This is a genomic window from Rathayibacter sp. SD072, assembly GCF_017355185.1.
Taxonomy (GTDB): Bacteria; Actinomycetota; Actinomycetes; order Actinomycetales; family Microbacteriaceae; genus Rathayibacter.
Window position 1 is genome coordinate 1 of sequence record NZ_JADILJ010000019.1, and the last position, 55,778, is coordinate 55,778.

A 55,778-nucleotide genomic window follows, 5' to 3' on the forward strand; every position below is an offset into this window, starting at 1 on the left:
ACAGCCTCCCTCCCGACACCCCGGGATACACTTGCCGGACGTTCATCCAGAGTCGGCGCCGCGCGCCAGGAACGGTGAGGAACCCTGATGACCGAGGCCCTGCAGCCGCCCGTCCAGAACGCTCTGTCGCTCACCCCGCCGGAGCCCGTGGCCGCCGTGCCCACCACCTCGGCGCCCTCGATCGCGCCGAAGGTCCCGGAGCAGGCGCTGCCCGGCCTCGAGGCGAAGGTCGACGGCTACCTCGCGTCGCTCCTGCAGTCGGAGGCGCGCAGCCCCGAGTTCGCGGCGAAGGCCAACGACATCCGCACGATGGGCGACGCCGACATCCGCTCGGCGGCCGACTCCTCCAACCGGCTGCTGAAGGCGCCCGTGCGCGCGCTGCAGGAGGGCGGTCTGAGCGAGGGCTCGACCATCGGCCGGACGCTGCTGGAGCTGCGCCGCACGGTCGAGGACCTCGACCCGTCCGAGGACAACGTGCAGAAGAAGATCCTCGGCTTCATCCCCTTCGGCAACAAGATCACCGACTACTTCCGCCGCTACGAGAGCGCGCAGACCCACCTCAACGCCATCATCCAGGCGCTCTACGACGGGCAGGACGAGCTCCGCAAGGACAACGCCGCGCTCAACCTCGAGAAGCAGCACCTGTGGGAGACGATGACGCGTCTCAACGAGTACATCTACGTCGCCGAGCGGCTCGACGTGAAGCTGTCGGCGAAGATCGCCGAGCTCGACGCGACCGACCCGGACCGCGCCTGGGCGCTGCGCGAGGACGTCCTCTTCTACGCGCGGCAGAAGCACCAGGACCTCCTGACCCAGCTGGCCGTGTCGATCCAGGGCTACCTGGCGATCGACGTGGTGATCAAGAACAACGTCGAGCTGATCAAGGGCGTCGACCGCGCCACGACCACGACCGTCTCGGCGCTGCGCACCGCGGTCATCGTCGCGCAGGCGCTGGCGAACCAGCGCCTCGTGCTCGACCAGATCACGGCGCTCAACACGACCACCTCGAACATGATCGAGGCGACGTCGCGGATGCTCGCCGAGCAGTCGGCGAACATCCAGTCGCAGGCCGCCTCGGCCACGGTCGGGCTCCCGCAGCTGCAGGCCGCGTTCGCGAACATCTACCAGACGATGGACTCGATCTCGGACTTCAAGATCAAGGCGCTCGACAGCATGGCGCAGACGGTCGGCGTGCTGCAGACCGAGACGGCCAAGGCCGGCGAGTACGTCGAGCGGGCGCGCCGCAGCAACTCCGACATCGACGCGGCCTCCTCGCTCGATCTCGGCCGCTAGGAGTCGGGATGGGCTGGCTGTCGCGCCTGTTCGGCGGCTCCGATCCCGCGCCGGTGGAGGCGCCGGCGGTCCTCCCCTCGGCTCCCACGAGCGACGACATCCTCGCCGCGCTCGACCGGGTGAGGGCCGAGACGGAGGGGCGGGTCGCGCCGTCGGTCGCCGCGCGCATCCGCCGCATCGACGAGACCGTGCGCGAGATGGTGCCGCGGCTGGACCGCCTGGGCGGCATGAGCCAGCAGGGTCACACGGTCGTCGCGACCGCCACCAGCTACCTGCCCGAGGCGGTGGAGGGCTACCTCCGACTGCCGCGCGATTTCGCCGACCGCCGCGCCGTCCACAAGGGGAAGACCTCGCTGATGATCCTGACCGACCAGCTCGACATCCTCGGGGGCACCCTCGACCGCATCTCGGACGCCGTCTCGCGCCAGGACGCGTCGGCGCTCATCGCGCACGGCCAGTTCCTGGCGGAGAAGTTCTCGGAGTCGTCGCTGAGCAGCGCGCTGGACTCGGGCGCCTCCGCCCCCGCTCAGCCCTCGCAGCAGTCCGGCCCGCTGACCCCGCCGAGCGCCTCGTGACCGCGCTGGCCTCGGCGCTCGACGCGCTCGTGCTCACCGGGTCCGCGGCCGGACTCGACGCCGGCGCCGTCCGCGACGAGGGCGCCCGGCTCGCGGCCGCCGTCGCCGAGTCGATCACCGGAGCCGGCCACGACTGGCTCTCGGCCACCGGCACGCCCGGCGGACTCGAGGCGTTCTTCACCGCCGCCTCGAGCGCCCGGCGCTGGCGGAGCGGCCCGACCGACCACCTCGCGGCCCTCGTCCGCGCAGGATCCGAGCACGCCTCCGCGTACGCCCGCGCGCTGACCGAGGTCGTCTCGGCCGCGAGCGCACTGGGCGAACCGGGCATCGGAGGCATCGCCGCCGCGTCCGCGACCGCCGCGGCCCAGCTCGGCGCGATCCCCCGGCAGCAGGAGGCGCCGCGCCCGCCGGCGCCCGCTCCGACCGCGTCCGGCTTCCCGGCGCCCTCCCTCCTGCCCCAGGGTGTGCCCGGGATCGACAAGATCCTCGCGCGCCTGCGCCGCACCGAGCACGACGGCCCGCAGGACGAGCCGGGCGGCCCCGTCGCCGCCGCGCCCTCCGCCGCGCCGGTCGAGGAGCCCGAGCCCGAGGAGCTCGAGCCGCCCGAGTCGATCGAGGACCTGATGGCCGAGCTCGACGCCCTGATCGGCCTCGACCGGGTGAAGAGCGAGATCAAGCGGCAGACGCAGCTGCTCCGGATCGACACCCTGCGCCAGGCCGCGGGACTCGCCACTCCGACGCTGACCCGCCACCTCGTCTTCACCGGCAACCCCGGCACCGGCAAGACCACGGTCGCCCGGCTCGTCTCGCGCATCTACCGCTCGCTCGGGATCCTCTCGAAGGGCGTGCTCGTCGAGGTCGACCGCTCGGAGCTGGTCGCCGGCTACCTGGGGCAGACCGCGACGAAGACCGCCGAGGTCATCGCGTCGGCCCGCGGCGGCGTGCTGTTCATCGACGAGGCCTACGCCCTCGCGCTCGACCAGTACGGAGCCGAGGCCGTCACGACCCTCGTGAAGGACATGGAGGACCACCGCGGCGACCTCGTCGTGATCGTGGCGGGCTACTCCGGGCCCATGCAGGGCTTCCTCGACACGAACCCCGGGCTCGCGAGCCGCTTCTCGACCACGATCGACTTCGCCGACTACACCGACGACGAGCTGTCGGCGATCTTCGCGCGGCTCGCGGCCTCGGCCGACTTCGAGCCGACGCGGGAGGCGGTCGCCGCCTTCGCCGGGCTCGCCGCGTCTCAGCAGCGGACGGAGGCGTTCGGCAACGGCCGCTGGGTGCGCAACGTGCTCGACGCGGCGATCGCGCGCCACGCCTGGCGGCTGCGCGACGTCGAGGAGCCGACGCTCGACGACCTCCGGATCCTGGAGCCCGAGGACATCACCGAGAGCGCCGAGGCGGCGGACCCCGTGCCCGACCCCGATCCGGACCCCGATCCGGAACCCGCGCCCGACGCCCCGCAGACGGAGGAGACCGCATGAGCACCGCTCCCGCGTCGCGTCCCGCCGCACCGCCCGTGCAGCGGGCCCCGGCGCCGCCCCTCGTGCAGGTCGCGAACCTCCCCGCCCCGAAGCGGCCGTCGCTGCTCGCCCGCGCGACGTCGACCACTCCGCGCCTCTTCCGCACCCTCCTGGTCCTCACCGCGCTCGCCGCGGTGCTGTTCGGACTCTTCGCCCAGCAGACCGGAGCGCTGCAGGCGCGCGCCGCGGCCGAGGCGCGGGCGCAGTCGGCGCAGCTCGTCGGCGTGCAGCAGGTGCGCAACCTCCTCGTCGACGCGAACGCGATCGCGGCGAACACGTTCCTCGTGGGCGGCCTGGAGCCGGCGGAGCAGCGGCAGCAGTACAGCGACAGCCTCGCCGCAGCGACGTCGCGGCTGACCGAGCTCGCGGCGGCCGAGCCGGAGGACGCGGCGGTGCTCGCGGCGATCGCCACGAAGGTCGCGACCTACAGCGGTCTCGTCGAGCAGGCGCGCGCGAACAACCGTCAGGGCTTCCCCGTCGGATCGGCCTACCTCGATCAGGCGTCGTCCGTGCTGACGGACACCGAGGACGGGGTCCTCGAGGACCTCAACGGCCTCGTCACCACCGGCGCCGACCGGGTCGCGAGCGCCTACGACACCGTGCGCTTCAGCGTCCTGCTGATGATCGGCTCCCTCCTGATGCTGCTCGTGCTCGTGGCGGCGCAGATCGCGCTCGCCCGGCGCACGCACCGCTACCTGAACCGGCCGCTGGCGACCGCCACCGCACTGCTGGTGATCCTGGGCATCGCGGGAACCGCGGTCTACGGAGTCGCCGCCTCGAACGCGGCGACGGTGCGCGCCGAGAGCTACCGCGCCACCCTCGCCGTCTCGCAAGCGCTGACCGCGGCGACCGACGCGAAGTCGCTCGAGAGCTTCACCCTCATCAAGCGCGGCTCCGGAGCGGCGCTCGAGGCCGAGTTCCAGGAGGCGGCGGGGGAGGCCGAGCGCCAGCTGCAGGAGGGCATCGAGAGCGGCATCGTCGACGGAGCGCTGCTGACCGGGCTCCAGGACTGGCTCGCGCGGCACGACGAGATCCGCGCGGCCGACGAGGACGGACGCTGGGACGACGCCGTCCGGCTGGCGGTCTCGACCGAGCCCGGCTCGGCCAACACCGCCTTCAGGACGTTCCAGGTCGACGCGCGCGAGGCGGTCCGCGCCGACGCCGCCACGGCCTCCTCGACGCTGGGCGACTGGGGCGGCATCTCGTCGCTCACCTCCTGGGTCCTGCTGGCCGCCGGGCTGGTGGGGGCGGTCCTCGCCTGGCGGGGCGTCTCGCAGCGACTGGAGGAGTACCGATGAACCGGATCCGCACCGCGGCCTTCGCGCTGCTCACCGCGGCGGTCCTCGCCGTCTCGGGCTGCACCACGGGAGCCGACGACCTCGGCACGCTCGTCGCCGCGCCGACCGAGTCGGCCACTCCGGCGCCGACCACGACCGCGGCCCCGCCGACGACCGACTGCACGCCGTCCGCCGTCACCTCCTACGCCCCGACCGGCGTCACGGACAGCACCCGCCTCGCCGCGATCCGCAGTGCCGGCTCGCTCCGCGTCGGCGTCTCGGCCGACACCCTCCTGATGAGCGCCCGCAATCCGCTCACGGGCACGATCGAGGGCTTCGACATCGACATCGCCCGGGAGATCGCGCGGGCGATCCTCGGGAACCCCGATGCGATCACGTTCGTGGTCATCACCTCGGCCCAGCGGCTGCCGGCGCTCACGGGCGGCGAGGGCGCTCCCCAGGTCGACATGGTCGCCCGCACGCTCACGATGACCTGCGACCGCTGGAGCACGATCGCGTTCTCCTCCGAGTACTACGGGGCGGGTCTGAAGCTGCTCGTCTCCGAGAGCAGCGACGCGGCGGGCATCCAGGATCTCGAGGCCGCCGGGGACCAGCAGGTCTGCGCCCCGCGCGCGACCACGACGCTCAGCCGCCTCGAGAACGAGTACCCGGGAGTCGAGGCCGTGGCCGCCGACACGCACACGCAGTGCCTGGCGCTCTTCCAGGAGGGGTCCGTCGACGCGATCGCCGGCGACGACACGATCCTCGCGGGATTCGTCGCCCAGGACCCGTACGCGAAGGTCATCGGCGATCCGCTGAGCTCCGAGCCCTACGGACTCGGCATGCCCGCCGACGACCCGGACTTCGTGCGCTTCGTGAACGGAGCGCTCGAGAGCATCCGCGCCGACGGCCGCTGGCAGAGCATCTACGACCGCTGGCTGGGCGAGCTCGGCGAGGCCGCGCCGCCCGCGCCGGTCTACGGACGATGACGCAGTCCGCCGGCGTCGCGGAGGGCACCCCGGTCGCCCCGGGGCGCCTGGGGGAGGCGATCCCGCAGCGCGAGCTGTTCGAGTACCTGGCGGCGCTGACCCGATGGCTCGACCGCACCACGCGCGAGCTCTCGAGACTCGACGCGGCGGCGCTCGCGTCCCCCCAGGCCGACAGCTACACGTCCGACATCGTGCTGGCCCAGTCGCTGCGCGAGTCCGTCACCCGCAGGCTCGCCGAGCTCGAGACCGTCTGGGACTCGGGCCGGGTCGACACGGTCGCCCGGGAGCGGATGTCGCAGCTGATCTGGGGCAGGCTCGAAGCGTCGAGCGGGCGCAGCGGCAGCGCGGCGGTCTCGCTCGTCGAGGCGGTGCGCCTCTGCGACGCCGTCGTGGCGCAGCTGAAGTCCCGGCTGGAGTTCGATCCGAGCGGCACCGATGTCGCGGGCCGGATCGTCGGGGTCCGCGCCGAGATCGAGCGCTGCCGGGATCTGACCCGGGACGCCCGCGGAGTCGTCGACCGGCCCGCCGCCGAGCGCGTCGCCGTGCTGCGCTCTCGGCTGGACGCCCTCGCCGAGAAGGCGGGCCGCGGCGCGGACGTGTCCGGTCCGCTCGGGCAGCTCGAGAACGACTCCGCCCGGCTCGAGCGCGACCTGATCATCGCGGCCTCGCAGCGCCGAGGACTCGAGCGCGACCGCCTGCGCGCGCAGGAGCTGGCCGAGGCGGCGGAGCGCCGCGAGGCTCCGCTCCGGGAGCTGGTCGCGCGCTGCCGGCGCGAGATCGCGGATCCGCCCCGCCTCGCGGTGCCCGACGTCTCGCGCCTGGGGGAGCCGCCCGCTGACCGCGAGGGCCTGGATCAGCACCTCGCCCGCCTGACCGCCGTCGGCCGGGCGTTCGACGCCGTCGAGGCCGCGTACACCTCGCCGCTGCGCGAGCGGGCGGCGCTCGGCTTCCGCCTCCGCGCCCTCCGCGAGCGCGCCGACGGCAACGGACGCGCCTCGACCGCGACCGGCCGGTCCGCCGAGGAGGAGGTCCGCGCGGCGCTGGAGGCCGTGCCCTGCTCCGTGCCGCTCGCGCGCCACTTCGTCGAGCAGTACGACGTCGTCACCCGAGATCTGCCGCACCACCGGAAGGCCACCCCATGAACGGCGAACCCTGCACCGCGACTCCGGGCTGCACCGGGACGATCGAGGACGGCTACTGCAACGTCTGCGGGTCGCCGCCCGCGAGCGGCGCCGCGGCTCCCGCAGGTCCGGCGGCGTCCACCCCGACCGCGCGCCGCCCCGCTCCCGCCGCTCCGGCCACCGCGTCCGCCGCGTTCGGCACCGGCTTCGTCGAGGGCAGCCCGAACACGTCCGCGCCCGTCGGCTCGAGCATCGAGGAGGCGGCGACCGCGCGCAGCGGCCGCACCTCCTCCGCCCGCCTCGCCACCGCCGCCCTCGGCTCCGCCCGCACCGCGCAGACCGGCTCGAAGGTCACCCGCCGCGTCGGCACCACCTCGACCCGCCTGCGGGGGCCGCGCTTGGGCGCCGGGCTGACGTCCGTGCCCTCGCGCCCCGCCGCCGACCCGATGGCCGCGCTCATGACGGAGGCGGTCCTCCCCGAGCGCAAGCGCTTCTGCTCGAACTGCGGCACCGCCGTGGGCCGCGGCCGCGACGGCAAACCGGGCCGCACCGAGGGCTTCTGCCCCAACTGCCGCACCCCGTTCTCGTTCACCCCGCAGCTGCAGAAGGGCGACGTGGTCGGCGGGCAGTACGAGGTCGTCGGCTGCCTCGCCTACGGCGGACTCGGCTGGATCTACCTCGCGCGCGACCGCAACGTCTCGGGCCGCTGGGTGGTGCTGAAGGGCCTGCTCAACTCGGGCGACCCGGACGCCTACGCCGCCGCCGTCACGGAGCGGCAGTTCCTCGCCGAGGTCGAGCACCCGCTCATCGTCGAGATCTACAACTTCGTGCTGCACGAGGGCGCCGGCTACATCGTGATGGAGTACGTCGGCGGTCCGAGTCTCAAGCAGATCCTCAAGGAGCGGCTGGAGGCGAACGGCGGCAGCGCCGATCCGCTGCCGGTCGACCAGGCGCTCGCGTTCGTGCTCGAGGTCATGCCCGCCTTCGCGTACCTGCACGACCACGGCCTGCTCTACTGCGACTTCAAGCCCGACAACATGATCCAGGTCGGCGACCAGGTGAAGCTGATCGACCTCGGCGGCGTGCGCCGGGCCGACGACGACGCCTCGGCGATCTACGGCACCGTCGGCTACCAGGCGCCGGAGGTGCCCGAGGTCGGCCCGTCGATCGCGTCCGACGTGTACACGATCGGCCGGACCCTCGCCTCGCTCGTGCTGGACTTCCGCGGCAACCAGACGACCTACGTCGCCTCCCTGCCGCCGGTGTCCGAGACGCCGCTGTTCCAGCGCTACGACTCGTTCTACCGCCTGGTCGCCAAGGCGTGCGCCCCGGATCCGCAGGACCGGTTCGCGACGGTCGACGAGATGCGCGGGCAGCTGCTCGGCGTGCTCCGCGAGGTCGTCGCGACCGACCGCGGGCCCGGGCACCCGTCGCTGCACTCGACCGAGTCGGCGCTCTTCGAGGCTCCGGTCGCCGACGTGGTCGACCGTCCGCTGCCGTGGGACGCGCTGCCGCTGCTGAAGATCGACGAGTCCGACGCCGCGAAGGCGTGGCTCGCGGGAGTGAACGTCGCGGATCCCGTCGTGCGCCTGCGCGCCCTCGCGCTCGCTCCGACCACGACGGTGGAGGTGCGGCTCGCGCGGGCCCGAGCGGCGATCGAGGCCGAGCGGTGGGACGAGGTGACGCGGGCGACCAGCGAGATCCTGTCCGAGGATCCCTGGGAGTGGCGCGCCGTGTGGATGAGCGGTCTCGCGCAGCTCGCGCGCAGCGACGACGTCGGTGCCCGCGCCTCCTTCAACACCGTCTACGGCCAGGTCCCCGGCGAGCTGGCGCCCAAGCTGGCGCTCGCCGCGGCGTGCGAGTCGAGCGGCGAGCCCGAGGTGGCGGAGTCGCTCTACGTGATCTGCGCCCGCTCGGACGCGAACTACACGGCTCCGGCCGCCTTCGGTCTCGCGCGGGTGCGGCAGGCCCGCGGCGACCTCGACGGCGCGCTCGACGCGCTCGACATCGTCACGCCGACGCGCTCCTCCTTCCTCGACGCCCGCCGCCGGCGCGCGGAGCTGCTGGCGGAATCGGGTCGCGGCCTGCCCTCGCTCTCGGCGGCGCTCTCGAGCGTCGAGTCGCTCGCGATCGACCCGCGCACCCGGCTCGAGCTGACCACCGGGGTGCTGGAGTCGGCGCTGGAGCTCGTGCGGCGCGACGGACCGGCCGAGGGGGCGATGCTGGGGACCGTGGAAGCGACCGAGCCGTCGATCCGCGACGGACTCGAAGCCTCGTACCGCTCGCTCGCCGCGTCGACCCGGGAGCGCGAGGAGCGCCTCCGACTCGTCGACAGGGCGAACGCCGTGCGGCGCTGGACGCTGACGTGAGCGGGGGAGAGGGCGTGAGCGGGAACGAGGGCGAGGGTGTGAGCGGGAACGCGAGCGGGGGTGAGTCCGAGGTGGGTCGGATCCCCGACGCGGCACCGACCGAAGAGGGGAGTCCGATCCCCGACGCGGCTCAGACCGTCGAGGAGGCTCCGACCGGCAGCACTCCGACCGACACCCCCGCTGAGGACACCCCTGCGTTGTCCACCCCGTGCCCCGTCTGCGGTGAGCCGGTGACGACCGGCGACGCGTTCTGCGAGGCGTGCGGAGCGACGCTGATCGTGGCGGCCGCTCCGACCGCGCCGCCGACGGCCGTCGAGGCGACCCGCGCGTGCGTGTACTGCGGGGGAGCCGTCGCCGCCGACGGCTACTGCGAGCAGTGCGGACAGCGCGCGCCGACCGAGCGCGAGCATTGGGCCGAGGCGCCGCATCCGCTCGTCGGAGGCGTCTGCGACCGCGGGATCCGGCACCCGGCCAACGAGGACGCCCTGGCGATCGGAGCGGTGGCGGCCGAGGACGGCGCGCTGAGCACGGCGCTCCTCGTCGTCTGCGACGGCGTCTCCTCGACCCCCGACTCCGACACCGCCTCGCTCGCCGCGGCCCGCGCCGCCCTGAGCGCCCTGCAGGCCGAGATCGGCGGCGGCGCCCGCGGGGCCGAGCGCTGGGGCGCCCTGCTGCAGATGGCGACGGCGCGCGCCTCCGGAGCGATCGACGCCGCCGTGCCCGAGAAGCGCGACAATCCGCCGTCCTGCACCTTCACGGCCGCGATCCTCGAGGGATCGCTGCTGGTCACCGGCAACGTCGGCGACAGCCGCTGCTACTGGATCCCCGACGCCGGGACGCCGCGGCAGCTCACCGTGGACGACTCGTGGGCGCAGGAGCAGATCGCGTCGGGGATGAGCCGCGCCGAGGCCGAGACGTCGAAGGACGCGCACGCGATCACCCGCTGGCTCGGCGCCGACGCGCACGACGAGGAGCCGCGGCTCTCGACGACGGTGCTCGAGGAGGCGGGCTGGGTGCTCGCCTGCTCGGACGGGCTGTGGAACTACGCCTCGCCCGCCGAGGACCTCGCCGCCGTGCTGCACGAGGCGCAGCAGCGGGTCGGCAGCGACCCGGTGACGCTGGCCGAGGCGCTCGTCGCGTGGGCCAACGAGCAGGGCGGGCACGACAACATCACGGCGGCTCTGGCGCGCTTCGAGGTGCCGGGGGAGTAGCGGGTCCGTCCAGCGGCGCAGGAACGCGCTGGACGAATCCGTCACTCCGACGGCCCGAGTGCTCTCTACGCTCGACCCCATGAGCCTCGCCGAGTCCCGCACCGCGCTGTCCATCGTCGGCCACTGGATCGACGGGGCGCCGTCGGCGTCCTCGTCCGGTCGGACCGCCCCCGTCTACGACCCGGCGCTGGGAGTCGTGGCCCGCGAGGTGGCGCTCGCCGACGCCGCCGAGATCGATGCGGCCGTCGCCTCCGCCAAGGCCGCCTTCCCCGCCTGGCGCGACACGTCGCTCGCGAAGCGGCAGCAGATCCTCTTCCGCTTCCGCGAGCTGCTGGAGTCGAAGAAGGGCGAGCTGGCCGAGATCATCACGTCCGAGCACGGCAAGGTCGTGTCCGACGCGATGGGCGAGATCACCCGCGGCCAGGAGGTCGTCGAATTCGCCACGACCCTGGCTCACCACCTGAAGGGCGAGTACTCGGAGCAGGTGTCGACCGGCGTCGACGTGTACTCGACCAAGCAGCCGCTGGGCGTCGTCGGCATCATCTCGCCGTTCAACTTCCCCGCGATGGTGCCCATGTGGTTCTTCCCGATCGCGATCGCTGCGGGCAACACGGTCGTCGTGAAGCCGTCCGAGAAGGACCCGTCGGCGGCGATCTGGCTCGGCGCCCTCTGGAAGGAGGCCGGTCTGCCCGACGGTGTCTACACCGTGCTCAACGGCGACAAGGTCGCGGTCGACGGACTGCTGGAGCACCCGGACGTGCGCTCGATCTCGTTCGTGGGATCCACTCCGATCGCGCAGTACGTGTACGAGACCGGCACCAAGCACGGCAAGCGCGTTCAAGCGCTCGGCGGAGCGAAGAACCACATGCTGGTGCTTCCGGACGCCGATCTGGATCTGGTGGCCGACTCCGCGATCAACGCGGGCTTCGGCTCGGCGGGGGAGCGGTGCATGGCGATCTCGGTCGTGGTCGCGGTCGAACCAGTGGCGGACGAGCTGATCGGCAAGATCCAGGAGCGGGCGTCGCAGCTCCGCATCGGCGACGGGCGCCGCGGCTGCGACATGGGGCCCCTCGTGACGGAGCAGCACCGCGACAAGGTCGCCTCCTACATCGCGATCGCGGAGGAGGACGGTGCCGAGGTGGTCGTGGACGGCCGCGGCATCGAGGTCGACGGCGACGCGAACGGGTTCTGGCTCGGTCCGACGCTGCTCGACAGGGTGCCGACCACGTCGCGCGCCTACACCGAGGAGATCTTCGGTCCGGTGCTGTCGATCGTGCGCGTGCAGTCGTACGAGGAGGGTGTGGCGCTGATCAACGCCGGAGCCTTCGGCAACGGCACGGCGATCTTCACGAACGACGGAGGAGCGGCCCGCCGCTTCCAGAACGAGGTCGAGGTCGGGATGATCGGCATCAACGTGCCGATCCCGGTGCCGGTGGCGACGTTCTCGTTCGGCGGCTGGAAGTCGTCGCTGTTCGGCGACACCAAGGCCCACGGTGCCGAAGGGGTGCGCTTCTTCACGCAGCAGAAGGCGATCACGTCGCGCTGGCTCGACCCCTCGCACGGCGGCATCAACCTGGGCTTCCCGCAGCATTCCTGAGCCTCTCTCCTCGCTGCGCTCGTCGATCGGCCGCGGTCGGCAGGGCGGGCGGTTGCGTTGCAGAGAGCGTCTCGCGTCCGCGCACGACGATCCGCTGGAACGCGGATCGCCGCGGTGTTCTCAAGCTCTCTCCTCCTGCGTCGTCGATCGCCCGCGGTCGGCCGGGCAGTGGGCAGCGTTCCGCAGAGCGTCCTGCGTCCGCGCACGGCGATCCGCTGACACGCGGATCGCCGGTTGCGCTCGGTCACCCCTTGCTGGTCGAGTGGCCGCGCTGCGGCGTATCGAGACCGAGGTCGCCAGGGACGCGAGTCCTCAGCGCAGCACGGAGAGGGCGAGCCAGAGCTCGCTGCGGGCGCCGACGTCGTCGAGGTCGATGCCGAGAGCGCGCTCGACGGCGGTGATGCGGTTGCGCAGGGTGTGCCGGTGGACGCCGAGCTCGCGGGCGGCCGGCTCCCACGCGCCGTTGCGGCGGAGCCACACGCGGGCGGTCTCGAGGAGCACCGCGCCCTCCGGGGTCAGCAGCGGGGCGAGCAGGCGGCGGGCGAGCGGCTCCGCCCCGGACGCGGTCAGCAGTCCGAGCATGCCCTGCGCCGCGACGTCCTCGAAGCGCAGCAGCGGCCGCTGGGGCGAGGAGCGGTCGGCCGCACGGCGCGCCTCGACCAGCGCCCCCTCGAGAGACGCCCAGTCGGTCGGAGCCGACGACCCGGCGGCGGCTCCGTGCCGCGCGAGCACGTCGCTGATGACGGCGAGATCGTCGGCCCCCGTGACGAGCACGAGCGCCCCCTCGCGCTCGGCGAAGAACAGGCGCGTGCCGTTCTCCTCGGCGACCACCTCGAGCTCGTCGAGCAGCGAGTCGCCGTGCACCGGCTCCGCGAGCACGCTCACGCGGAGCGGCTCGGCGGGCAGCGTGCCCCACAGCTGCCGGGCGGTGCGCGCGGCGACCTCGAACGCTCCGGAGGCGAGCAGCTCGAGGAGCCCGGAGCGCAGCTGGCGGCGCGAGGTGTCGAGCGCCCGCCGCTGCTCCAGGGCGATGCTCGCCAGCGCGATCACGCTGGCGACCAGGTCGTTCCCCGCCGGATCGAGCGGAGTGCCGGTGCCGACCGCGAGCACGCCCCGCAGGTGGTCGCGCCGCCCCAGCGTCTGCAGGGTCACGCCGCCGCCGTCGTCCAGGCGCAGCCCCGCCCGGCTGCCGCGCGAGAGCGTGTGCCGCACGGCGTCCGCGACCGAGCGCTCCGCCTCCGGGGGCACGTCGAGCCGGGTCGGCACCTGCACGCGCTGACCCACCGCGTCGTAGAGGGCGACCCAGCAGCCGAGCTGCCGCTCGAGCTCCGAGAGGATCGCGGCCAGCCCGTCGGGGCGCAGAGCCGCCCGGGCGACGCGGCGCTGCGCCTCGAGCGACCACTCGAGGCGCTCGCGCTGCTCGCGCGAGATGACGTCGGCGACGAAGCGGATGATGCCCATGAACGGCGTGAGCTCGGCGACCTCGAGCAGGGGCAGGCCCTGCCGCTCGCAGGCCGCGACGAGCGCCGCCGGCACGTCGTCGTGCACGATGCCGGTCGCGAAGCCGAGCGCCCGGATGCCGCGGCCGCGCAGCCGGGCGACGTACTCCTCCGAGAAGTCGGCCGTGTGCTCGCCGGCGAAGTGCACGCCGTCGGTCAGCAGCAGCTGCCCCGATTCGAGCCAGGGAGTGGGATCGACCAGGTCGGAGGAGTGCGCCCAGACGAGCGGGGCGTCCAGTGCCGCCTCGTCGTGCACGCCCGCGAGGACGTGGAGGGCGAACGCCGGCTCGGCGAGCAGGTCGCGGACGGTCGCGGGCACGGCAGCCTCCGAGGGTGACCGGCGCGGAGGCCGGGGTCGACGATCCGTCCATCGTAGGGGTCGCCGATAGACGGATCCGCTACGGCGGTGCGGGCGGTCGAGGGCCAGGATGGAGGGACGCCGCCTCCGGAAGGACACCATGAGCACCGAGAACGCTCCGACCGCCACCGCCCGCAGCAACGCCGCGGTCACCGCCGCCGACCGCTCGCGCGTGTTCCACTCCTGGTCCGCCCAGGGCGCCCTCAATCCTCTGCCGATCGCCGGCGGCCTGGGAGCCGAGGTCTGGGACGTCGACGGGAACCGCTACCTCGACTTCTCGAGCCAGCTCGTGAACGTCAACATCGGCTACCAGCACCCGAAGGTCGTCGCCGCGATCCAGGAGCAGGCCGCCGTGCTCACGACCGTCGGTCCCGCCTTCGCGAACGAGACGCGGGCCGAGGCGGCGCGCCTGATCACCGATCGCGCGCCCGAGGGCTTCGAGAAGGTCTTCTTCACCAACGGCGGAGCGGATGCGAACGAGAACGCGATCCGCATGGCCCGCCTGTTCACGGGCCGCGACAAGGTCGTCTCGCTGTACCGCTCGTACCACGGCAACACCGGAGCGGCGATCGTGTCGACCGGCGACTGGCGCCGCATCCCGAACGAGTACGCGCGCGGTCACGTGCACGCCTTCGGCCCGTACCTCTACCGCAGCGAGTTCTGGGCCGAGACCCCCGAGCAGGAGTGCGAGCGCGCGCTGCACCACCTCGAGCGCGTCGTGCAGGCCGAGGGCCCCGAGTCGATCGCGGCGTTCCTGCTCGAGACGATCCCCGGCACCGCCGGCGTGCTGACCCCGCCCCCCGGGTACCTCGCGGGTGTGCGCGCGATCGCCGACCGGTACGGCATCCAGCTCATCCTCGATGAGGTCATGGCCGGCTTCGGACGGACGGGGGAGTGGTTCGCCTTCGACGCGTTCGACGTGCGGCCCGATCTGATCACCTTCGCCAAGGGCGTCAACTCGGGCTACGTGCCGATCGGAGGAGTGATCATCTCGGATCCGATCGCCCACCACTTCGACGAGCGCGTCTTCCCGGGCGGACTCACCTACTCCGGCCACCCGCTCGCCGCCGCCAGCGTCGTCGCGACGCTCGAGGCCATGGAGGAGGAGGGCATCGTCGAGAACGCGAAGACCATCGGCTCGGAGCACCTCGCGCCCGGGCTCGCCGCGCTGGAGGCGAAGCACGAGGTGATCGGCGAGGTGCGCGGCTCCGGCGTCTTCTGGGCCCTCGAGCTCGTCGAGGACCGCGGCACCCGCGCGCCGCTCGCGGCCGCCTCGGTCGGCCGGCTCAAGTCCGACCTCCTGTCGCGGGGGCTCCTGCCGTTCACCGCCGACAACCGGATCCACGTCGTCCCGCCCGCCGTCGTCACCCCGGCCGAGGTCTCCCGCGGCCTCTCGATCCTCGACGACGCCCTGACCGCCTTCAGCGGCTGACGCGGCCGGCCGCCTCCTCGAGTCCGGGCCGTCGTCCTGTCGGGAATCGAGGTCGGGAGGGCTGACGGAGCCCGATCGAGCCGCCCGGTCGGCTCCCGACCTCGGTTGCAGACCGCTCGGCCTGCAGAACGAAGGCTGAACCCGCTGATCCGGGCGAGGATCGCGGAATCGCGTCGGGGAGCCTTACTTCTGAGGCCCGCGCGGCGTCGTCCTGCGTTGCCGGAGTGGCAGGTCGGGGCTGTGCCGCGCACAACGACAGCCAGAAGTGCCCCTCAGCCGCCATCGTGGCCGACGGGCACTCCTGGCCGAGGTTCCGCACGCGCGCCATCGCTGCCGCCCCTTCGCGCTGGCGACCGGGCGAGCACGCCGTTCCTCCACCCCGAACCGCGAAACGATCAGCCGTTCGAACCGCGCCTCAGCTTCCCCCGACGACGAGGAAGCCGGACCAGCGGCACCGCACGAGGCGTATCCGAGAATCCGCGTACTAGCGGATTCCCGTCGCCGATCGCAGGACGCTCTGCAGAACGCGCCCCTCTGCGGAAGCCGACCGCGGCACGCCGCCCCGCGGCGTGCGCGAGGCTTCGTCGCCGCCCTAACCGAGGCTGTGCAGAGTGAATGCGGTGACGAAGCCGAGCACGGCGTACAGCCCCGTCAGCACGTTGTCGCGGTCGAACGCCTCCGGGATCATCGTGTTCGAGATCATCGCGAGGATCGCGCCGGCCGCGACCGTGGTGACGAAGGCCACGACGGCCCCCGGCGCGGTCGCGAGCACGAGGAAGCCCACGAGCGCGGCGGCGGCCGACGCCGCGGCGATGCCGCCCCAGACGGTGAAGACGTAGCGGGCGGAGCGGCCGTCGGCCTTCATGCCCGCGGTCGACGAGAGGCCCTCCGGCAGGTTCGAGATCGCCACGGCGGCGACGATCGGCACGCTGATGGCGGCGGCGGACCCGCCCTGCGCGACCGAGAGCCCGAGGACGATCGACTCGGGCACGCCGTCGATCAGCGCCCCGGCCGCGATCGCCGCCCCGCCGCCCCCGCCCGATCCGGAGGAGGACTTGCGGTTCCCGGCGCCCGCTCGCGAGAGCAGCGCATCCGCCCCGACGAAGACGATCGCGCCGGCGAGAGTGCCGAGGACGGTCGGCAGGAGCCCGCCGTCGTCGGCGGCCTCGGCGACCAGCTCGTAGGCGAGGGCCGAGATGAGCACGCCGGCGCCGAAGGCCGACACGGCGGCCGTCAGCTTCGGCGGGACGCGGAAGAACCAGGCGAGCGCGGCGCCGATCAGGAGCGTCGCTCCTCCGATCGCGCCGCTGAGGAGGGCGAGGGACCAACTGGGCACGGCTCAGCCTCTCAGGACGACCGGTCCGAGGGCCCGGGGTTGACGACGGGGTCGGGTTCGCGCGGCGGGTGCACCGCGGTGACCAGCACGACCGACACGATCATCAGCAGGAACCACGACACGAGCTTCGACACCGAGACGACCTGCCAGCCGTCGACCTGGTCCGGGTAGAGCCAGGCGCCCGAGTAGGTGGCGATGTTCTCGGCGAACCAGATGAACAGGGCGACCAGTGCGAATCCGAGGAGCACCGGCATCCGGTGCACGCCGCGGTGGACGCGGTAGACCATGGTGCTCCGCACCCACAGCAGGACGACGGCCGCGAGGAGCAGCCACCGCGCGTCCGGCAGGAAGTGGTGGCTGAAGAAGTTCACGTAGATCAGCAGCGCGACGACCGCCGTCAGCCACCACCGCGGCCAGCGGACGAAGCGCACGTCGAAGAGGCGGTGGATCCGCACCATGTACGAGCCGACGGACGCGTAGAGGAACCCGCTGAACAGCGGCACCGCGCCGATCCGCAGCACCCCGTCGGCCTCGTAGCTCCACGAGCCCACGTCGGTCTTGAACAGCTCCATGCCGGTGCCCACGAGGTGGAACAGCACGATCACCCACAGCTCGCGCCCCGTCTCGAGGCGGGTGGCGACGAGGACGATCTGCAGCACCACGGCGACGATCGTCAGCAGGTCGTTGCGGGCGAGCGCGGCGTCGTCCGGGTACCAGAGGCGGGCGGCGAGGAGGACCGCGAGAAGCACGGCGCCGAAGACGCACGCCCACGCCTGCTTCGCGCCGAAGACGAGGAACTCGATCAGTGAGGCGCGCGGTCCGGTGGCGGGGCCGCGGGCGAGGATCCGGTTCGCGGCGTCGTCGATCCGCTGCTCGATCGGTGTGAAGGCCCGTCGTCGCTCGCTCATGCGCCCCGCTCCCTGTCGGAGCGCTCGATGCTACCGGTCGCGCGCGCTCCCGCTCTCAGCACTGCCGCGAGACGAACCCGTCCTCGCCCGGCACCAGCAGGTCGCGGTCGCGCTGCAGCACCCCGATGCGGTCGCCGCGCGCCGCGCACGCCCGCTCGAACACGGAGTCCGGGGCGTCCGTGTACTCCACCTCGTAGACCCGGTCGCCGTAGGCGCCGGTGTACGCGTCGCACTCGTCGAAGGCCTCGCACTCCTCGGTGATGGCGAAGTCGAACCCGAGGCCGCGCAGCTCCGGCGCGCGCTCGGCCGCGTTCTTCTGCCCGAGAGCGAGCCCGTTCCGATGCGCCTCCTCGATCAGGCCGGCGGCGAAGGCGGCGGTGTCGGAGTCGCTCAGCAGCCCCTGCGAGCGCGTCGCGGAGTCGAGGTTGTCGGCCTCGACCGCGTCGAAGCCGCTGTCGGCGCAGCCCGCGATCCACGGCCCGACGACCGCCATCAGCGCTTCCCGCTTCGCCGGCGTCGACACGTCCAGCAGCACCTCGTCGGGCCAGTCCGGGTCGGCGACGGGCGCGCCGGAGGAGTCCCGCAGCAGCAGGTCGGCGCGCTCGCCCGTCCAGTCCTCGCGCTCGCCGGGCTGCGTCTGGAACGCGTTGACGTAGCAGACGGAGTAGAGACCGGGCTCGGGTGCGTCCTCGAGGTCGCGCACGACGAGCTCCACACCCTCGGCCGGCGGGTATCCGCCGCCCAGCTGGTAGTCGAAGCGGGCGCCGTCGGGAGGGAGGGCGATCCCTCCGGGCGTCGTCGAGGAGCAGCCCGAGAGCAGCAGGAGCGCGCTCACCAGGACTGCGAGGGCCCTCGGCGGCGTCCGCGAGGCGGGAGCCGCCTGTGAGCGCGGCAGCCGGGGCCGCACGCGGGGCGACGCGCGAAATAGACTGCGGGAATGGCGGAGTTCAGCGCGAGTGTTTTCCAGAACGAGTACCTCTCGGACGGCGCCACGGATGTGCACGCGATCGTGACGGTCACCGCGTCCGGCACCGGCTCGGCCGGCAGCGACGGAGCGGCCGCCGAGATCATCATCGTCGACTGCTCCGGATCGATGACCGGCGAGAACATGGCCGCCGCCAAGCGCGCGGCCCAGGTCGCGGTCGACCAGATCCTCGACGGCACCTTCTTCGCGGTCGTCGCGGGCTCCGAGCGCGCCGACCGCGCGTTCCCCTACCCCAACGCCTCCGTCTCGATGGTGCGGATGGAGCCGGGCGCCCGCGCCGCGGCCCGCGAGGCCATCGGCTACCTCCAGGCCGACGGCGGCACCGCGATGGGCAGCTGGCTGACCCTGGCCCGTCAGCTCTTCGCGACGGTCCCGGAGGCGACGCAGCGCCACGCGATCCTCCTCACCGACGGCAAGAACGAGCACGAGTCGCGGATGCAGCTCGACGCCGCCATCCGCGCCGCCCAGGGGATGTTCCAGTGCGACGTGCGCGGAGTCGGCTCCCGCTGGGTCGTCGAGGAGGCACGTACGATCGCGAGCGCGCTCCTGGGCACCGTGGGCCTCATCGCGAACCCGGCCGACATGGCCGCCGACTTCGAGCAGATCGTGCAGGCGTCGATGGGCCGCGGAGTCGCCGACGGCGAGCTGCGCGTGTGGACGCCGCAGGGCGCCCAGCTGCTGTTCGTCCGCCAGGTCGCGCCGAACCTCGAGGACCTCAGCTCGCGCCGCACTCCGGTGAACCCGCTGACCGGCTCGTACCCGACGGGCGCCTGGGGAGACGAGTCCCGGGAGTACCACGTGGCGGTCCGCGTCGCGTCCAAGCCCGTCGGAGCGGAGCAGCTCGCCGCGCGCGTGCAGCTGAGCGTCCGCGACGAGGTGGTCGCCTCGGCGCTCGTGAAGGCCCGCTGGACGGACGACTCGGCGCTCACCGCGCGCATCGACCCGGCGGTCGCGCATTACACCGGGCAGACCGAGCTCGCATCGGCGATCCAGGACGGACTGGCCGCGAAGGCCGTCGGCGACGACGCGACGGCCACGGTCAAGCTCGGCCGCGCCGTGCAGCTGGCCGCCGTCACCGGCAACGACGAGGCCACCGCGAAGCTGCGCAAGGTGGTCGAGATCGACAACCCGAACGAGGGCACCGTGCGGCTCAAGCGCGGAGTGACCCGCCTCGACGAGATGGCGCTCGACACGGCGTCCACCAAGACCACGCGGGTGCGCAAGTGAGCTACCGGTGCCCCGAGGGGCACACCTCCGCGTCCGGCGACTACTGCGACGTCTGCGGCGCGCCGATCCAGGCCGCGCCCTCGGCCGCTCCCGGGCCCAGCGCCGCCGCGCCGACGACCGCGATCCCGACCGGGCCCGCCGTCTGCCCGAACTGCTCGTACCCCAACGAGGCGGGCGCGCTCTTCTGCGAGAACTGCGGCTACGACTTCACCACCGGTTCGCTGCCCGAGGCCGACCCGTTCACCGAGTCCGGCGCCGTGCGCGCGCCCGGCGAGGTCGGCGGCTCCGCGACTGCGGCCGGCGACCCCGGTGCCCACCTCGGCGAGGCTCCGGCGCCCGGAGCGGCGGAGGAGGCTCCGACGGAGTTCGTCCCGGAGCAGGAGGCCGGCTTCGACGTGCCGGTCGCCACGGCCCCGCCGACCGAGGTGATCCCGGAGGCCGCTCCGGCCCCCTCGCTCTCACCGGAGGCCTCGGAGGACGAGCCGTGGATCGCCGAGCTCTGGATCGACCCGGAGTGGTACGCCGAGCAGCGCGCGGACGACCCGATGCCCTCCGCCGGGCCGCCGACCGTCGTGGTGCTGCGCGAGCGCACGCTGCTGGTCGGGCGTCCCTCCGTCTCGCGCGGGATCTCGCCGCAGATCGACTGCGGCACCGACTCCGGGGTCTCGCGCCGCCACTGCCAGCTGAGCACCGACGGCTACCGCTGGTGGGTGGAGGACCTGCAGTCGGCGAACGGCACGTATCTCGCCGCAGCGGGCGCCGCGCTGCCGCAGACTCCGATCGCCCCGGGCCAGCGCCGCGAGATCGAGGAGGGCGACCGCCTCTACGTCGGCGCCTGGACCCGCCTCGTGCTGCGGAAGGCGCTGCCGGGCGAGGCCTGAGCGGAGTCTCTCCGGGTGACGGGGGTCTCGAGACGCGGCTGCAGACCTCCGCTGATCGAATAGCCCGCGGAGCGGGCGTGTCGAGATCCCCGTTTCCAGAGGGTGACGGCGCTCGAGACGCCGTTGCGCGGCTGCTCGACCAGCGGAGGTCTCAGCGGCCGGCGAGCACGCCGAGCATCCAGGACAGCGCGGCGACCGCGCCGACGCCGACCACGCTCGAGCCGATGATGACGCTGCGGCGGATCCTCGCGGTCCGGCTCCCGTACACCGACTGCGCAGGAGCGGTCGGCGTCAGTCCGCCGCGCAGCCGGTGCGCGACCTCGTCGGCCGTGGGGCGGCCCGCCGGGTCCCGCTGCGTCATCTCGGCCAGCAGCGTCCGCCACTCGGCGGGGAGCGTCTCGGGGATCGCGGGGCTGCGGTGCAGGCGGGCGATCGCCGCCTCGAGGACGGTGCCCGAGTACTCCCGGTGACCGGTGAGCGCCTCGAGGAGGACCAGGCCGAGCGAGAAGACGTCGCTCGCTCCGCTGATCGGCTCGCCCGCGACCTGCTCGGGGCTGACGAAGCTGGCCGTGCCGATGACGATGCCGTCGCTGGTGAGGCGCGAGCCGTCCATGAAGTGGGCGACACCGAAGTCGGTGAGCTTGGCGGTGTGCTCGTAGCCGCTCGAACCGACGTCGCTGACGAGGATGTTGGCGGGCTTCACGTCGCGGTGCACCACGCCGCGCTCGTGGAGGTAGGCGAGCGCCTCGGCGAGCTGGGTGCCGATCGCCGAGACCTCGTCGATCGCCATCGGCCCCGACTCGAGCCGGGCCTCCATCGTGGGGTCGGCGACGAGCTCCATGACGACGTAGCGGCGGACCTCCCCGCCGAAGTTGTGCAGGCCGGCGTCGAAGAGGTTGACGATGCCCGGGTGCGCGAACGAGCTGAGCATCCGCACCTCGCGCTCCTGGCGGGCGACGTCCTCGGGGTTCGAGGCTTCCGCGCGGAAGACCTTCACGGCGACGTCGCGCTGCACGGTCTCGTCCCGTGCGCGGTACACCGAGCCCATCCCGCCCGAGCCGATCCGCTCGATGAGGTAGTAGCGCCCTGCCACCCGCTGCTGGGCGGCATTGGCGGCGATGGTGCTCATGAGGAGCCCGCCTTCCGAGGGAACGGCACGTTCTGAGCGCTCCAGAACGGCGCCTGGGAAGACGGTACCGCGAGCACCCTTTCGCGGGGGAGGCCCGGATCGGGGATTGACAGCACGTCGCCTCTGAGCAGGGCCTGGACGTGAGGGATCCGGGCCCGGCCGCTGGGTGAGGACCTCGGTCGGGAGCGCGCTCAGCGGCCTTCGCGGGCCGCACCCCGCCGCGATGCCGCCGAGGCGACGACGCCTAAGAGAGGTACGCCGTCGACACCGTCGGGCCGTGGGCGGTGAGGGGCGCTCCCGCACCGAGCGGCAGGTCGGCGGTGAGCAGCATCCCGTGCCCGAACGACGACGGGGACGGGAGGAACGACGCCCCGTGCGGCCCGTGCACCAGCGCGATCGTGCCCACCCACGACCCCCGGGCGGGCACCTGGACCGCTCCGAGGTCGTACGAGACGACGTCGCGGTCGAGGGCCTGTCCGAGTCGGCCCTCGACGCCCGCGATCCGGTAGGGGGCGGCGAGCGCGGGCTCGGGGAAGCGGACGTGGTTCACCACGAGGCGGAGGCGGATGCGGCTCCGGGTCGGATTGACGACCACGAGGAGGTGGGCCCTGTCGTCGACGAAGTAGCCCAGGAGCTCCTGCGGCGCGGCGGCGGGGGCCGGGGCGGCCAGGGCTGCGAGAGGAGCGCTCCAGCGGAGCGCTGTCGCGATCGAGCGGCGGGGAACGGTGCGGGTCATGGTGCTCCTCGGGTCCGGCGGGCGCCGGAGTCCGGAGATCCAGGGCGACCCGGAGGCGAGGATACGTCACCCCCGGGTCGGCGGCCGGTGCTGGCGCGACCCGTCGTCGCGCCAGCCGGGTCAGCCGCGGCCGAGCATCCCCTCGAAGGACCCTTCGAGCGCCCACGGGTCGCGCACCGTGCGCGAGACGCGGGCCGCCTCGGCCGCGAGTTCGCTACCGGCCCGCTCGATGCGACCGGGGAGGGCTCGACCGTCCTCGCTCGCTCCGCCCCAGTCGTCGGTCGCCGCGAAGACGGTGGTCGACAGGGGGGAGGCGTGCAGGTAGCTGAACAGCGGGCGCATCGCGTAGTCGACCGCGAGGGAGTGGCGGGGCGATCCTCCCGTCGCGGCGAGCAGCACGGGCAGTCCGCGCAGCGCCTCCGTGTCGAGCACGTCGACGAACGACTTGAAGAGTCCGCTGTAGCTGGTCGTGAAGATCGGAGTGACGGCGATCAGGCCGTCGGCGCCCGACACCGCGTCGAGCGCGGTCTGCAGGGCCGGACTCGCGAATCCGGTGAGCAGGTTGTTCGTCACGTCGTGCGCGAGGTCGCGCAGCTCGACGACGCTCCGCTCGACGGCGAAGCCCTGCTGGCTCAGCTCCCGCTCGGTCGCGTCGGCGAGGCGGTCGGCGAGCAGCCGCGTGGAGGACGGCTGGCCGAGGCCGGCCGAGAGGACGGTGATCCTGCGGGTGTCCATGGTGGTTCTCCTGTTCTGTCGCGCGGATCAGGCGGCGACGGGCTGCGCGTCGCGGGCGGCGACGAGCGAGGCGTGCGTGGGCGCCTCGGGGACGTGGGCGGGGCGGCGGGAGTCGAACTCGTGCCGCAGCACGGGCAGGATCTCGCCGAGCAGGTCGAGCTGCTCCAGGACGGTGGCCAGCGGCAGGCCCGCGTGGTCCATCAGGAAGAGCTGGCGCTGGTAGTCGCCGACGTAGTCGCGGAAGCCGAGCGTGCGGTCGATGACCTCCTGCGGAGAGCCGACGGTGAGCGGCGTCTGCTCCGTGAAGTCCTCGAGCGAGGGCCCGTGCCCGTAGACCGGCGCGTTGTCGAAGTAGGGCCGGAACTGCTTCACCGCGTCATGCGAGTTGCGGGCCATGAAGATCTGCCCGCCCAGGCCGACGATCGCCTGGTCGGCGGAGCCGTGACCGTAGTGCTCGAAGCGCTGGCGGTAGAGCTGCACCATCTTCTGCGTGTGCGAGGCGGGCCAGAAGATGTGGTTCGAGAAGAAGCCGTCGCCGTAGTAGGCGGCCTGCTCGGCGATCTGCGGCGAGCGGATGGAGCCGTGCCAGACGAACGGAGCGACTCCGTCGAGCGGGCGGGGCGTCGATTGGAAGCCCTGCAGCGGCGTGCGGAACTGCCCCTGCCAGTCGACGAAGTCCTCGCGCCAGAGGCGGTGGAGGAGGTCGTAGTTCTCGATCGTGAGCTCGATGCCCTGGCGGATGTCCTTGCCGAACCAGGGGTAGACCGGGCCGGTGTTGCCGCGGCCGAGCATGAGGTCGACGCGTCCGCCCGAGAGGTGCTGCAGCATCGCGAAGTCCTCGGCGATCTTCACCGGGTCGTTCGTGGTGATGAGCGTGGTCGCGGTCGAGAGCAGCAGGCGCTCGGTCTGCGCGGCGATGAACGCGAGCGTGGTGGTGGGCGAGGAGGACCAGAACGGCGGGTTGTGGTGCTCGCCGAGCGCGTAGACGTCGAGCCCGACCTCCTCCGCCTTCTTGGCGATCGTGACCGCGGCCGCGATCTTCTCGGACTCGGTCGGGGTCGCTCCCGTGGTGGGGTCGGTCGTGATGTCGCTGACCGAGAAGATTCCGAACTGCATGAGGTGCGCCCCTTCCGTCGCCGGCGCCGGTGCGGCGCCAGATCCATGCGTTTGCATGTACAAGACGATACAACGACGAGGCGGGCGGAGTATTCCCGACGGCGCGATCGGCCGCCGCTCGCGATGCGCGATCCGTCGAACGGCTCGGCGATCCGTCGCGAACCGCTCCTCCGATCATGCGCGGGGGACCGTTCGCGACGGATCGACGTGCCCTGATCCTCGGCGCTCGGCGCTCGGGGGCGGGTGGTGCATCGCCCGCCCCCGTCGGCTCAGCAGGCCGTCAGGTAGGTGAACGTGGCGAGATCGGAGTAGCCGTGCACGTACTGCGCCGCCGCGGTCGCGACCCCCGTCGCCACGCGGTCGCCGGTGAAGTAGTAGAGGTCGCCGTTCGGCGCGAGGAAGTACCGGAAGTCGACGTTGTCGGATCCCAGCGGGATGTTCCCGCTCAGCGTGGTCACGGGGCCGGCGCCCTGGGCCGAGTAGGTCCCGGACGCGGTCTGGAAGGTGACGAGGTCGTAGTAGCCGTCGACGTACTGCGCGGCGGCCGTGGTCACGCCGGTGGCGACGCGATCCCCGGTGAAGTAGTAGAGGTCGCCGTTCGGGGCGAGGAAGTACCGGAAGTCGATGTTCGTCGAGCCCAGCGGGATGTTCCCGCTCAGCGTGGTGACGGGGCCGGCGCCCTGAGCCGAATAGGTCCCGGACGCGGTCTGGAAGGTGACGAGGTCGTAGTAGCCGTTGACGAACTGGGAGGCCGCGGTGGTGACGCCTGTCGCGACCCGGTCGCCGGTGAAGTAGTAGAGGTCGCCGTCGGGGGCGAGGAAGTACCGGAATCCGACGGCGGTCGAGTCGAGGGGGATGTTGCCGCTGAGGGTGGTGACGGGTCCGGCGTTCTGAGCGGAGTAGGTGCCGGACGCGGTCTGGAAGGTGACGAGATCGGAGTAGCCGTCGACGTACTGCGACGCGAGGGTGGTGACGCCGGTGGCGACGCGATCTCCGGTGAAGTAGTAGAGGTCGCCGTTCGGTGCGAGGAAGTACCGGAAGCCGAGGTTGTCGGAGCCGGCGGGGATGTTCGCGCTGAGAGTCGTGACCGGAGTGGCGTTCTGGACCGAGGCGGCCGCGGTGTTCGCGGTCGCGCTGATCGAGGCGGTGGCCGTCGTCGTCCCGGACGAGGCCGAGAGCGTGCCGCTCCCGCCGGCGGCGGGGAGGGTGATCGGCGGCAGGCTGATGCTGCCGTCGTCGCCCGACGTCGCGGAGTGCGTGGAGCCGCCGCCTTGGAAGGTGAACCCCGCGGGGAGGGTGACGGCGATCGTCCGTCCGGCGACGCCGGAACCCGCCTTCGTCGCGGTCACGGTGACGCCGCTGAGGGAGCCGCAGCCGCCGCCGGAGTAGCTCGGCTGCGAGAAGGCGAGGCTCAGCGCGTCGCCGGAGGCGGCCGCCAGCGGTGCGCCGATCGCGGTGGCGACGACGGGGATGGTCCAGGAGGCGCCGGCGACGATCGTGCGTCGCTGGATGCCGCCGGTGGGCGAGTCGGTGAGGTGGTCGGACATGCGTGAGCTCCTTGGAAGAGGTGGATGACGGAGCCGATTCTTCGATTCCTGCCCCCGTCGCGGTCGCTCCTCTTCCGTTCTGCGTGCCCGATCTTCCGTTCCACGGCCGCGGGCCGGGGCGGGCGGGCTCCTCGGCTTTACTGGTGTCACTGCTCGGAGACGTCGACCGCATCCCGCCTGCTCGAGTGCGTCCTTGTCGTGAGGGGGCCGCCGTGATCGCACGCGGGACGGAGGCGGAGAGGCTCCTCGCGGTGCGCGGACTCCGGGCGACGGGGGACGTCCACACGTCCTGGGACGAGGTCGACGCCGGACCGGTCCGCGTCGCTCGGATCTGGCACACGCCGGCGTCCGGAACGCTGCAGGTCTCCTCCGGTCGCGCGCTCGTGATCGTGCAGCTCGACGGCTCGATCGCCCTCGAGGCGCAGGAGGGGACGGCTCGCCGCAGAGGTCTTCTCCGAGCGGGCCAGGTCCTCCTGGTGACCGAGGGCGCCGACGTCGCCCTCGACGCCTCCGAGTCGACCGCCCGGATCGAGATCGAGGCACGACTCCCGGTCCTCGCCCTCCGCCCGCAGCTGCTGAGCGCCCAGGACCGCGACGGCGCGTGGGCGAAGGCCGCTCTCGTCTCACTGGCGAACGCTGCCCTGAACGCGGGCCTCGCCGACGGTTCGCCCGGACTGGAGCACTTCGCCGCCGCGATCGGGAGCTGCTGCACAGCGCTCGTGCACGAGCTGTTCCCGGACGCGATCGGGACGACGACGCTGGGCGAGCGTGCGATCGCCGTCATCGAGCGGAACGCCTCCGACCCTGCCCTCTCCGTCTCGCGGCTGGCGGAGCGTCTCGGCGTGACGCGGCAGCACCTGGCCTTCGTGTTCGCACAGGAGGGACGGCGGACGCCGCTGCAGGAGATCCGGCGTGCCAGGGCGGTCCTGGCCCGTGAGCAGCTGATCGCCGGCCGTCGATCGCCTCTCCGCGACATCGCGCGGGTGTCGGGATTCGGCTCCGAGGACGCTCTGCGGCGTGCGCTGCGCGAGGCGTGACGGCCGAGGTGACCGTCGCCGTCGGGGGTCACGACGAGAGCGCCGGCCGCGACACCTCGGGTGGTGGCACGGCCGGCGCTCCGGGGCGACGGGAGTCGGGTTACGGCTGCACGTACGCCACGGCCGGCGACGCGACCCAGACGTTGTTGCCGGGGTTCCGGTCGCCGGGCGAGACGAGCGACGTGACGTCGACCGTGTAGGAGGTGCCGACCAGCCACGGGGCGCTCGCGAGGCGGTACGTCCAGCGGAAGACGCTGTCGCTGTTCGCCGGGACCGGCGAGGTCGGGTGGGTGAACTGGTACACCGCGTAGCCGCCGTCAATGTAGGACGTCACGTAGTTCCAGCCGTTGGTGTGGCCCGGCGTGAGGAAGTTCGCGTTCACGTAGCCGATGTCGAGGTACTGGGCGGGGATGCGGACCGCGACGGAGGAGGTCGAGCCGGCGGTGGGCCCCTCGGTGCGCACGAGGGCGTCGACGATGGGGGTCTGCCCGCCGCCGACGGCGCTGACGTTGGTGTTCGCCCAGACGATGTAGCGGTCGAAGTTGCTCGTGTCGACGGGCGGAGTCGTGTTCGACGCGGCGGCGAGCGGTGCGCCGATCGCGGTGGCGACGACGGGGATGGTCCAGGCGGCGCCGGCGACGACGGTGCGGCGGTGGACGGAGCGGGGTGTGTTCTCGGTCATGCGGTTCCTGACTTCTCGGTGAACGGGATGTCGGTCATGGTGTCGACGATGCGCCCCGCGGTGGTGGGATCCGGGTGGTCTCCGCGCGGACTGCGCGCCGGTTCCGCGCATCCTGCGCAATCGGTCCGGATCGGCCCTGCCGTCTTCCACCATTGGTCTGCGGGCGCGTCGTGGGAACACGCCGATCGGTCCGCAGAGAGCCGAGGACCTCGTGACGACACCGCCCCGCACCGCGGTCCGCCGCTCCGCCTCGCTCGCGGGGGAGGAGGCGATCGCCTGGTTCCGCTCCGCCGGCTACCGCGTCCTGGACCCGCGCGCTCCCCGTGTCTACGTCGACGAGGTGCCCGGCGCCGACCTGCGGATCGCGCGGTACTGGCACTCCGAGACGACGCTCCTCCGGGAGGCGCCCGCGAGGCCCCGGGCGGCCGTGCTGCTCCAGGTCGACGGTGGGATCGAGCTCGAGGCGCCGACCTGGTCGGGCCGTGCCGGACCGGGGTCGATCGCGGTGCTGCCGTCGTTCGACGAGGTGACGATCACGGCGGCGGAATCCGGCGCGCACCTCGAGGTCGAGTTCGATGCCGATCAGCTGCCGGAGGCGGTGCGCCGAGGCTGCAGCGACGGGGGACTGCTCGACCCCGACGTGCGGCCCTTCGCCACGGTCCTGATCTCGACGCTCAACGCGGCGTTCAACTCGGAGCTGGGCCCGCAGGATCCGGGTTTCCCGGCCTTCCGCCTCGCGGTGCGCAGTCTCGTCTCGGGACTGCTCGCAGTGGACGCGGCCGCGCGGGGAGGCCTCGCCACTCGTCGGGACGTGCTCGTCGATCGCGCTCGGAGGATGATCGCGGAGAGGGCGGCCGAGAGGGCGTTCTCGACCGCCGTCCTGAGCGACGAGCTGCGGATCTCGCCCCGCTCGCTGCAGGAGGCGTTCGCCGCGCACGGATCGAGCCCTGCCGCCGAGATCCGCGCCGAGCGCGCCGAGATCGCCCGTGCTCTGCGGGAGAGCGGCGATCGAGCCCTCAGCTCGGCCGACGTCGCGCGCTTGGCGGGGTTCGGCAGCGCGTCGTCGATGCGGAGGGCGCTCTGACGCGGTCGAGAGAGGCATCGCGGTGACGTCATCGGGCCGCCGCGTTCAGCGCGGGGTGCTCCCGCCGCTGGGGTGCGGTCGTCGGCGGGCTCGGTTCGCGACGCCGCCGTGCGCGGTGCCGTCCCACCTGATCGCCGACGAGGTCGCCGCGGCGGGCTTCCGTGTCGCCCGTGTCTGGCACACGTCGGCAGGTCTCGAGCGGGCTCCGACTCCCGGCGTGCTGTTCGCCGTCGTGGTCGTGGACGGGGATGCCGACGTGAGCTTCGGAGGCGCGACGCACGCCATCACCTCCGGTGATCTCGTGGTGTCGCCCGAGGGAGGACCGCTCTCGCTGACAGCGGTCGATCGGATCGCACGCTTCGAGTTCGAGCTCACGGCCGACGGCTCGGCGCTGTCGCCCGCCGCGGCCGACGCGCTGCGTTCCGGGGCCGTGATCGCCGATGCGGCCCCGTCCTTCCGCCCGGTGCTCCTCGCCGCGGTCAACGCCGCCTTCAACGCCGGGCTCGACCCGGACGCGGCCGGATTCCCGTCCTTCCGACTCGCGACCATCAGCCTCCTCGTCGGTCTTCTCGACGCGGCACTCGGTCCCCGGATCCTCGGGCGCTCGTCGGGCGAAGCGCTCCTGTACCGCCGGGCGCTCGACGCCATCGCCCTGAACGCGGGTGATCCTTCGTTCTCGGTCACCGCGCTCGCTCGCGCACTCGCGGTGTCGGACCGGCACCTGCGGAGGATCTTCCACGGGCGCGGGTCCAGCCCCGGTACCGCGCTGTGCGATGCCCGTCTCGCGCGAGCGCGCGCACTCCTCGGCGCAGCGACGCCGCTGCCCCCGGGCGAGGCCGCGCGACTCGCCGGGTTCCGATCCGCCCGGGCGCTGCGGCGGGCGGCAGCGCGTCGGGCGGCGTGACCGGGGCGACCGGCTCCGCCGCTCCGAGCACCCCGCCGACGGTCCGGAGGACGACCGTCGGCGGCTCCGCGCCTCCTAGAGGCAGGTGACGGTCGGACGCGTGAAGTTGATGTCCTGGTTCGTCGGCGGGTTCAGTCCGGCGGTGTCGGGCATCATCCACTCGAAGACCGCCTGCACGGGTCCGGTCGCGTTCGCCGTCCACTCGTAGTGGTAGGTGTTGCCTGCGGGCGGGATGTACTCGATCCCCGGGAACGGCCGCGTCGTGCCGGCGAAGACCTGCTGGCCGTTGAGGTAGACGTTCAGCGACTGCCACTGCGAGCCGACGGGGTTGGAGAAGGCGGGCATCGCGAAGTGGTAGCGCTTGCCCTGCACCACCTCGAGGGTGGTGAGCACCGCCATGGTCGCCGTGCCGAACCGGGGAGTCGCATCCGCAGAGCTGGCGAAGCGCTCGCCGTCACGGAAGTAGAAGGGGAACGAGACGATGCCCGAGCGGGGTACCTGCCACGTCCAGGTCGACGCCGGCGGGAACTCGTGGCAGACGGCCGGCGGCGGGGTCGTGGGGGACGCGGCCGCGAGCGGCGCTCCGATCGTCGTGGCGACGACCGGTACCGTCCAGGCCGCGCCTGCGACGATGGTGCGGCGCTGGATGCGGCCGTGGGTCGTGTTGTCTGTCATGGGGGTGCTCCTCGTCTGGTGGACGGCGGGTCTCGTGCTCGGACCCGCCTCGGTCATCGTCGGCGGGCGGGGTCGAGGCGAGGGCGTCTGCCGGCGATCGCGTCCGCTGCGGGCGGCGCACGCGTCCGGTGCGGGTCGTGGAGGCCCGCTGAAGGTCGAGGGTCACGCCTCGGCGGGTGCGGCAGTCCGGTACCGCGCACCGGCCTCCGGCGGCTCCGTGCTAGCTCGGGTCGCGCTCCGGCGGTGAGGAGTCGTGCACGTCCTCCCCGGACGGCGTCGGCGCCGATCGGTCCACACCGTGGAGTCCTGCCCGGTCGGCGCGGCAGGATCTCCAGCACGATCCCGGGGATGCACGGACTCGTCTCCCTCCTTCGATCCAGCGGTGGCTTCGCGACCACCCGGGGCATCGCGGCTTCGGGGATCCCGCGGTCCGTCGTGCAGCGCGCCCTCGACGCCGGCGTCCTCGTGCGCGTGCGCCGGGGCGTGTACGCCCTCGCGGACGCGCCTCCGATCGAGCTCGCGGCGGTGCGGGCGGGCGGCGTCCTCACGTGCGTCTCTCTGCTGCGGCACCTCGGGCTGTGGACCGTCGAGCGGCCCGCCCTGCACGTCGCTCTCGGCGCGTCCTCGGTGCACGAGCTGCGGCGAGGCGAGGTCGGCCACTGGCGGCAGTGCCCGGGCAGGGGCAGCGGTCCCTGTCGCAGGACGGCGTCGGCGCGGCGGTCCTGCACCTGGTGACCTGCGTCCGTGACGACGACGCGATCGTCACGATCGACTCCGCGCTGAACAGCGGTCTGCTGACCGTCGAGGAGCTCGGCACGCTCCGGCAGCTCGCGCCGCTGGGCAAGCGCGCCCTCTTCGAGAGGGTCGATGGCAGCAGCCAGTCCGGACTCGAGACAAAGACGCGCCTGCGCCTGCGTCGCCGGCGGGTGCAGGTGCGCACGCAGGTGCCCGTCCCCGGGGTCGGCTTCGTCGACGAGATCGTCGGCGAGCGGCTCGTCCTCGAGAGCGACGGCTACCGCTACCACGGGAGCCTCGAGCAGTTCCGCGAGGATCGGCGCCGGGATCTCGAGCTGGCGCGGCAGGAGTACCTCTGCATCCGCCTCGACAACCACCAGATCATGGAGGACTGGCCGCGGACCGAAGAGGCGCTCCTGTCCCTGATCCACCGCCAGGAGCATCTCTGGACCGCTCCTCAGCGCCGGCGGCGCGGCCTCTGGGCACCCTCGGCGGGGCGCGACTCGCGCAACGTCAGCGGAGACGGGGGTCTCTCGGCTGTCAGCCGACCGACCCCCGTCTCCGCTGACGTTCTGCATCGCAGGCGCTCTCCACAGGCGGACACCGGCGTTCCGCAGGGCCCGCCGGGGCCGCCCGGATCCGGCGAAACATCCCCGCAATACGCCCCGGACTAGAGTCGTGCCATGGGTGACCTCTTCGACGGCTACGGGTCCCAGAAGGTCGAGCGCCGCCGTGCCGGCGCCCCTCCCTGGGACGAGATGTTCGCTGATGTCGCCGCGACGAAGGGCCCCGACGGGGTCCGTTCGGCGTACCGCGACATCTACTCCTCGCTCGCCCGCATGACCCAGGAGGAGCTGCGCGGCCGCACCGACGCGCTCGCCTCCTCCTACCTCGCGCAGGGCGTCACGTTCGACTTCGCCGGCGAGGAGCGGCCCTTCCCGCTCGACGCGGTGCCGCGCGTGATCGAGCGGGCCGAGTGGAACGAGGTGCAGAGCGGCATCAAGCAGCGCGTCCGCGCGCTCGAGGCGTTCCTGGCAGATGTGTACGGGCCGCAGAACGCGGTCAAGGACGGCGTGATCCCCGCCGGGCTCATCTCGAGCTCCAGCCACTTCCACCGTCAGGCGGCCGGCATCGTCTCGGCGAACGGCGTGCGGATCCAGGTCTCGGGCATCGACCTCATCCGCGACGAGGTCGGCGCGTGGCGCGTGCTCGAGGACAACGTCCGCGTCCCCTCCGGCGTCTCGTACGTGATCTCGAACCGCCGCGTCATGGCGCAGACCCTGCCCGAGCTGTTCGTCTCGATGCGGGTCCGTCCCGTCGGCGACTACCCCAACAAGCTGCTGCAGGCCCTGCGCGCCTCGGCCCCGGAGGGCGTCGACGACCCGACCGTCGTCGTGCTGACTCCCGGCGTCTACAACTCCGCCTACTTCGAGCACACCCTGCTCGCGCGGCTGATGGGCGTGGAGCTCGTCGAGGGCCGCGATCTCTTCTGCACCGGCGGCAAGGTCTTCATGCGCACGACCTCGGGCCCGACCCGCGTCGACGTGATCTACCGCCGCGTCGACGACGAGTTCCTCGATCCGCTGCAGTTCCGCGCCGATTCGATGCTCGGCTCGCCGGGGCTCATGCTCGCGGCCCGCCTGGGCACCGTCACCATCGCCAACGCGGTGGGCAACGGAGTCGCGGACGACAAGCTCGTCTACACCTACATGCCCGACCTCATCCGCTACTACCTGGGCGAGGACGCGGTGATCAAGAACGTCGACACGTGGCGCCTGGAGGATCCGGGCGCGCTCGAGGAGGTCCTCGACCGCCTCGACGAGCTCGTCGTGAAGCCGGTGGACGGCTCCGGCGGCAAGGGGCTCGTGGTGGGTCCCGACGCGTCCGCGAAGGAGCTCGCCGAGCTGCGGTCGCGGCTGCAGGCCGATCCGCGCGGCTGGATCGCGCAGCCTGTGGTGCAGCTGTCGACCATCCCGACCCTCGTGGACGACGGCATGCGCCCGCGCCACGCCGACCTCCGGCCGTTCGCCGTCAACGACGGGAACGACGTGTGGGTGCTGCCCGGCGGTCTGACCCGGGTGGCGCTGCCCGAGGGCCAGCTCGTCGTGAACTCCTCGCAGGGCGGCGGATCGAAGGACACCTGGGTCGTGGGCCTGGAGTCGCAGCGCGACCGCGAGCCCGACGCCCACGACATCCAGGGGCTCGTCGCCGAGCAGGCCGCGGTCACCAGCTCCATCCCGATCGTGTACCCGCTGAACCACACCCCCGACCACTCGCCGCACGACGCCCCGAACACCGACCAGGAGCAGCAGCAGCAGCAGCAGGGTCGCGACGCGGGGGAGGAGGACTGATGCTCTCCCGGATCGCAGAGTCCCTCTTCTGGATCGGCCGCTACATCGAGCGCTCCGACGGCACCGCCCGCATCCTCGACGTCCACCTCCAGCTCCTGCTGGAGGACCCGTGGATCGACGAGGACACGGCGTGCCGCTCGCTGCTGTCGGTGATGGGCTCGACCCCGCCCGACGACATGGGCGAGATCACCCGCGCCGACGTGCTCACGATCCTCGCGATCGACCGCACGAATCCCGCCTCCATCGCCTACTCGCTCGGCGCCGCCCGTGAGAACGCGCGCCGCGCCCGAGAGATCGTCTCGACCGAGCTCTGGGAGTGCCTCAACACCACCCGCACCCGGATGCCGCGCCGCGTCTCGGGCGAGCGCGTCTCGGAGTTCTTCAGCTGGGTCCGCGAGCGCTCGGCGCTGGCCGTGGGCATCATCGAGTCGGCGACGTCCCGCGACGAGGCCTGGCAGTTCTTCACGCTCGGCCGCTCGATCGAGCGCGCCGACATGACGGCGCGACTGCTCGCGACCCGGTCGCTGACCGAGGCGAGCGGCCCGTCGTGGACCACGATCCTCCGCTCGTGCGGGGCGTACGAGGCGTACCTCCGCACCTACCGAGGCGTGCCGAGCGCGCGGAACGCGGCGGAGTTCCTCCTGCTCGACCGCCTCTTCCCGCGCTCGATCCTCTTCTCGATCTCGCGCGCCGAGATGTGCATGCGCGACATCGAGCCGCGCACCGGCCGGATCGGCCACACCGGCGACGCTCAGCGCGTGCTGGGTCAGATCCGGAGCGAGCTGGAGTACCGGCCGATCGCCGAGATCCTCGAGGACCTCCCGCGGCACATGGACGGGGTGCAGGACGCGACCTCGGCCGCGTCCGAGGCGATCCGGCAGCGCTACTTCCCCACCAACGTCATGCCGAGCTGGATCGGGGAGGCGCTGTGAGCAGGCTGCGCATCACGCACACCACGGGTTTCACCTACCAGGGCGACGTCGTGGCGTCGTACAACGAGGCGAGGATGCTGCCGGCGTCCTCGGACGGGCAGCTCGTGCTGTTCTCGAACCTCGACATCCGACCGGTCACCTCGGCGCACACCTACACCGACTACTGGGGCACCCGGGTGTCCTCGTTCGACGTGCTCGACGCGCACCAGGAGCTCTCGCTCACGGCGACGTCCCTGGTCGAGGTGCGCCCGAAGGCGCATCCGGAGCACCCCTACGGCTGGGAGCAGCTCGCCGAGCAGGTCGAGACGCTCACCGAGTACGTGGAGCAGTCGAAGCAGACCACCCGCACCGCGCCTCCCGAGGACCTGGTCGACCTGGCGCGCTCGCTCGCCGACGAGGCGGCGGGGCCCTGCGAGGCCGCGCTCGCGATCGCCGAGCGGATCGGCCGAGAGATGACCTACAAGCAGGGCGTGACCGGCGTGCACTCGACCGCGACGGAGTCGTGGACGGCGCGCAAGGGCGTCTGCCAGGACATCACCCACATCGTCCTGGGGGCGCTGCGCTCCGTCGGCATCCCGGCCCGGTACGTCTCGGGCTACCTGCACCCCAAGCCGCACGCCGAGATCGGCGAGACGGTGACCGGCGAGTCCCACGCCTGGGTCGAGTGGTTCTGCGGAGGCGCGTGGCGCGGCTACGACCCGACGAACCTGATCGACATCGGCGACCGGCACGTGATCGTCGGCCGCGGCCGCGACTACAACGACATCGCTCCGCTGCGGGGCGTCTACGCCGGGCCGCACTCGTCGAAGCTGTTCGTGCGGGTCGAGATCACGCGCGAGGCCTGAGCGCGGGAGCGCCGGAGCCGACCTCGGGCTCGTCGGATCGGGCTCGGCTCGCGGGATCCGCCCGATCCTGCGAGCCCAGCGCGTTCTCGCGAGCCGAGGCTGCTCCGGCGCGGCGCATCCGGAGGTGGAAGCCCAGGCCGACGGCGGCGGCGGCGAGGCCCGACGCGGCCCCCACGGCGATCGCCCAGCGCGGGCCGAGGCCGTTCGCCACGGCGCCGATCAGCGGCGCGCCGATCGGCGTCCCTCCGACGAAGATCGCCATGTAGAGCGCCATCACCCGGCCGCGCATCTCGGGCGCGGTGGAGAGCTGGACGAAGCCGTTGGCCGAGGTCATCAGCGTCTGCGCCGCGACGCCCACCAGGGGCAGGACGATCGCGAAGGACCACGCCGTCGGCATCAGTCCCGACAGGGCGAGGGCCACGCCGAACGCGGCGGCGGCCGCGACGATCAGGCGCAGGCGGGGGCGGTCGCGGCGGGCCGAGAGCAGGGCTCCGACGACGGAGCCGATCGCGATCGCGGAGGAGAGCAGGCCGAACTCGCTCGCTCCCATGTCGAACTCGACGGTCGCCATGGTCGAGGCGAAGATCGGGAAGTTGAGGCCGAAGGTGCCGATCAGGAACACGATGATCAGCACGACGATGATGTCCGGCCGCCGCGAGACGTAGCGGAACCCGTCCAGCAGCGCACCCGGTCCGCGGGAGGCGCGCGGCGCCGAGTGGAGCTCGTCGCGGTGCAGGAGGCGCAGCGAGAGCAGCACCGCGAGGAAGCTCGCGGCGTTGAGGAGGAAGACCCAGCCCGACCCGATCGCCGAGATCAGCACGCCCGCGAGGGCCGGGCCGATCATCCGCGCGGAGTTGAACGAGGCGGAGTTGAGCGAGACCGCGTTCGAGAGGTCCTTCTCCTCGACCAGCGCCGACACGAAGGTCTGGCGCACGGGAGCGTCGACCGCGGCGGCGAAGCCGAGCAGCAGGGCGAAGAGGTGGACCATCCAGAGCTGGACCGCACCGGTGACGACGAGGAGGCCGAGCGCGAGTCCGAGCGCGCCCATCGCGGCCTGGGTGGCCATGAGCAGCCGCCGCCGGTCGAAGCGGTCGGCGATGAAGCCCGAGAAGGGGACCATCAGCAGCTGCGGGCCGAACTGCAGTGCCATGGTGATGCCGAGCGCGGTGGCGTCGTGGTCGGTCAGTTCGTTGATGACGATCCAGTCCTGGGCGGTGCGCTGCATCCAGGTGCCGATGTTCGAGACCGTCGCTCCGGCGAACCAGATGCGGTAGTTCGGCACGGCCATCGAGCGGAACATGGCGCTCATCGCTCGGCCACCTCGCGCAGGAGTGCGACGGCGTCGTGCAGCAGCGCCTGCTGGGCGGGGGAGAGCTCCCGGAGCCGGGCGACCAGCCAGGCGTCGCGGCTGCGGCGGACCTCGTGCACCAGAGCGGCGCCCGCCTCGGTCGGACGCAGGCGGGTGATCCGCCCGTCGGCCGGATCGCTGAGCCGCTCGGCCAGACCGTCGTCGACGAGGCACGCGACGGTGCGCGACATCGACGGGGGGCGGACGCGCTCGAGCTCGGCCAGCTCGCCGAGCGTGCGCGGCCCCTCCCGCTCGAGCAGGGCGAGGACGCTCAGCTGCGCGTCGCTCAGATCGTGCCGGCCCTTCTCCTGGCGGAGTCGACGGCCCAGACGCGCGACGGCGACGCGGAGCTCTCCGGCGAGGGCGGGGATCGCGGTCTCGAATGGCACATAGTTAGCCTAACGAAACATCAGGCCGAACGGGAGGGGGCGCTCGGATCCGCGTCGGTCACCGCCGGGCGGTGCGCACGGCGCCCACGCTCGCCGCGACGACGAGGCCGATGCCGACCGCCTCGATCGGGGAGAGGCGCTGACCGAGCACGAGGAAGCCCGAGAGCGCCGCTGCCCCCGGTGCCAGCGACATCAGGATCGAGAAGGTCGAGGAGCGGAGTCGCCGCAGCGCCAGCAGCTCGAGGGCGTAGGGGATCGCGGAGGAGAGCACGGCGACCGCGAAGCCCAGCAGCAGCACGGGCGGGAGGACGAGGGCGGATCCGGCGGTGGCGATGCCGAACGGCAGCGAGACGATCGCGCCCGCGGCCAGGGCCAGGGCGAGACCGTCCAGGCGCGGGAAGCGCCCGCCCGTGCGCTCGGCGAAGACGATGTAGGTCGCCCAGAGCGCGGCGGCCCCGAGGGCGAAGGCGACCCCGACGGGGTCGAGGGAGCCGAAGCCGCCTTGCGACAGCGTGACGACGCCGGCGAGGGCGAGGCCGGCCCAGAGCAGGCTGAGGAGGCTGCGCCCCGCGATCACCGAGAGGGCCAGCGGCCCGAGCACCTCGAGGGTGACGGCCGCGCCCTGCGGGATGCGCGCGATCGCCTCGTAGTAGCAGGCGTTCATCCCGCCCAGGGCGAGGCCGTAGACGGCGACGGTGCCCCAGTCGGCGCGGGTGTAGCCGCGGATCCGGGGACGGCACACCATGAGGAGCACGAGCGCCGAGAAGATCAGCCGCAGGGTCACGGTGCCGACCGGGCCCGCGGCGGGGAAGAGGAGGACGGCGAACGACGCGCCCAGCTGCACGCTCGCGACCGCGCCCAGGACGAGGCCGATCGAGCCCGCGCCGCTCGGGCGGCGCGGGGCCGGGTCGACGGCGCTCAGCTCGAGCGCCGCTGCTTCTGCACCGGTGGGACGTTGTAGCCGAGCAGGCCGATGCCCGTCTCGTCCCAGCGCAGGGTCGTCAGCGACACGTTGTCGACGACGGGGAAGGTGTGGCGGTACGTCTCGGGGTTGATGCCGAGGTACGCGCAGAGCAGCAGGCGGATGAGGGTGCCGTGCGCGACGACGAGTACCCGGCCGTCCGGGTGGTCGTGGTGGATCCGGGCGAGCGAGGTGTTGGCGCGGGCGACGGCGTCCAGGCCCGACTCCCCGCCGGGCAGGGGCTGGATCGCCGGCGCGGCGACCCACGCGCGGTAGGCGTCGGGGAAGCGCTTCTCCATCTCGGCGGTGGTCAGCCCCTCGCCCTGGCCGAAGTCGACCTCGACGAGCGCGGGATCGAGCTGCACCTCGAGGTGCGCCGCTCGCGCGGCCGGAACGGCGGTGCGCACGGCGCGGACGAGGGTCGAGGAGTACACCGCCTCGAGGTCCGCGTCGACGGCCCAGGAGGCCAGCGTCGCCGCCTGGTCCTGTCCGTCGGGTGTCAGAGCGATGTCGGAGGAGCCCGCGTAGCGGTTCTCGGAGTGCCAGACGGTCTCTCCGTGCCGGGCCAGGATCAGGGTCGTCACCCCCCGAGCCTAGCGAGCGGCGGCCGTGCGGGAGGTGAGCACTCCGAGACCGGAGCAGTGCCGGGCCCGAGCGGACCCCGGGCCCGAGCGGACCTAGGCCGCGCTGTTCCCGTAGTGGGCGTCCACCAGGACGGGCAGGTGGTCGGACAGACCCTGGGGAAGGGTCGACACGCGCTCGATGCGCACGGAGTCGCTGATCGCGAAGTCGAAGTGCCCGCTGAAGTAGCGGTAGCGCGCGTAGGTGGGGGAGTCGCTCCGCGACACGAGGTACCCGTTCCGGGTCATCTTGCGGTCGAGCCCGCGGAAGAACCACGGGTAGTTGTAGTCGCCCACCATGAGCGACGGGGTGTCCGGCGCGTACTCCCGGAGACGGTTGAGGGCCTCGTCGATCTGCTTGCGGCGCAGCGCGTTGCCCGCCGAGAGCGGGGCCGCGTGGAACGACGAGACGGCGATCGCACCGCCCTCCTCGTCGAGGAGGCGGACGGCCAGCAGGCGCTCGTGAGCGGGGGACATCACGCGGTCGTGCATCGACTTGCTGAGCTCGAAGGCGGCGCTGCCGACGAGTTCGAAGCGGGCGTGGGAGTAGTAGATCGCGAGGCCCAGGCGGTTGCGCGCGGTGACGGACGCGAGCCGCAGGTCGCCCAGCTCCTGGGGGAGCTTCGTCGTGTCGCACTCCTGGAGGCAGAGGACGTCGACGTCGTGACGGGCGGCGAGAGGAGCGATCTCGACGTGCGCTCTGTGCTCCCGGAGGTTGTAGGAGATCACCCGGAGGGCGCGTTCTTTCGGCTGCATCCCGCCAGTGTAGGGCGGCGCCGTCGACGCGGCGGCGACGTCGGGGCGAACACGGAGGGACCTCTTCGGGCACCGATCGCCGGGGCGGTCAGCGCCGAGGAGGTCCCTCGGATCGTGCTCGGTCAGCGGGTCGCGCCACCGGTTCCGTCGGGGTCGGCGTCGGTGCCGTGGACGCCGTCGGTGGGGCCCCAGTCGGGCAGCGGAGGGTTCTCCGCCTCGCCGTCCTGGGTGAGTCCGTCGGGGGACGGACGGCCGACCTCGTCGAGGCCGGCGGTGGTGCCCGCGCCCGTCTCGGGATCGGTCTCGGCCGGGGTCCGCTCGGGGTCGACGAGGGTCGGTTCGATGTCGTTGTCGGAGCTGCTCATGACGCCACGCTAGGTCGCGCTCCGGCCCCCGCGCACCCCCTTGCGCTCGGCCGTCTCCCACCTGCGGGGGACAGCGCCTCGCGCCTTGAACGCGGAGCGCTCGCTGCCCAGGATCGCTCCCGAACCGCACCGCTGCCGACCAATCCGTGCCGGAGGGCGCCCTCGGTCGTCGTCCTCCGACAGGAAGGGCCGCTCGTGACCCACGACGTCACCCCCTCTCCTCTCGACGTCGAGCGCGTCGTCACGCGCCGCTCGGTGGCTGCTGCCACCGCATGGACCGTCCCGGTCGTCGCCGTCGCCGTGGCGACCCCGTCGGCTGCCGCCTCGATCGCCGAGGTGGGCCCGTTCGCGCTCCGCGGTACCTGCGGGATCCTGGGGATCGTCGGCCCCGGCTTCACCCTCCGGGCCGGCCCGACGACTCCGCTGCCGGTCGGCGCGACGGTCGTCGTCACGGGCTCCGGCGTCGCCGACATCGGGTTCTTCTCGGTCTCGGGAGGCAGCGCGGACGTCCTGGTCCTCAGCGGCACCGGTCGGCAGATCGTGCTGACGGCGGATGTGCCCGCCGGAGCGACGATCACGTTCCGGACCACCGTGTCGATCTCGGTCGCGTTCCGGCTCAGCGCCGTGGCGTCGCTCCCGACCGGTTGCGCCGGATCAGGAGCCGAGACCGCCGGGTTCGTGTCGTCGACGCTCATCCTCTGCTCCGCGAACTGACGCTCCGCCCGCCCCGCCCTCCCCGGGGAACGGCGAAGGCCCCCGCTCCGATCGGAGCGGGGGCCTTCGCGGCGTTCAGCGCGGCTCAGCGGCCGTAGGCCGAGGCGGCCGGGCAGTCGAACGGGTCGCCGCCGGCCGAGAGGCCCACGCGGTTGAGGTAGCGGACGACGATGCCGTACGACTCGAGCAGCGAGGTCTCGGTGTAGGGGATCTGGTGGGTGGCGCAGTACTCCTTCGCGATGACCTGGGCGCGGCGCAGGGCCGGGCGGGGCATGTTCGGGAACAGGTGGTGCTCGACCTGGTAGTTGAGGCCGCCCATGTAGAGGTCGGTCAGCCAGGTGCTCTTGATGCTGCGCGAAGTGAGGACCTGACGGCGCAGGAAGTCGACGCGCGCTTCCTTGGGCAGCAGCGGCATGCCCTTGTGGTTCGGGGCGAACGAAGCGCCCATGTAGAGGCCGAAGACACCCATCTGGACGCCGAGGAAGGCGAACGCCATGCCCAGCGGCAGAGCCCAGAAGATGACCGCGAGGTAGAGGCCGACACGGGTGACGAGCATCGAGATCTCGACCCAGCGCTTGTCGACCTTGCCGCGGCCGAAGACGGTGCGGAAGCCGTGGATGTGGAGGTTGATGCCCTCGAGCAGGAGGAGCGGGAAGAACGCGTAGCCCTGGCGGCGGGTCAGCCAGGCGTACAGGCCGCGCGAGCGGGCCGCGTCCTCGCTCGTGAACGAGATGACATCGCGCTCGATGTCGGGGTCCTTGCCGAGCACGTTCGGGTTGGCGTGGTGACGGCTGTGCTTCGTCATCCACCAGGAGTAGCTGATGCCGACGAAGAGGTTCGCGAGCGTGCGGCCCGCGACGTCGTTGGCCTTGCCCGACTCGAACACCTGGCGGTGCGAGGCCTCGTGGGCGAGGAAGGCGAACTGGGTGAGGACGATGCCGAGGGCGGCGGCCAGCAGCAGCTGGAACCAGGAGTCGCCCAGCAGGACGAATCCGGTGACGATGCCGCCGAGGGCCAGCACCAGGACGGCGAACATCGTGTAGTAGAAGCCGGTGCGGCGGCGCAGCAGGCCCGCATCGCGGACGGTGCTGAGGAGGCCCGAGTACTCGGTCGTGGGGTTGATGCGGCCGTCGGCGCGCGGACGCGTGCGGACGACTCGGGGGGCGGCTTTCGCTTCGCCGCCGGGCTGCGCGGTCGCGCCGCCGTCGGGCAGGGTGTCGGAGATGCTCACGGGGTGCCTCGTTCTTTCGGGGCGGCCATCGGCGTCGACGGCCTCGTGGAGAGCGATCCCCGGCTCCGCCTGCGTGAGGCAGGCCTGGTCCGCTCCTGGTTCACCGCGCCGGTAGGGGCCGGACGCGGCGTGCGGCGACCGGTTTCAGGGGCTACCTCTTCGAACACTAGGGGGAAGGGCCGTCCACCGCACCATGAGGATTGCCAGCCTTCGCGAACGGTACGTCGGCGCGGCGGCCGCGATCGCAGCCACCGCGCCGATCGGTGCTCTCAGGATCCGATCGAGTCCTGCGGGCGGCCGGACTTCAGTGCGGCCAGTCGCGCCTCGACCTCGGTCATCTCGCCGAGGTCCTCCAGCGACTCGAACTGGGCGTCGAGGCTCGAGGAGGCGAGCTCCTCGGCGCCGCGGACGCGCGCCTCCTCGCGGCGGATCTTCTGCTCGAAGCGGCTCACCTCGCTGGTGGGGTCCATGATGTCGATGCTCTTGATGGCGTCCTGGACCTGGGTCTGCGCCTCGACGGTCTTGGAGCGGGCGATCAGCTCGTCGCGCTTGGACGAGAGCTGGTTCAGCTTCTCGCGCATCTGGTTCAGGCCCGACTTGAGCTTGTCGACGACCTCGGTCTGCGAGGCGATGGTCGGCTCGGCGTCCCTCGCCTCCTTCTCGGACTGGATCTGGCGCTGCAGTGCGACCTTCGCGAGGGCGTCGAACTTGTCGGCGTCGCCGGTGCTGCCGGAGGAGCGGAGGTCGTCGGCCTTGCGGCTCGCCGCGAGCGCCTTGGCGCCCCACTCCTGCGCGTTGTCGACGTCCTCGCGGTAGTCGTCCTCGAGCAGGCGCAGGTTGCCGATGGTCTGCGCGATGGCGGCCTCGGCGTCGCGGATGCTGTCGGTGTAGTCCCGCACCATCTGGTCGAGCATCTTCTGCGGGTCCTCGGCCTGGTCGAGGAGCGCGTTGATGTTCGCCTTCGCGAGCTGCGCGATGCGTCCGAAGATGGACTGTCTCTGGGCCATGCTGTCTCTCCTTGCGTGGTGGATGGATGCGTCGTGGAGGGGTGAGGGGAGCGGGGTCAGAAGCGGCCGCCGCCGCCACGGCGACCGCCGCCGCCGCCGAAGCCGCCGCCGCTGGACCGGCGGGAGCCGCCGCCGAAGCCGCCGCCGGACGAGCCGCCGAAGCCGCCTCCGCCGAAGCCGCCCGAGCGGTAGCCGGAGCGCCGGCCGCCGCCCAGCAGGGACTCGACGAGGATCCCGCCGAGGAACGCCCCGGTGGTGTTCCCGCCGAAGGGGCTGCCCGCGGCGCTCGGCGACGCGTAGCCGCTCATGTCCGAGCGGGCCTGCTGCAGCGCCTGCTCGGCGAGGGCGGAGGCGCGCTGCGCGGAGGCGAGCGCCTCGCGCGGGTCGGTCGCGGCGATCTGCGCGGCGTACTCCGAGGCGCGGGCGGCCTCGGCGAGGCGGGTGCGCGCGAGCGAGCCGACCGCTCCGCGGCGTGCGGCGATGAAGTCCTCGGCGGCCGCGACGCGGCTGCGCGCACTCGTCAGCTCGGCGGCGAGGGCGGCGCGCTCGCGCTCGCGCTGCGCCTGGGCGTCGCGGTAGCCGCCGACGGCCGAGTCGATCGTGCTGTCGGCCGCGGCGAGGGTGGCGAGCAGTCCCAGCGGGTCGTTCGGGCGGACGGAGGCGGCGCGCTCGACCCGGTCGAGGGACGACTCCGTCTGCGCGACGGCGGCTCCCATGTTCGCGACGAGGGGAGCGGTGGCGGGATCCGAGGAGTCCGCCGCGGCGGCGAGGGCGCGGCCCTGGGCGACGTCGGCGCGGATCTCGGCGATCCGCGCCGCGAGCGTCCCCTCGGCCTCGCGCAGATCGGCGGCGCGGGTGGCGACCGAGTCGAGCAGACCGGAGGCCTGCTCCGCCGCCTGCTGACCGGCGCGCAGGAGCACGGCCGCGCGCCCGGTGTCACCGGCGGCGAGGGCCTCGCGGGCCGACGCGACGCCGTCGCGCGCGAAGCGGAGGCGGTCCTCGGCCTGGTCGGCGTCGTCCTCGACGTCGTCGATCGCGGTCGGCGCGTAGGCGGCCGCGAGCTCGCCGAGGATCGCGCGGGTGGGGGCGACGCGGGCCGCGACCGCCTCGACGCGTGCGGAGAGATGCGCAGCCACCTCCGGAGCGTTCTTCTCGAGGTCGCGCAACTGCTCGAACGCCTCGGCCTTCTCGTCCAGCGCCTGCTCGGCGTCGGCGCAGAGCTGCAGGATCCGGGAGTAGCCGTCGCGGCGCTCCTGGTCGGTGTCGGGCTCGGCGTCGTCGAGGCGCTGCTGGAGGCCGAAGGCCTCGCCGAGCAGGCGCTTCGCGGTCGCCAGCGCCTCGCGGAAGGGACCCGTCGCGTCGGAGCCGAACTGCGCCTCCGCGAAGCCCACCTCCTGCTCGCTGGTGCGCACGGCGTCGTCGGCGTGCACGAGGGCGGAGCCGGCGCGGGTGGCGAGCTCGTCGATCGACGCTTCGGCGGCCTCCGCGGCCTTGCGACGGCGCGAGCGGCGGACGAGGAGGAGCACCACGACGCCCAGGACCACGAGGACGGCGAGGACCGCGAGGACGACGGTCGCGCCCCGGTCGAGCGACTCCCCGGCGGTCGGCGCGTCGAGGCGCTCGCCGATCCGGTCGGCCGCGGCGACCGCGGCCCCGGCCCAGTCGCCCTCGACGAGCTGCGGCTCGATGTCCTCGCTCTGCAGCGACGAGAGCTGCGCGTCGTCGAGCGGGAAGCCGCTCGCGACCGACACCTGGTACTGCCGCGCGTCGACCGCGACGGCGAGGAGGACGTCCTCCTCGCCCAGCCCGTTGAGGTCGGCCGTGGCGTCGGACCAGCGCTCGTCGCCCGAGACGCCGGTGAAGTCGTCGACGTAGGTCACGAACAGCTGGACGCGGTGCTCGTCGTAGAGCCGCGCGACGGCCGACTCGATCTCGGCCGAGTCTCCGGAGTCGAGCGCGCCGACCGAGTCGAGCACCGGGGAGGAGCCGAGCGTCACGGGATCCTCGGCGACGGCGGCGGGAGCGCCGGCCAGCGCTGCTCCGGCACCGATCAGCAGGGCGGCGACCGCGCCCAGGAGAGACCGTCGCGCGGCGGGGCGCCCGCGGACGTCGGACCGGTGGTTCGCTGACGCGGTCATCGCGCACACTCCTTCGTCGTTCGCCTCCCGAGTGTAGACAGGCGAGTCGACGCGAGCCCGCCAGGATCCCGGGCGGATCGCCGCGGAGCGCGCCGGGGGAGGGCGGCGCATGGGAGAACGCCGGGAGCAGGAATGTGCGCGCCGCGGGCGCGGTTCCCCTCCGCGGTGCCACAGCACCCCAACCGCACGACCCCCGACGAAAGGCCCTCCGTGGATCCCTTCTCCCCGCTCACCGCCGGTGACCTCGAACTCCCCAACCGCGTCGTCATGGCGCCGATGACGCGCCTGCGCGCCGACGAGAACGGCGTCCCCGGCGCCCTCATCGCCGAGCACTACGCCCAGCGCGCGAGCCTGGGCCTGATCATCAGCGAGGGCGTGTTCCCGAGCGCCGAGTCCAAGGGCTACGCCGGGCAGCCGGGCATCGCGACCGCCGAGCAGGCCGAGGGCTGGCGCGCCGTCGCCGACGCCGTGCACGCCGCCGGCGGCCGCATCGTCATGCAGGTCATGAACGCGGGCCGCGTCTCGCACACCGCCATCACCGGGACCGACCGCATCGTCGCTCCCAGCGCGATCGCGATCGACGGAGAGGTCCGCGTCCCCGGCGACGACAAGGCCCGCTTCCCCGTGCCGCACGCGCTGAGCACCGAGGAGCTCGCCGTCGTGCGCGACGAGTTCGTCGCCGCCGCCCGCCGCGCGGTCGACGCCGGCTTCGACGGAGTCGAGGTCCACTCGGCCAACGGCTACCTGCTGCACGAGTTCCTCTCGCCCGTCTCGAACGTGCGCACCGACGCCTACGGCGGAAGCCCCGCCGCGCGCGCCGCGTTCCCGATCGAGGTCACCCGCGCGATCGCCGACGAGATCGGCGCCGGTCGCGTCGGCATCCGCATCTCGCCGAGCCACAACATCCAGGACGTCCTCGAGACCGACGCCGACGACGTGCGCGCCACCTACGAGGCCCTCGTCGACGGACTCGCGCCGCTCGGGCTGTCGTACCTCAGCGTCCTGCACGCCGAGCCCGCGGGGAAGCTCGTCCAGGACCTCCGCTCGCGCTTCGGCGGCGTGCTCATCGCGAACAGCGGGTTCGGATCGCCGACCACGCGCGACGAGGTCCGCTCGCTGATCGCCGACGGCCACGCCGACGCCGTCGCGGTCGGCCGCCCGGTCATGGCCAACCCCGACCTCGTCGAGCGCTGGCAGGGCGGGCACCCCGAGAACGAGCTCGACCAGGCCACGGTCTACGCGAGCGGAGCCGAGGGCTACACCGACTACGAGCGCCTCTCGGCGTAGTCGCACCGACGACGAAGGCCCGCTCCCTCTCGGGGCGGGCTTCGTCGTGTCCGGGATCAGCCCCGGTGCTTGAGCTCGTCCTCGATCGCGGCGTCCTCCTCGGGGGACAGCTCGTGCTCGACGTCCTCGGGGCCGGCGGTCTCGCCGATCCGGCCCTCGCCCAGGGCCTTGATCGAGTCGATGTCGTCGGTCAGCGCCGCGTCGTCCGGCGAGCCGCTCACGAGCCGGTCCCGATCTCTCCGGCCGAGACGGCCTCGGCGTACTTGCGGAGGTCCGGCCCGGGCTCGAAGTCGATGAAGCGGTCCTTCAGCCGGGCGTTCAGCTCGGCGAAGACGTCCTCCCAGGGTTCGCCCTTCTTGCTCTGGGCGAGATCGAGCACCGCCTCGCGGAGGACACGGTCCGAGTCCTCGAGGATCTTGCTGCGGGCTTCGTCGTTCCAGCGGATGTCCTGTGCGTCCATGCTCCGACCGTAGGCGGGGGTGCGGGGGCGCCGCAGGGACTTGCGGAGTGCGGATCGGAGGCGTAGGCACCGCCTCCGATCCGCCCGCTCACGCCAGGGCCGGCAGGACCTCGCGCTCGAACAGCTCGATCCCCGAGCGGTCGTACGCCGCGTCGGGGAAGTAGAAGATGCCGTAGTCCATGCCGCGCGCGGCCATGTCGGCGAGCCGGTCGACGATCTGCCCGGGGGTGCCGACGGCGAGTGCCTCGGGCGAGCGGTACTCCGCGACGAACGACGCGGCGGCCTCGGCGCCGAGGAACGGGGCGACCCGCTCCTCGAGGCGCTGCAGGCCCCGCTCGACCTCCGCCTCCGTCTCGCCGATCATCACGTTGTAGTTGGCGCTGCGGGTGATCGCCGAGAAGTCGGTGCCGAGGCGCTCGCAGTGCGCGCGCAGCACCTCGCTCTTCTGATCGAACGCCTCAGGAGCGCCGGCGAAGTTCGTGTACTGCGCGTACTGCGCCGCGATGCGCAGGGTGACCTTCTCGCCTCCGCCCGCGACCCAGAGCGGGATACCGCCCTCCTGCAGCGGCAGCGGCCGGTTCTGCGCGCCGTCGACGGTGTAGTAGCGGCCGTCGAGAGTCGCGGACCCGGTGGTCCACGCCTGGCGCATGATCTGGACGCCCTCGTCGAGCCGGCCGAGCCGCTCCCCGATGCGGGGGAACCCGTAGCCGTAGGCGCGCCACTCGTGCTCGTACCAGCCACCGCCGATGCCCATCTCGACGCGGCCGCCCGAGACCACGTCGACGGTCGTGGCGATCTTGGCGAGGTGCGCGGGGTTGCGGTACGACATGCAGGTGCACATCTGGCCGAGGCGGACGCGCGAGGTGGTGGCTGCGAAGGCCGCCATGAGCGTCCACGCCTCGTGCGTCGCCTCCTCGGTCACCACCGGCACGGTGTGGAAGTGGTCGTACACCCAGATCGACTCCCAGGCGCCGGCATCGGCGTGCCGGGCGAGGTCGTTCATGGTGCGCCACTGGTCGGCGGGGTCGATGCCGACGAGGTCGTGGCGCCAGCCCTGGGGGATGAAGAGTCCGAATCGCATGCCGCCGACCCTAGGGCGGCCCGGGCGGGAGGTCGAGGGGGTGGGAGCGCTCCAGTACGCTCCGAAGCGATGCTGGACTTCACCTCGGACCTCGGTCTCCCGATCATCGCGCTGATGGTCCTCGCGGCCTTCGCGGCCGGCTGGATCGACGCGGTGGTGGGCGGCGGAGGCCTCCTCCAGCTGCCCGCCCTGCTCCTCGTGCCCGGGATCTCGCCGGTGCAGGCGCTGGCCACCAACAAGCTCGCGTCGATCTTCGGCACCACGACCAGCGCGATCACGTTCTTCCGGCGGGCCAGACCCGACCTCCGCACGGCGCTGCCGATGGCGGCGGTCGCCCTCGCGGGCAGCTACGGAGGCGCGACGCTCGCGGGGCTGCTGCCCTCCTCCGTCTTCAAGCCGATCATCGTCGTCGCGCTGATCGTCGTCGCCGTCGTCACGATCGCGCGACCGACGATGGGCAGCGTCACCGCGCTCAAGCACGCGGGGCGGCGGCACCTGGCGACCGCGGCGGTGCTGGGCCTGGTGATCGGCTTCTACGACGGACTGATCGGCCCCGGCACGGGGACGTTCCTGATCATCGCGCTGATCACCGCCCTCGGCTACGACTTCCTCCTCGCCAGCGCCAAGGCGAAGATCGTCAACGTCGCGACGAACCTCGGGGCGCTGCTCTACTTCGTCCCCGGCGGGCACGTGATCTGGGTGCTGGGCCTCTTCATGGGCCTCGCGAACGTGGCGGGCGCCTACCTGGGGTCGCGCATGGCGGTGGCCAAGGGGAGCCGCTTCATCCGGATCGCGTTCCTCGCGGTGGTCGGCGCGCTCATCGTGAAGCTCGGCGTCGACGTCTGGACCGAGAACCTGGCGCCGCTGCTCGGCTGAGCGGAGTCAGGGGGCGACGACCTCGGCGATGATCGTCTCGATCTCGCCCAGGTGCTCGCGCATCGCGAGCGCGGCCGACTCGCCGTCTCCGGCGGCCAGCGCGTCGAGGATCCTGCGGTGGCCCGCTAGCGAGGCCGTGCGCCCGCGGTCCTCGAGGTGGGAGTAGAGCCGCGCCTCGACGGTCCACGAGGTGGTCAGGTCGCTCATCGTCACCAGGAGCGGGTTGCCGGTGAGCCGGGCGACGCCGACGTGGAACTCGACGTCCAGCAGCACCGAGCGGTCGGGATCGTCGCAGCCCGCTGCGCGGTCGAGGACGTCCTCGAGTGCGTGCAGGTCCTCCGGCGTCGCGCGGAGGGCCGCGAGTCGGGCGGTCTCGGGCTCCAGTACACGACGGAGCTCGGCGGAGTGGGCGAGGTCGGACAGGTGCCGCTCGAGGCCCGAGGCGAGGAGCCGCTCCGCGGGCGGCATCGCGCTGACGCGGGTGCCGGAGCCCTGCCGGCGCTCGACGAGGCCGGCCGCCTCCATCCGGGCGAGCGCGTCGCGGACGGCGGTGCGCGAGACCCCGAGCTCGGCGGCGATCGCCCGCTCCGAATCGAGCCGGGCGCCGGGGAGGAGCCTGCCCCGGGCGATCTGGCCCTCGAGGTGCCGGACGACGACGGCGGGCACCGTCTCGGCGGCGGAGGTCTCGACCACGGACTGCCCTTCCTGCGCCCCGGGATGCGGGGCGGACCCTCCGATCATCACACGGGGCCGGCGGCCGTCACGCACTCGAAACACGGGCGAAGCGCGGGCGCAACACCGGTGCGATTGATTGGTCCTACCACTTCGGCCCCGGCCGTCCGCCCTCGTCCTCGGAGTCCTCATGAAGCTCAGCGTCCTCAAGAACCCGGCGACCCGGATCGGCCTCGCGGCCGTCGCCGGGATCGTCTTCGGCCTGATCGCGGGGGAGTGGGCGGGGAACCTCGAGTTCGTCGGCCAGATCTTCATCCGTCTGATCCAGATGGCGATCGTGCCGCTCGTGATGGCGTCGGTGATCGTGGCGACCGGCTCGATGGGCGGGGTCGGCACCGGCAGGCTCGCCGCCCGCACGTTCGGCTGGATGATCGGCTTCTCGGTCGTCGCCGCCTCGGTCGCGGTCGGCCTCAGCCTGCTGCTGCAGCCCGGCGCGGGCGCGACCTTCTCGGGCGAGCTCGACCCGGCGCTCGAGGAGTCGGCGGCCGAGGCCGCGGGCTGGCAGGACACCCTGCTCGGGTTCTTCTCGACCAACATCATCGCCTCGATGTCGACGGCGACGATGGTGCCGATCATCGTGTTCTCGCTCCTGTTCGGCATCGCCCTGAACAGCTACGCGACCTCCACCGGCAACACCCTCGTGCTGAAGGGCCTCGAGCAGCTGCAGCAGATCCTCCTGGTCCTCATCCGCCTCGTGATGCGCATCGCGCCGATCGGAGTGTTCGCCCTGCTCGCCGCGCTCACCGGCGAGGTCGGCCTCGCCGTGGTCTCGACCGCGCTCGCGTACCTCGGCACGACCCTGCTGGGCGTGCTGATCCTCACGGTCGTGTTCGTCGTCGTCGTCACGGTGCGCACCCGCCTGGACCCGCGCCGCCTGCCGCGCAAGCTCGCCGAGCAGACGGTGATCGCGATCACGACCACCAGTTCCGCCGTCACCTTCCCGACCGTGCTGCGCAACACCGTCGAGAAGGTGGGAGTGAGCCGCCGGGTGGCCGACTTCACCCTGTCGATCGGGCTCACCATGGGCTCCTACGGCGCGGTGCTGAACTACACGATCGTCGTCCTCTTCCTCGCGCAGGCCGGCGACGTCGCGCTCTCGCCCGGGCAGATCCTGCTCGGGATGGGCCTCGCGATCCTGCTGAACATGGGCACCATCACGGTCCCCGGCGGGTTCCCCGTCGTCGCGCTGTTCCTCGCGACCACCCTCGGCCTCCCGATCCAGGCGGTCGGGCTGCTGATCGCGGTCGACTGGTTCACCGGGATCTTCCGCACCTTCCTGAACGTCAACGGCGACACCTTCGTCGCGATGCTCGTCGCGAACGCCGACGACGAGATCGACCGCGAGGTCTACGCGGGCACCCGCGAGGCGGAGCGGGCGGACGTCGCGGTCTAGGGCCGGCCGGTCTCGGCGGGGTCGACAGCGTGCTCCTCGACTCGGTGCGCGTGCGGACCGGCATCTCCGCGCCCGCCGGGACCGTGTGGCGGTTCCTCGCCCTGGAGCGGGCCGCCTGGTGGCCGGACATGCATTTCGAGCCCGTCGCCGGGTCGCCCCTCCTCGAGACGTGGATCGAGAACGGCGGTACCACCTGGCGCGGTCGACGCGCGTCTGCGAGAGCGCGGCCGCGGATCCGCCCGCTCGGTCGACGTCGGAGCCCCGCTGACGACGCGCGCCGCCGGTGCTCGGCCCCTGCACGGCAGAACCTCAGCCGGGAGGGCCCGTCAGCCGCGACGGCGCGCGACGAGTCGTTCCGGCTGAGGTTCTGCGGCGGTGCTGCGGCGGATCAGCCGAAGGGGATCGCTCCGACCAGGACTCCGACCGCCAGCATCACCAGCGACACGATCACCGCGCGCCACAGCACCTTGCGGTGGTGGTCGCCGAGGTTGACCGCGGCGAGCGAGACGAGCAGCAGGATCGCGGGGACGAGCGGGCTCTGCAGGTGGACGGGCTGGCCGGTGATCGAGGCGCGGGCCATCTCGACCGGGTCGATGCCGTAGTTCGCGGCGCTCTCGGCGAGCACCGGGAGGATGCCGTAGTAGAAGGCGTCGTTCGACATGAAGAACGTCATCGGGATGCTCAGCACGCCGGTGATGACGGCGAGGAACGGGCCCAGCGCCGGCGGGATCACGTCGACGACCCACTCGGCCATCGCGTCGACCATGCCGGTGCCGTTCAGCACTCCGATGAGCACGCCCGCGGCGAGGACCATCGAGACGACGCCGACGATGCTCGGCGCGTGCTTGACGATCTCGGACGCCTGGTCCTTCATCTTCGGGAAGTTGATCAGCAGGGCCACGGCCGAGCCGACCATGAAGACGTAGGGCAGCGGCAGGATGTCGGCGACGAGCAGGGTCATGACGATCAGCGTCAGGGCGAGGTTCACCCAGATGAGCTTCGGGCGCAGGGTCTCGCGCTCGGGGTCGAGCATGGTGTCGGCCATGGCGGTGTCGGCGTCGTCGGCCTGCACGCGGGCGGCGACGGCGACCTGGGCGCCGCGCAGCGACTCCGGACCGCGGAGGAACGAGAACCTCTCGCGGGCGACGGTGCGGATGCCTCCGGTGAGGGCGGCGAGCCCGCCGGTGCGGCCGGCGCCGACCAGCTCCTGCTCGACCATGGGCTCGGCCAGGGCGAGCGAGCCGAGACGGCGGCGCTCGCCGAGTCCGAGCATCCAGGCGAAGACGAGCGTGACGGCCAGGCCCACCGCGAGGGAGGGGAGCATCGGCACGAAGATCTCGCTCGGCGAGACCTGCAGGGCCGCGGCGGCGCGGACGGTCGGGCCGCCCCAGGGGACGATGTTCAGCGTGCCGTTGGCCAGACCCGCGACGCAGGTCAGCACGACCGGGTTCATGCCCAGGCGGAGGTAGATGGGCAGCATCGCCGCGGTGGTCACGATGAAGGTGGTCGACCCGTCGCCGTCGAGGGAGACCGCGCCGGCGAGCAGCGCCGTGCCGAGCACGACCTTGGCCGGGTCGTCGCCGAGGGCGCGGACGATGAAGCGGATCAGCGGATCGAAGAGGCCGACGTCGATCATGATGCCGAAGTACATGATGGCGAACATCAGCAGGGCGGCCGTGGGGGCCAGGCTGCCGATGGCCTCGATGACCATGTCGCCGATGCCCAGGCCCGCGCCCGCGAAGAGGCCGAAGATCGTGGGGACGACGATCAGCGCGACCATCGGCGTGAGCCTCTTGGTCATGATCAGGGCCATGAAGGCCAGGATCATCGTGAATCCGAGTACTACCAACACTGCTGACTCCTTCGTCGTCGTGCGTCCAGCGCTCCGGCCGAGGCGGCGCTCTCCGGGTCCTGAGAACCCTAGGGACGCTCGGCGGCGCTACCCGGGTATCGCTCATTAGCGCGTGATCTGCGCATAGTGTGGGTTCTGCGCATTCTGCGCAGTGAGGAGGCGGCGCATGCGCTTCGCGACCCACGTGCTCGTGCTGCAGCTCGCGACCGTCTCGGCCGCGGTCCTCGTCTGCGCCGGGCTCGTCACCGCCCTCAGCGTGCAGCAGCTGCGCGGCGAGGCGGAGGAGACGGCGCTCGCCATCGCCCGCACCGTCGCCGAGGATCCGGACGTGCGTTCGGCCGTCGGCGGCTACTCCGCCGACCCGGGCACGCCGGACGCGGTCGATCTGCGCTCCGGCCCGCTCGAGGACCTCGCGGCCGGAGTGGAGGAGCGCACCGGGGCGCTCTTCGTGGTCATCACCGACGACCAGGGGATCCGGCTCGCGCACCCCGACCCCGACCGGCTCGGCGAGGTCGTCTCGACGAGCGCGACCGAGGCCCTCGCCGGGCGGGAGAGCGTGTCGTGGGGCACGGGCACTCTGGGGGAGTCGGCCCGGGCGAAGGTGCCCGTGTTCGCTGCCGCGGGCGGCGGGGTGGTCGGCGAGGTGAGCATCGGCTTCGCGCGCTCGAGCGTCTTCGACGACCTGCCGAGGGCGCTCCTCGGAGTCGTCGCGGCGGCCGTCGCGGCGCTGGCTCTCGCCGTGGTCGCCTCCGTCTTCATCCGCCGTCGGCTGCTGCGGCTGACCCTGGGTCTGGCCCCGGAGGAGCTGACCGCGCTCGTGCAGGACCAGGCCGCGGTGCTCGACGGGGTCGACGAGGGCGTGCTCGCCTTCGACCGCGACGGACGGGTCGGCGTCTGCAACGCGCGCGCCGCCGCGATCCTGGGCTCGGACGATCCGTCCGGGCGCGCGCTGCAGGGGCTGACCCTGGCCGAGCTCGATCTCCCGACGCCGCTGGCCGACGCGATCACGGCCGCGCTGCGCTCGCCCGAGCGGGCCCGGTCGGCGGGAGCGGAGGGGTTCGTCGTGCACTCGCGCATCGTCTACGTCGACATCCGCCGGGTGACCCGCGGCGACCGTGACCTCGGCGTCGTCGTCGTGCTGCGCGACCGGACCGACGTCGCGGCGCTCAGCCGCCGCCTGGACGCGGTCGGCTCGATGACCAACGCGCTGCGCGTGCAGCGGCACGAGTTCGCCAACCGCCTGCACGTGGTGGCGGGCCTGCTCGACGCCGGCCGCACCGAGTCGGCGCGCGACTACCTCGACGAGGTGCTGACCCGCGGACCGCTGAAGTACCCCGTGCAGCACGCCGACCGGCTGCAGGAGCCGTACCTCCAGGCGCTCGTGGGCGCGAAGGGGATCGAGGCGGCCGAGCGCGGCGTGCTGCTGACCCTGGGCGAGGAGACGCTCGTGCGCGGCGTCGTCGTCGAGCCGGAGGACGTCGCGACGGTGGTCGGCAACCTGGTCGACAACGCGGTGCGGGCGGCAGCGCTCGGCGCCCGCGACGTGCGCTTCGTCGAGGTCGAGCTGCTGGACGACGGGGACACGCTGTTCGTGACGGTCGCCGACAGCGGCGACGGCGTCGCGGATCCGGAGACGCTCTTCGACCGCGGACCCGCAGAGGACGACGGGGACGAGGACCGCGTGCACGGCCGGGGCTTCGGGCTGCCGCTCTGCCGCGAGGTGGCGGCGCGGCGCGGAGGAGCCGTCTGGCTGGCGGACGCCGGGGGCGGCAGCGGAGGCGCCGTGCTCTGCGCGCGGCTGCCGGGCGCGGTGCGTCCGCCCGAGACCCGGGAGGAGCGATGACCGACCCGCAGGAGCGCACGGTGCTCGTCGTGGACGACGACTTCCGCGTCGCGCAGCTGCACGCCGACCTGGTCGACGGGCGGCAGGGGCTGCGCGCGCTGCCACCGGTGCACACGGCGCGGGCGGCGCGGGCGGCGGTGCTCGACTCCGCTCCGGATCTGCTGCTGCTCGATGTGCACCTGCCGGACCAGAGCGGGATCGCACTCCTGCGCGAGCTCGACACCGACGCGTTCGTCGTGAGCGCCGCCTCGGACGGGGCGACCGTGCGGCGCGCGCTGCACGCCGGCGCGCTGGGATACCTGATCAAGCCGTTCGACGCGCGACTGCTGGGCGAGCGGCTCGACGCGTACGTGCGGTTCCGCAACGTGCTGCGCGAGGACCGGGCGGCCGACCAGGAGGCGGTGGAGCGGGCCCTGCGGATCCTGCACTCGGGCGACGCGGCCGCGGCCGGCCCTTCGCGCTCGGCCACCGAGCAGCTCGTGCTCGCCCGGCTCACGGAGTCGGCCTCCGAGCTCTCGGCGCTGGAGGTCGCGGAGCGCGCGGGGATCTCGCGGGCGACGGCTCAGCGCTACCTCTCGGGGCTGGCCGGCCGCGGGCTGGTCGAGATGACCCTGAGCTACGGCTCGACGGGCCGACCGGAGCACCGGTACCGCGCGAAGTGAGCGCCTGCTCCGGGAAGGACGAAGCCCCTCAGGACTCGTGGTTCCGGAGGGGCTTCGTCACAGGGTGGGAGCCGAACAGGTGATCCGCGTGCCGGCGGATCGCCGTAGGCGGACGCAGGACGCTCTGCGGGACCGTTCCGCGCAGAGAGGCCGAGCGCGGTGCGCCGCTGCGCGGCGCACGAGACGGATCAGTGCCCTGCGTTCGCCTCCGCTTCGACGCGGCGGCGCTCGGCGGCCTCCTTGGCCATGCGGCGGCCCTTCGGGCTGACCAGCGAGGCGATGACCGTGACGGTCAGCACTCCGATGATCACGGTGAGGGAGAGGCCGGTGCCGATCTCGAAGACCTCGACGTGCTCGCCGTTGTTGATGAACGGCAGGGTGTTCTCGTGGAGCGCGTGCAGGATCAGCTTCACGCCGATGAACGCGAGGATCGCGGCGAGGCCGTAGCTGAGGTAGACCAGGCGGTCGAGCAGGCCGTCGATCAGGAAGTACAGCTGGCGCAGGCCCAGCAGCGAGAACGCGGTCGCGGTGAAGACCAGGAAGACGTCGTTGGTGAGGCCGAAGATCGCGGGCACGCTGTCGAGGGCGAACAGGATGTCCGTGCCGCCGATCGCGGCCATGACCAGGAGCATCGGGGTGAGGACGCGCTTGCCGTCGACGGTCGTGTAGAACTTGTCGCCGTCGTACGTGTCGCTCGTCTTGAAGATCCGCTTGGCCAGACGGACCATGATGTTGTCGCCCGAGTGCTCGTCGCCCGGCTTCACCAGGTTGAAGGCGGTGAGGAGCAGGATCAGGCCGAACGCGTAGAAGACCCAGGCGAACGAGTTGATCAGCGCGGCGCCGAGGAAGATGAAGCCGGTGCGGGCGATCAGGGCGAAGACGATGCCGAAGAGCAGCACCTTCTGCTGGTCGGCGCGGGGCACCTTGAAGCTCGCCATGATGATCAGGAAGACGAACAGGTTGTCGACCGA

Annotated in this window: 52 protein-coding genes (1 of these 52 running past the window's edge); 26 read left to right on the forward strand and 26 right to left on the reverse strand. The window is 72.7% G+C overall.

Annotated elements, in window-relative coordinates; all coding sequences use genetic code 11:
* Positions 1 to 87 precede the first annotated feature (87 nt).
* From IOC53_RS09405 to IOC53_RS09445, 9 genes are all read left to right on the forward strand, one after another.
* Positions 88 to 1,293, forward strand: a complete 1,206-nt coding sequence (locus IOC53_RS09405; protein ID WP_207405069.1) for a toxic anion resistance protein — start codon at positions 88 to 90, stop codon at positions 1,291 to 1,293.
* An 8-nt stretch (positions 1,294 to 1,301) separates the two neighbouring features.
* Positions 1,302 to 1,868, forward strand: coding sequence for a hypothetical protein (locus IOC53_RS09410; RefSeq protein WP_207405071.1), 567 nt, complete (start codon positions 1,302 to 1,304; stop codon positions 1,866 to 1,868).
* Complete coding sequence (locus IOC53_RS09415; RefSeq protein WP_207405073.1) at positions 1,865 to 3,355, forward strand: AAA family ATPase; 1,491 nt, start codon at positions 1,865 to 1,867, stop codon at positions 3,353 to 3,355. Before IOC53_RS09410 ends, IOC53_RS09415 begins: the two co-directional genes overlap by 4 nt.
* Complete coding sequence (locus tag IOC53_RS09420; protein WP_207405075.1) at positions 3,352 to 4,692, forward strand: hypothetical protein; 1,341 nt, start codon at positions 3,352 to 3,354, stop codon at positions 4,690 to 4,692. Before IOC53_RS09415 ends, IOC53_RS09420 begins: the two co-directional genes overlap by 4 nt.
* On the forward strand, positions 4,689 to 5,660 hold the full coding sequence (locus IOC53_RS09425; RefSeq protein ID WP_207405077.1) for a glutamate ABC transporter substrate-binding protein: 972 nt from the start codon (positions 4,689 to 4,691) through the stop codon (positions 5,658 to 5,660). Before IOC53_RS09420 ends, IOC53_RS09425 begins: the two co-directional genes overlap by 4 nt.
* Complete coding sequence (locus IOC53_RS09430) at positions 5,657 to 6,802, forward strand: hypothetical protein (protein WP_207405079.1); 1,146 nt, start codon at positions 5,657 to 5,659, stop codon at positions 6,800 to 6,802. Before IOC53_RS09425 ends, IOC53_RS09430 begins: the two co-directional genes overlap by 4 nt.
* The gene (locus IOC53_RS09435) at positions 6,799 to 9,150 is read left to right on the forward strand and encodes a serine/threonine-protein kinase (RefSeq protein ID WP_207405082.1); all 2,352 of its coding nucleotides are present in this window, start codon (positions 6,799 to 6,801) and stop codon (positions 9,148 to 9,150) included. Before IOC53_RS09430 ends, IOC53_RS09435 begins: the two co-directional genes overlap by 4 nt.
* A gap of 230 nt (positions 9,151 to 9,380) precedes the next feature.
* A complete protein-coding gene (locus IOC53_RS09440) occupies positions 9,381 to 10,361 on the forward strand; it encodes a PP2C family serine/threonine-protein phosphatase (RefSeq protein WP_374070585.1) in 981 nt (326 codons plus the stop codon).
* 79 nt (positions 10,362 to 10,440) lie between these two features.
* Positions 10,441 to 11,958: a CoA-acylating methylmalonate-semialdehyde dehydrogenase gene (locus IOC53_RS09445; RefSeq protein ID WP_278250048.1), complete on the forward strand. Its 1,518-nt coding sequence runs from the start codon at positions 10,441 to 10,443 to the stop codon at positions 11,956 to 11,958.
* Between the two features lie 312 nt (positions 11,959 to 12,270).
* Here IOC53_RS09445 and IOC53_RS09450 read toward each other — a convergent pair whose 3' ends face one another.
* Entirely contained in the window at positions 12,271 to 13,776 is a 1,506-nt protein-coding gene (locus IOC53_RS09450; protein ID WP_207405086.1) for a PucR family transcriptional regulator, read from the reverse strand.
* Between the two features lie 139 nt (positions 13,777 to 13,915).
* Between IOC53_RS09450 and IOC53_RS09455 the strand changes: the two genes are divergently transcribed.
* Positions 13,916 to 15,247: an aspartate aminotransferase family protein gene (locus tag IOC53_RS09455; RefSeq protein WP_207405088.1), complete on the forward strand. Its 1,332-nt coding sequence runs from the start codon at positions 13,916 to 13,918 to the stop codon at positions 15,245 to 15,247.
* 592 nt (positions 15,248 to 15,839) lie between these two features.
* Here the strand turns inward: IOC53_RS09455 and IOC53_RS09460 are convergent.
* Genes IOC53_RS09460 through IOC53_RS09470 form a run of 3 tightly spaced genes read right to left on the reverse strand, consistent with a single transcriptional unit; the run spans position 15,840 to position 18,326 of the window.
* Positions 15,840 to 16,583, reverse strand: coding sequence for a ZIP family metal transporter (locus IOC53_RS09460; protein WP_207405091.1), 744 nt, complete (start codon positions 16,581 to 16,583; stop codon positions 15,840 to 15,842).
* Between the two features lie 11 nt (positions 16,584 to 16,594).
* The gene (locus tag IOC53_RS09465; RefSeq protein ID WP_207405093.1) at positions 16,595 to 17,491 is read right to left on the reverse strand and encodes a DUF817 domain-containing protein; all 897 of its coding nucleotides are present in this window, start codon (positions 17,489 to 17,491) and stop codon (positions 16,595 to 16,597) included.
* Between the two features lie 55 nt (positions 17,492 to 17,546).
* Complete coding sequence (locus tag IOC53_RS09470) at positions 17,547 to 18,326, reverse strand: endo alpha-1,4 polygalactosaminidase (RefSeq protein ID WP_307786138.1); 780 nt, start codon at positions 18,324 to 18,326, stop codon at positions 17,547 to 17,549.
* 102 nt (positions 18,327 to 18,428) lie between these two features.
* Here IOC53_RS09470 and IOC53_RS09475 point away from each other — a divergent pair, with 102 nt between their 5' ends.
* Positions 18,429 to 19,703 carry a VWA domain-containing protein gene (locus IOC53_RS09475; RefSeq protein WP_207405095.1) on the forward strand — a complete coding sequence of 425 codons (1,275 nt, stop codon included), beginning with the start codon at positions 18,429 to 18,431 and terminating at the stop codon, positions 19,701 to 19,703.
* Complete coding sequence (locus IOC53_RS09480) at positions 19,700 to 20,584, forward strand: FHA domain-containing protein (protein ID WP_207405098.1); 885 nt, start codon at positions 19,700 to 19,702, stop codon at positions 20,582 to 20,584. Before IOC53_RS09475 ends, IOC53_RS09480 begins: the two co-directional genes overlap by 4 nt.
* Before the next feature lie 151 nt (positions 20,585 to 20,735).
* On the opposite strand, the gene IOC53_RS09485 is transcribed toward IOC53_RS09480, so the two are convergent.
* The 5 genes from IOC53_RS09485 to IOC53_RS09505 form a co-directional block, all read right to left on the reverse strand.
* Positions 20,736 to 21,713, reverse strand: coding sequence for a serine/threonine-protein kinase (locus IOC53_RS09485; protein ID WP_207405100.1), 978 nt, complete (start codon positions 21,711 to 21,713; stop codon positions 20,736 to 20,738).
* A 244-nt stretch (positions 21,714 to 21,957) separates the two neighbouring features.
* Positions 21,958 to 22,449 carry a hypothetical protein gene (locus IOC53_RS09490; RefSeq protein ID WP_207405102.1) on the reverse strand — a complete coding sequence of 164 codons (492 nt, stop codon included), beginning with the start codon at positions 22,447 to 22,449 and terminating at the stop codon, positions 21,958 to 21,960.
* Positions 22,450 to 22,569: 120 nt separating this feature from the next.
* Positions 22,570 to 23,184, reverse strand: coding sequence for an FMN reductase (locus IOC53_RS09495; RefSeq protein WP_207405104.1), 615 nt, complete (start codon positions 23,182 to 23,184; stop codon positions 22,570 to 22,572).
* Positions 23,185 to 23,211: 27 nt separating this feature from the next.
* Entirely contained in the window at positions 23,212 to 24,300 is a 1,089-nt protein-coding gene (locus IOC53_RS09500) for an LLM class flavin-dependent oxidoreductase (protein ID WP_207405106.1), read from the reverse strand.
* A gap of 269 nt (positions 24,301 to 24,569) precedes the next feature.
* Positions 24,570 to 25,847: a hypothetical protein gene (locus tag IOC53_RS09505; RefSeq protein WP_207405108.1), complete on the reverse strand. Its 1,278-nt coding sequence runs from the start codon at positions 25,845 to 25,847 to the stop codon at positions 24,570 to 24,572.
* 212 nt (positions 25,848 to 26,059) lie between these two features.
* Here IOC53_RS09505 and IOC53_RS09510 point away from each other — a divergent pair, with 212 nt between their 5' ends.
* The gene (locus IOC53_RS09510) at positions 26,060 to 26,884 is read left to right on the forward strand and encodes a helix-turn-helix domain-containing protein (protein ID WP_207405110.1); all 825 of its coding nucleotides are present in this window, start codon (positions 26,060 to 26,062) and stop codon (positions 26,882 to 26,884) included.
* Positions 26,885 to 26,984: 100 nt separating this feature from the next.
* Here IOC53_RS09510 and IOC53_RS09515 read toward each other — a convergent pair whose 3' ends face one another.
* A complete protein-coding gene (locus tag IOC53_RS09515) occupies positions 26,985 to 27,566 on the reverse strand; it encodes a hypothetical protein (protein ID WP_207405112.1) in 582 nt (193 codons plus the stop codon).
* Positions 27,567 to 27,777: 211 nt separating this feature from the next.
* Between IOC53_RS09515 and IOC53_RS19455 the strand changes: the two genes are divergently transcribed.
* Both IOC53_RS19455 and IOC53_RS19460 read left to right on the forward strand, forming a co-directional pair.
* Positions 27,778 to 28,650 (forward strand): helix-turn-helix domain-containing protein, encoded by an 873-nt coding sequence (locus IOC53_RS19455; protein WP_207405114.1) that lies wholly within the window; start codon positions 27,778 to 27,780, stop codon positions 28,648 to 28,650.
* 115 nt (positions 28,651 to 28,765) lie between these two features.
* A complete protein-coding gene (locus tag IOC53_RS19460) occupies positions 28,766 to 29,554 on the forward strand; it encodes a helix-turn-helix domain-containing protein (RefSeq protein ID WP_207405116.1) in 789 nt (262 codons plus the stop codon).
* A gap of 75 nt (positions 29,555 to 29,629) precedes the next feature.
* Here the strand turns inward: IOC53_RS19460 and IOC53_RS09530 are convergent, their stop codons facing one another.
* Positions 29,630 to 30,229 (reverse strand): hypothetical protein, encoded by a 600-nt coding sequence (locus IOC53_RS09530; RefSeq protein ID WP_207405118.1) that lies wholly within the window; start codon positions 30,227 to 30,229, stop codon positions 29,630 to 29,632.
* 348 nt (positions 30,230 to 30,577) lie between these two features.
* On the opposite strand from IOC53_RS09530, the gene IOC53_RS09535 reads away from it, so the two are divergent.
* The 5 genes from IOC53_RS09535 to IOC53_RS09555 are packed head-to-tail and all read left to right on the forward strand — an operon-like array spanning position 30,578 to position 35,092.
* Entirely contained in the window at positions 30,578 to 30,964 is a 387-nt protein-coding gene (locus IOC53_RS09535) for a type IV toxin-antitoxin system AbiEi family antitoxin domain-containing protein (protein ID WP_207405120.1), read from the forward strand.
* A complete protein-coding gene (locus tag IOC53_RS09540; protein ID WP_207405123.1) occupies positions 30,898 to 31,638 on the forward strand; it encodes a DUF559 domain-containing protein in 741 nt (246 codons plus the stop codon). The genes IOC53_RS09535 and IOC53_RS09540 overlap by 67 nt, the downstream gene beginning before the upstream one ends.
* A 9-nt stretch (positions 31,639 to 31,647) precedes the next feature.
* Entirely contained in the window at positions 31,648 to 33,315 is a 1,668-nt protein-coding gene (locus IOC53_RS09545) for a circularly permuted type 2 ATP-grasp protein (RefSeq protein WP_207405125.1), read from the forward strand.
* Positions 33,315 to 34,247 (forward strand): alpha-E domain-containing protein, encoded by a 933-nt coding sequence (locus IOC53_RS09550; protein ID WP_207405127.1) that lies wholly within the window; start codon positions 33,315 to 33,317, stop codon positions 34,245 to 34,247. The genes IOC53_RS09545 and IOC53_RS09550 overlap by 1 nt, the downstream gene beginning before the upstream one ends.
* Complete coding sequence (locus IOC53_RS09555) at positions 34,244 to 35,092, forward strand: transglutaminase family protein (protein ID WP_207405129.1); 849 nt, start codon at positions 34,244 to 34,246, stop codon at positions 35,090 to 35,092. The genes IOC53_RS09550 and IOC53_RS09555 overlap by 4 nt, the downstream gene beginning before the upstream one ends.
* Here the strand turns inward: IOC53_RS09555 and IOC53_RS09560 are convergent.
* The 6 genes from IOC53_RS09560 to IOC53_RS09585 all read right to left on the reverse strand — a co-directional run bounded on the left by IOC53_RS09560 (position 35,076) and on the right by IOC53_RS09585 (position 39,531).
* Positions 35,076 to 36,401, reverse strand: coding sequence for an MFS transporter (locus IOC53_RS09560; RefSeq protein ID WP_207405131.1), 1,326 nt, complete (start codon positions 36,399 to 36,401; stop codon positions 35,076 to 35,078). The two genes, IOC53_RS09555 and IOC53_RS09560, sit on opposite strands and share 17 nt — an antisense overlap.
* Entirely contained in the window at positions 36,398 to 36,829 is a 432-nt protein-coding gene (locus IOC53_RS09565) for a MarR family winged helix-turn-helix transcriptional regulator (RefSeq protein WP_207405133.1), read from the reverse strand. The genes IOC53_RS09560 and IOC53_RS09565 overlap by 4 nt, the downstream gene beginning before the upstream one ends.
* 58 nt (positions 36,830 to 36,887) lie before the next feature.
* Positions 36,888 to 37,673 carry an EamA family transporter gene (locus IOC53_RS09570; RefSeq protein ID WP_307786140.1) on the reverse strand — a complete coding sequence of 262 codons (786 nt, stop codon included), beginning with the start codon at positions 37,671 to 37,673 and terminating at the stop codon, positions 36,888 to 36,890.
* Positions 37,674 to 37,747: 74 nt separating this feature from the next.
* On the reverse strand, positions 37,748 to 38,374 hold the full coding sequence (locus tag IOC53_RS09575) for a histidine phosphatase family protein (protein ID WP_207405135.1): 627 nt from the start codon (positions 38,372 to 38,374) through the stop codon (positions 37,748 to 37,750).
* 93 nt (positions 38,375 to 38,467) lie between these two features.
* Positions 38,468 to 39,166, reverse strand: a complete 699-nt coding sequence (locus IOC53_RS09580) for an endonuclease/exonuclease/phosphatase family protein (RefSeq protein WP_207405137.1) — start codon at positions 39,164 to 39,166, stop codon at positions 38,468 to 38,470.
* 122 nt (positions 39,167 to 39,288) lie between these two features.
* A complete protein-coding gene (locus IOC53_RS09585) occupies positions 39,289 to 39,531 on the reverse strand; it encodes a hypothetical protein (protein ID WP_207405140.1) in 243 nt (80 codons plus the stop codon).
* A 195-nt stretch (positions 39,532 to 39,726) separates the two neighbouring features.
* On the opposite strand from IOC53_RS09585, the gene IOC53_RS09590 reads away from it, so the two are divergent.
* On the forward strand, positions 39,727 to 40,245 hold the full coding sequence (locus IOC53_RS09590) for a hypothetical protein (RefSeq protein ID WP_207405142.1): 519 nt from the start codon (positions 39,727 to 39,729) through the stop codon (positions 40,243 to 40,245).
* 85 nt (positions 40,246 to 40,330) lie between these two features.
* Here the strand turns inward: IOC53_RS09590 and IOC53_RS09595 are convergent, their stop codons facing one another.
* The 3 genes from IOC53_RS09595 to IOC53_RS09605 all read right to left on the reverse strand — a co-directional run bounded on the left by IOC53_RS09595 (position 40,331) and on the right by IOC53_RS09605 (position 44,621).
* Entirely contained in the window at positions 40,331 to 41,470 is a 1,140-nt protein-coding gene (locus IOC53_RS09595; RefSeq protein ID WP_251944575.1) for an acyl-CoA desaturase, read from the reverse strand.
* A 275-nt stretch (positions 41,471 to 41,745) separates the two neighbouring features.
* A complete protein-coding gene (locus IOC53_RS09600; protein ID WP_207405144.1) occupies positions 41,746 to 42,483 on the reverse strand; it encodes a PspA/IM30 family protein in 738 nt (245 codons plus the stop codon).
* Positions 42,484 to 42,539: 56 nt separating this feature from the next.
* A complete protein-coding gene (locus IOC53_RS09605) occupies positions 42,540 to 44,621 on the reverse strand; it encodes a TPM domain-containing protein (protein WP_207405146.1) in 2,082 nt (693 codons plus the stop codon).
* A 210-nt stretch (positions 44,622 to 44,831) separates the two neighbouring features.
* Here IOC53_RS09605 and IOC53_RS09610 point away from each other — a divergent pair, with 210 nt between their 5' ends.
* A complete protein-coding gene (locus IOC53_RS09610; RefSeq protein WP_207405148.1) occupies positions 44,832 to 45,908 on the forward strand; it encodes an alkene reductase in 1,077 nt (358 codons plus the stop codon).
* Between the two features lie 56 nt (positions 45,909 to 45,964).
* Here IOC53_RS09610 and IOC53_RS09615 read toward each other — a convergent pair whose 3' ends face one another.
* The 3 genes from IOC53_RS09615 to IOC53_RS09625 form a co-directional block, all read right to left on the reverse strand.
* Positions 45,965 to 46,129 (reverse strand): hypothetical protein, encoded by a 165-nt coding sequence (locus IOC53_RS09615; protein ID WP_207405150.1) that lies wholly within the window; start codon positions 46,127 to 46,129, stop codon positions 45,965 to 45,967.
* On the reverse strand, positions 46,126 to 46,368 hold the full coding sequence (locus IOC53_RS09620; protein ID WP_207405152.1) for a hypothetical protein: 243 nt from the start codon (positions 46,366 to 46,368) through the stop codon (positions 46,126 to 46,128). Before IOC53_RS09620 ends, IOC53_RS09615 begins: the two co-directional genes overlap by 4 nt.
* Positions 46,369 to 46,456: 88 nt before the next feature.
* The gene (locus IOC53_RS09625) at positions 46,457 to 47,449 is read right to left on the reverse strand and encodes an LLM class F420-dependent oxidoreductase (RefSeq protein WP_207405154.1); all 993 of its coding nucleotides are present in this window, start codon (positions 47,447 to 47,449) and stop codon (positions 46,457 to 46,459) included.
* 69 nt (positions 47,450 to 47,518) lie between these two features.
* Between IOC53_RS09625 and IOC53_RS09630 the strand changes: the two genes are divergently transcribed.
* Positions 47,519 to 48,325 carry a TSUP family transporter gene (locus IOC53_RS09630; RefSeq protein WP_207405156.1) on the forward strand — a complete coding sequence of 269 codons (807 nt, stop codon included), beginning with the start codon at positions 47,519 to 47,521 and terminating at the stop codon, positions 48,323 to 48,325.
* Between the two features lie 6 nt (positions 48,326 to 48,331).
* On the opposite strand, the gene IOC53_RS09635 is transcribed toward IOC53_RS09630, so the two are convergent.
* Positions 48,332 to 49,018 carry a FadR/GntR family transcriptional regulator gene (locus tag IOC53_RS09635; protein WP_207405158.1) on the reverse strand — a complete coding sequence of 229 codons (687 nt, stop codon included), beginning with the start codon at positions 49,016 to 49,018 and terminating at the stop codon, positions 48,332 to 48,334.
* 169 nt (positions 49,019 to 49,187) lie between these two features.
* Here IOC53_RS09635 and IOC53_RS09640 point away from each other — a divergent pair, with 169 nt between their 5' ends.
* Positions 49,188 to 50,450, forward strand: coding sequence for a dicarboxylate/amino acid:cation symporter (locus tag IOC53_RS09640; protein WP_207405159.1), 1,263 nt, complete (start codon positions 49,188 to 49,190; stop codon positions 50,448 to 50,450).
* Between the two features lie 388 nt (positions 50,451 to 50,838).
* Here IOC53_RS09640 and IOC53_RS09645 read toward each other — a convergent pair whose 3' ends face one another.
* A complete protein-coding gene (locus tag IOC53_RS09645) occupies positions 50,839 to 52,278 on the reverse strand; it encodes a CitMHS family transporter (RefSeq protein WP_207405190.1) in 1,440 nt (479 codons plus the stop codon).
* 190 nt (positions 52,279 to 52,468) lie between these two features.
* On the opposite strand from IOC53_RS09645, the gene IOC53_RS09650 reads away from it, so the two are divergent.
* A complete protein-coding gene (locus IOC53_RS09650; RefSeq protein WP_207405161.1) occupies positions 52,469 to 54,145 on the forward strand; it encodes an ATP-binding protein in 1,677 nt (558 codons plus the stop codon).
* Positions 54,142 to 54,807: a response regulator gene (locus IOC53_RS09655; RefSeq protein ID WP_055786834.1), complete on the forward strand. Its 666-nt coding sequence runs from the start codon at positions 54,142 to 54,144 to the stop codon at positions 54,805 to 54,807. The genes IOC53_RS09650 and IOC53_RS09655 overlap by 4 nt, the downstream gene beginning before the upstream one ends.
* A gap of 188 nt (positions 54,808 to 54,995) precedes the next feature.
* Here the strand turns inward: IOC53_RS09655 and IOC53_RS09660 are convergent, their stop codons facing one another.
* Positions 54,996 to 55,778 carry the 3' portion of a TerC family protein gene (locus IOC53_RS09660; RefSeq protein ID WP_207405163.1) on the reverse strand. It continues 234 nt past the right edge of the window, so the window shows 783 of its 1,017 coding nt (coding positions 235-1,017); its start codon lies beyond the right edge, outside the window; the stop codon is at positions 54,996 to 54,998.

What these genes read in the sequence shown, in the direction of transcription:
- IOC53_RS09405 (WP_207405069.1), top strand. Translation starts at nt 88, where the DNA reads ATGACCGAGGCCCTGCAGCCGCCCGTCCAGAACGCTCTGTCGCTCACC.
- IOC53_RS09410 (WP_207405071.1), top strand. Translation starts at nt 1,302, where the DNA reads ATGGGCTGGCTGTCGCGCCTGTTCGGCGGCTCCGATCCCGCGCCGGTG.
- IOC53_RS09420 (WP_207405075.1), top strand. Translation starts at nt 3,352, where the DNA reads ATGAGCACCGCTCCCGCGTCGCGTCCCGCCGCACCGCCCGTGCAGCGG.
- IOC53_RS09425 (WP_207405077.1), top strand. Translation starts at nt 4,689, where the DNA reads ATGAACCGGATCCGCACCGCGGCCTTCGCGCTGCTCACCGCGGCGGTC.
- IOC53_RS09430 (WP_207405079.1), top strand. Translation starts at nt 5,657, where the DNA reads ATGACGCAGTCCGCCGGCGTCGCGGAGGGCACCCCGGTCGCCCCGGGG.
- IOC53_RS09435 (WP_207405082.1), top strand. Translation starts at nt 6,799, where the DNA reads ATGAACGGCGAACCCTGCACCGCGACTCCGGGCTGCACCGGGACGATC.
- IOC53_RS09445 (WP_278250048.1), top strand. Translation starts at nt 10,441, where the DNA reads ATGAGCCTCGCCGAGTCCCGCACCGCGCTGTCCATCGTCGGCCACTGG.
- IOC53_RS09455 (WP_207405088.1), top strand. Translation starts at nt 13,916, where the DNA reads ATGAGCACCGAGAACGCTCCGACCGCCACCGCCCGCAGCAACGCCGCG.
- IOC53_RS09465 (WP_207405093.1), bottom strand. Translation starts at nt 17,491, where the DNA reads ATGAGCGAGCGACGACGGGCCTTCACACCGATCGAGCAGCGGATCGAC.
- IOC53_RS09475 (WP_207405095.1), top strand. Translation starts at nt 18,429, where the DNA reads ATGGCGGAGTTCAGCGCGAGTGTTTTCCAGAACGAGTACCTCTCGGAC.
- IOC53_RS09485 (WP_207405100.1), bottom strand. Translation starts at nt 21,713, where the DNA reads ATGAGCACCATCGCCGCCAATGCCGCCCAGCAGCGGGTGGCAGGGCGC.
- IOC53_RS09490 (WP_207405102.1), bottom strand. Translation starts at nt 22,449, where the DNA reads ATGACCCGCACCGTTCCCCGCCGCTCGATCGCGACAGCGCTCCGCTGG.
- IOC53_RS09495 (WP_207405104.1), bottom strand. Translation starts at nt 23,184, where the DNA reads ATGGACACCCGCAGGATCACCGTCCTCTCGGCCGGCCTCGGCCAGCCG.
- IOC53_RS09500 (WP_207405106.1), bottom strand. Translation starts at nt 24,300, where the DNA reads ATGCAGTTCGGAATCTTCTCGGTCAGCGACATCACGACCGACCCCACC.
- IOC53_RS09505 (WP_207405108.1), bottom strand. Translation starts at nt 25,847, where the DNA reads ATGTCCGACCACCTCACCGACTCGCCCACCGGCGGCATCCAGCGACGC.
- IOC53_RS09515 (WP_207405112.1), bottom strand. Translation starts at nt 27,566, where the DNA reads ATGACCGAGAACACACCCCGCTCCGTCCACCGCCGCACCGTCGTCGCC.
- IOC53_RS09530 (WP_207405118.1), bottom strand. Translation starts at nt 30,229, where the DNA reads ATGACAGACAACACGACCCACGGCCGCATCCAGCGCCGCACCATCGTC.
- IOC53_RS09535 (WP_207405120.1), top strand. Translation starts at nt 30,578, where the DNA reads ATGCACGGACTCGTCTCCCTCCTTCGATCCAGCGGTGGCTTCGCGACC.
- IOC53_RS09545 (WP_207405125.1), top strand. Translation starts at nt 31,648, where the DNA reads ATGGGTGACCTCTTCGACGGCTACGGGTCCCAGAAGGTCGAGCGCCGC.
- IOC53_RS09550 (WP_207405127.1), top strand. Translation starts at nt 33,315, where the DNA reads ATGCTCTCCCGGATCGCAGAGTCCCTCTTCTGGATCGGCCGCTACATC.
- IOC53_RS09560 (WP_207405131.1), bottom strand. Translation starts at nt 36,401, where the DNA reads ATGAGCGCCATGTTCCGCTCGATGGCCGTGCCGAACTACCGCATCTGG.
- IOC53_RS09580 (WP_207405137.1), bottom strand. Translation starts at nt 39,166, where the DNA reads ATGCAGCCGAAAGAACGCGCCCTCCGGGTGATCTCCTACAACCTCCGG.
- IOC53_RS09585 (WP_207405140.1), bottom strand. Translation starts at nt 39,531, where the DNA reads ATGAGCAGCTCCGACAACGACATCGAACCGACCCTCGTCGACCCCGAG.
- IOC53_RS09600 (WP_207405144.1), bottom strand. Translation starts at nt 42,483, where the DNA reads ATGGCCCAGAGACAGTCCATCTTCGGACGCATCGCGCAGCTCGCGAAG.
- IOC53_RS09605 (WP_207405146.1), bottom strand. Translation starts at nt 44,621, where the DNA reads ATGACCGCGTCAGCGAACCACCGGTCCGACGTCCGCGGGCGCCCCGCC.
- IOC53_RS09620 (WP_207405152.1), bottom strand. Translation starts at nt 46,368, where the DNA reads ATGGACGCACAGGACATCCGCTGGAACGACGAAGCCCGCAGCAAGATC.
- IOC53_RS09625 (WP_207405154.1), bottom strand. Translation starts at nt 47,449, where the DNA reads ATGCGATTCGGACTCTTCATCCCCCAGGGCTGGCGCCACGACCTCGTC.
- IOC53_RS09630 (WP_207405156.1), top strand. Translation starts at nt 47,519, where the DNA reads ATGCTGGACTTCACCTCGGACCTCGGTCTCCCGATCATCGCGCTGATG.
- IOC53_RS09640 (WP_207405159.1), top strand. Translation starts at nt 49,188, where the DNA reads ATGAAGCTCAGCGTCCTCAAGAACCCGGCGACCCGGATCGGCCTCGCG.
- IOC53_RS09645 (WP_207405190.1), bottom strand. Translation starts at nt 52,278, where the DNA reads ATGATCCTGGCCTTCATGGCCCTGATCATGACCAAGAGGCTCACGCCG.
- IOC53_RS09650 (WP_207405161.1), top strand. Translation starts at nt 52,469, where the DNA reads ATGCGCTTCGCGACCCACGTGCTCGTGCTGCAGCTCGCGACCGTCTCG.
- IOC53_RS09655 (WP_055786834.1), top strand. Translation starts at nt 54,142, where the DNA reads ATGACCGACCCGCAGGAGCGCACGGTGCTCGTCGTGGACGACGACTTC.